This window comes from Labrys sp. ALF-8, from assembly GCF_059699065.1.
In genome coordinates this window covers 2364750-2420143 of the sequence record NZ_AP048537.1, presented here as the reverse complement: position 1 = coordinate 2420143, position 55394 = coordinate 2364750, and the positions used below count along the sequence as shown (strand labels likewise).

The 55394-nt window shown below is 64.4% G+C and carries 54 protein-coding genes (2 of these 54 cut by a window edge); 16 read left to right on the top strand and 38 right to left on the bottom strand.

Annotation, left to right across the window (positions count from 1 at the left end; genetic code table 11):
• From AC6H34_RS11170 to AC6H34_RS11160, 3 genes are all read left to right on the top strand, one after another.
• Window positions 1-348: the final stretch of a bifunctional sugar-binding transcriptional regulator/dihydroxyacetone kinase subunit DhaK gene (locus AC6H34_RS11170; protein ID WP_448149919.1), read on the top strand. It extends 1749 nt beyond the left edge of the window; only the last 348 of its 2097 coding nucleotides appear in the window; the start codon falls outside the window, past its left edge; the stop codon is at window positions 346-348.
• Window positions 349-406: 58 nt separating this feature from the next.
• On the top strand, window positions 407-1060 hold the full coding sequence (gene dhaL, locus AC6H34_RS11165; RefSeq protein WP_497538856.1) for a dihydroxyacetone kinase subunit DhaL: 654 nt from the start codon (window positions 407-409) through the stop codon (window positions 1058-1060).
• A 213-nt stretch (window positions 1061-1273) separates the two neighbouring features.
• A complete protein-coding gene (locus AC6H34_RS11160; protein WP_497538855.1) occupies window positions 1274-2275 on the top strand; it encodes a hypothetical protein in 1002 nt (333 codons plus the stop codon).
• A 79-nt stretch (window positions 2276-2354) separates the two neighbouring features.
• On the opposite strand, the gene AC6H34_RS11155 is transcribed toward AC6H34_RS11160, so the two are convergent.
• Window positions 2355-3056: a hypothetical protein gene (locus tag AC6H34_RS11155; protein ID WP_497538854.1), complete on the bottom strand. Its 702-nt coding sequence runs from the start codon at window positions 3054-3056 to the stop codon at window positions 2355-2357.
• A 96-nt stretch (window positions 3057-3152) separates the two neighbouring features.
• Window positions 3153-3581 carry an organic hydroperoxide resistance protein gene (locus AC6H34_RS11150; protein WP_497538853.1) on the bottom strand — a complete coding sequence of 143 codons (429 nt, stop codon included), beginning with the start codon at window positions 3579-3581 and terminating at the stop codon, window positions 3153-3155.
• Between the two features lie 187 nt (window positions 3582-3768).
• Between AC6H34_RS11150 and AC6H34_RS11145 the strand changes: the two genes are divergently transcribed.
• Window positions 3769-4224, top strand: coding sequence for a MarR family winged helix-turn-helix transcriptional regulator (locus AC6H34_RS11145; protein ID WP_448149924.1), 456 nt, complete (start codon window positions 3769-3771; stop codon window positions 4222-4224).
• A gap of 96 nt (window positions 4225-4320) precedes the next feature.
• Here the strand turns inward: AC6H34_RS11145 and lhpI are convergent, their stop codons facing one another.
• The 5 genes from lhpI to AC6H34_RS11120 all read right to left on the bottom strand — a co-directional run bounded on the left by lhpI (window position 4321) and on the right by AC6H34_RS11120 (window position 8140).
• On the bottom strand, window positions 4321-5268 hold the full coding sequence (lhpI, locus tag AC6H34_RS11140; RefSeq protein WP_497538852.1) for a bifunctional Delta(1)-pyrroline-2-carboxylate/Delta(1)-piperideine-2-carboxylate reductase: 948 nt from the start codon (window positions 5266-5268) through the stop codon (window positions 4321-4323).
• Between the two features lie 99 nt (window positions 5269-5367).
• Complete coding sequence (locus AC6H34_RS11135) at window positions 5368-5733, bottom strand: LapA family protein (RefSeq protein ID WP_448149926.1); 366 nt, start codon at window positions 5731-5733, stop codon at window positions 5368-5370.
• Window positions 5734-5773: 40 nt separating this feature from the next.
• A complete protein-coding gene (gene ihfB, locus AC6H34_RS11130) occupies window positions 5774-6067 on the bottom strand; it encodes an integration host factor subunit beta (protein ID WP_448149927.1) in 294 nt (97 codons plus the stop codon).
• A 146-nt stretch (window positions 6068-6213) separates the two neighbouring features.
• The gene (sppA, locus tag AC6H34_RS11125; protein ID WP_497538851.1) at window positions 6214-7170 is read right to left on the bottom strand and encodes a signal peptide peptidase SppA; all 957 of its coding nucleotides are present in this window, start codon (window positions 7168-7170) and stop codon (window positions 6214-6216) included.
• Between the two features lie 187 nt (window positions 7171-7357).
• The gene (locus AC6H34_RS11120) at window positions 7358-8140 is read right to left on the bottom strand and encodes a helix-turn-helix transcriptional regulator (RefSeq protein WP_448149929.1); all 783 of its coding nucleotides are present in this window, start codon (window positions 8138-8140) and stop codon (window positions 7358-7360) included.
• 121 nt (window positions 8141-8261) lie between these two features.
• Between AC6H34_RS11120 and AC6H34_RS11115 the strand changes: the two genes are divergently transcribed.
• Window positions 8262-9035, top strand: a complete 774-nt coding sequence (locus AC6H34_RS11115; RefSeq protein WP_497538850.1) for a class I SAM-dependent methyltransferase — start codon at window positions 8262-8264, stop codon at window positions 9033-9035.
• A 249-nt stretch (window positions 9036-9284) separates the two neighbouring features.
• Window positions 9285-11111 carry a translational GTPase TypA gene (typA, locus tag AC6H34_RS11110; RefSeq protein ID WP_448149931.1) on the top strand — a complete coding sequence of 609 codons (1827 nt, stop codon included), beginning with the start codon at window positions 9285-9287 and terminating at the stop codon, window positions 11109-11111.
• Between the two features lie 332 nt (window positions 11112-11443).
• Here the strand turns inward: typA and epmA are convergent, their stop codons facing one another.
• Window positions 11444-12487, bottom strand: a complete 1044-nt coding sequence (gene epmA, locus AC6H34_RS11105; RefSeq protein ID WP_497538849.1) for an EF-P lysine aminoacylase EpmA — start codon at window positions 12485-12487, stop codon at window positions 11444-11446.
• 158 nt (window positions 12488-12645) lie between these two features.
• On the opposite strand from epmA, the gene AC6H34_RS11100 reads away from it, so the two are divergent.
• Complete coding sequence (locus AC6H34_RS11100) at window positions 12646-13383, top strand: M48 family metallopeptidase (protein ID WP_448149933.1); 738 nt, start codon at window positions 12646-12648, stop codon at window positions 13381-13383.
• Window positions 13384-13392: 9 nt separating this feature from the next.
• Here AC6H34_RS11100 and rhaM read toward each other — a convergent pair whose 3' ends face one another.
• On the bottom strand, window positions 13393-13710 hold the full coding sequence (gene rhaM / locus AC6H34_RS11095) for an L-rhamnose mutarotase (protein ID WP_497538848.1): 318 nt from the start codon (window positions 13708-13710) through the stop codon (window positions 13393-13395).
• Window positions 13711-13873: 163 nt separating this feature from the next.
• On the opposite strand from rhaM, the gene AC6H34_RS11090 reads away from it, so the two are divergent.
• Window positions 13874-14893: an aldo/keto reductase gene (locus tag AC6H34_RS11090; protein ID WP_497538847.1), complete on the top strand. Its 1020-nt coding sequence runs from the start codon at window positions 13874-13876 to the stop codon at window positions 14891-14893.
• A 121-nt stretch (window positions 14894-15014) separates the two neighbouring features.
• Here the strand turns inward: AC6H34_RS11090 and AC6H34_RS11085 are convergent, their stop codons facing one another.
• The 6 genes from AC6H34_RS11085 to treY form a co-directional block, all read right to left on the bottom strand.
• Window positions 15015-15956: a Gfo/Idh/MocA family protein gene (locus AC6H34_RS11085; RefSeq protein WP_448149936.1), complete on the bottom strand. Its 942-nt coding sequence runs from the start codon at window positions 15954-15956 to the stop codon at window positions 15015-15017.
• Between the two features lie 249 nt (window positions 15957-16205).
• Entirely contained in the window at window positions 16206-17927 is a 1722-nt protein-coding gene (gene argS / locus AC6H34_RS11080) for an arginine--tRNA ligase (RefSeq protein WP_448149937.1), read from the bottom strand.
• 171 nt (window positions 17928-18098) lie between these two features.
• Window positions 18099-18401, bottom strand: a complete 303-nt coding sequence (locus tag AC6H34_RS11075; RefSeq protein ID WP_448149938.1) for a DUF2934 domain-containing protein — start codon at window positions 18399-18401, stop codon at window positions 18099-18101.
• A gap of 267 nt (window positions 18402-18668) precedes the next feature.
• The gene (locus AC6H34_RS11070) at window positions 18669-18908 is read right to left on the bottom strand and encodes a hypothetical protein (protein WP_448149939.1); all 240 of its coding nucleotides are present in this window, start codon (window positions 18906-18908) and stop codon (window positions 18669-18671) included.
• 173 nt (window positions 18909-19081) lie between these two features.
• Window positions 19082-20872, bottom strand: coding sequence for a malto-oligosyltrehalose trehalohydrolase (treZ, locus tag AC6H34_RS11065; RefSeq protein WP_497538846.1), 1791 nt, complete (start codon window positions 20870-20872; stop codon window positions 19082-19084).
• A complete protein-coding gene (gene treY / locus AC6H34_RS11060; RefSeq protein WP_497538845.1) occupies window positions 20869-23583 on the bottom strand; it encodes a malto-oligosyltrehalose synthase in 2715 nt (904 codons plus the stop codon). The genes treZ and treY overlap by 4 nt, the downstream gene beginning before the upstream one ends.
• A 175-nt stretch (window positions 23584-23758) precedes the next feature.
• On the opposite strand from treY, the gene AC6H34_RS11055 reads away from it, so the two are divergent.
• Entirely contained in the window at window positions 23759-23965 is a 207-nt protein-coding gene (locus AC6H34_RS11055; RefSeq protein WP_448149942.1) for a CsbD family protein, read from the top strand.
• Between the two features lie 248 nt (window positions 23966-24213).
• Window positions 24214-26199: a response regulator gene (locus tag AC6H34_RS11050; protein ID WP_448149943.1), complete on the top strand. Its 1986-nt coding sequence runs from the start codon at window positions 24214-24216 to the stop codon at window positions 26197-26199.
• 86 nt (window positions 26200-26285) lie between these two features.
• Here the strand turns inward: AC6H34_RS11050 and AC6H34_RS11045 are convergent, their stop codons facing one another.
• The 8 genes from AC6H34_RS11045 to AC6H34_RS11010 form a co-directional block, all read right to left on the bottom strand.
• Window positions 26286-26426 (bottom strand): hypothetical protein, encoded by a 141-nt coding sequence (locus tag AC6H34_RS11045; protein ID WP_448149944.1) that lies wholly within the window; start codon window positions 26424-26426, stop codon window positions 26286-26288.
• A gap of 122 nt (window positions 26427-26548) precedes the next feature.
• Entirely contained in the window at window positions 26549-26821 is a 273-nt protein-coding gene (locus tag AC6H34_RS11040; RefSeq protein WP_497538844.1) for a hypothetical protein, read from the bottom strand.
• 28 nt (window positions 26822-26849) lie between these two features.
• Entirely contained in the window at window positions 26850-27044 is a 195-nt protein-coding gene (locus AC6H34_RS11035) for a hypothetical protein (protein ID WP_448149946.1), read from the bottom strand.
• A gap of 11 nt (window positions 27045-27055) precedes the next feature.
• Window positions 27056-27253: a hypothetical protein gene (locus tag AC6H34_RS11030; RefSeq protein WP_497538843.1), complete on the bottom strand. Its 198-nt coding sequence runs from the start codon at window positions 27251-27253 to the stop codon at window positions 27056-27058.
• Window positions 27254-27279: 26 nt separating this feature from the next.
• Complete coding sequence (locus AC6H34_RS11025; protein ID WP_448149948.1) at window positions 27280-28113, bottom strand: transglutaminase-like domain-containing protein; 834 nt, start codon at window positions 28111-28113, stop codon at window positions 27280-27282.
• A gap of 187 nt (window positions 28114-28300) precedes the next feature.
• Window positions 28301-30046, bottom strand: coding sequence for a sensor histidine kinase (locus tag AC6H34_RS11020; RefSeq protein ID WP_497538842.1), 1746 nt, complete (start codon window positions 30044-30046; stop codon window positions 28301-28303).
• Window positions 30043-30600 (bottom strand): sigma-70 family RNA polymerase sigma factor, encoded by a 558-nt coding sequence (locus AC6H34_RS11015; protein WP_448149950.1) that lies wholly within the window; start codon window positions 30598-30600, stop codon window positions 30043-30045. The genes AC6H34_RS11020 and AC6H34_RS11015 overlap by 4 nt, the downstream gene beginning before the upstream one ends.
• Entirely contained in the window at window positions 30587-30802 is a 216-nt protein-coding gene (locus AC6H34_RS11010) for a NepR family anti-sigma factor (protein WP_448149951.1), read from the bottom strand. Before AC6H34_RS11010 ends, AC6H34_RS11015 begins: the two co-directional genes overlap by 14 nt.
• A 194-nt stretch (window positions 30803-30996) precedes the next feature.
• Here AC6H34_RS11010 and AC6H34_RS11005 point away from each other — a divergent pair, with 194 nt between their 5' ends.
• Window positions 30997-31788: a response regulator gene (locus AC6H34_RS11005; RefSeq protein WP_448149952.1), complete on the top strand. Its 792-nt coding sequence runs from the start codon at window positions 30997-30999 to the stop codon at window positions 31786-31788.
• Window positions 31789-31992: 204 nt separating this feature from the next.
• Here AC6H34_RS11005 and AC6H34_RS11000 read toward each other — a convergent pair whose 3' ends face one another.
• The 3 genes from AC6H34_RS11000 to glgX all read right to left on the bottom strand — a co-directional run bounded on the left by AC6H34_RS11000 (window position 31993) and on the right by glgX (window position 35416).
• A complete protein-coding gene (locus tag AC6H34_RS11000; RefSeq protein ID WP_448149953.1) occupies window positions 31993-32433 on the bottom strand; it encodes a response regulator in 441 nt (146 codons plus the stop codon).
• A gap of 246 nt (window positions 32434-32679) precedes the next feature.
• A complete protein-coding gene (locus tag AC6H34_RS10995; RefSeq protein WP_497538841.1) occupies window positions 32680-33075 on the bottom strand; it encodes a response regulator in 396 nt (131 codons plus the stop codon).
• Window positions 33076-33298: 223 nt separating this feature from the next.
• Window positions 33299-35416: a glycogen debranching protein GlgX gene (gene glgX, locus AC6H34_RS10990; RefSeq protein WP_497538840.1), complete on the bottom strand. Its 2118-nt coding sequence runs from the start codon at window positions 35414-35416 to the stop codon at window positions 33299-33301.
• A 437-nt stretch (window positions 35417-35853) separates the two neighbouring features.
• Between glgX and AC6H34_RS10985 the strand changes: the two genes are divergently transcribed.
• The gene (locus AC6H34_RS10985; RefSeq protein WP_497538839.1) at window positions 35854-37725 is read left to right on the top strand and encodes a glycoside hydrolase family 15 protein; all 1872 of its coding nucleotides are present in this window, start codon (window positions 35854-35856) and stop codon (window positions 37723-37725) included.
• 70 nt (window positions 37726-37795) lie between these two features.
• The gene (locus tag AC6H34_RS10980) at window positions 37796-38812 is read left to right on the top strand and encodes a formamidase (RefSeq protein ID WP_448149957.1); all 1017 of its coding nucleotides are present in this window, start codon (window positions 37796-37798) and stop codon (window positions 38810-38812) included.
• 30 nt (window positions 38813-38842) lie between these two features.
• On the opposite strand, the gene AC6H34_RS10975 is transcribed toward AC6H34_RS10980, so the two are convergent.
• From AC6H34_RS10975 to AC6H34_RS10965, 3 genes are all read right to left on the bottom strand, one after another.
• The gene (locus tag AC6H34_RS10975) at window positions 38843-39862 is read right to left on the bottom strand and encodes an LLM class flavin-dependent oxidoreductase (protein WP_497538838.1); all 1020 of its coding nucleotides are present in this window, start codon (window positions 39860-39862) and stop codon (window positions 38843-38845) included.
• A gap of 242 nt (window positions 39863-40104) precedes the next feature.
• Complete coding sequence (gene curA / locus AC6H34_RS10970; RefSeq protein WP_497539875.1) at window positions 40105-41127, bottom strand: NADPH-dependent curcumin/dihydrocurcumin reductase; 1023 nt, start codon at window positions 41125-41127, stop codon at window positions 40105-40107.
• A gap of 306 nt (window positions 41128-41433) precedes the next feature.
• The gene (locus AC6H34_RS10965; protein WP_497538837.1) at window positions 41434-42252 is read right to left on the bottom strand and encodes a GGDEF domain-containing protein; all 819 of its coding nucleotides are present in this window, start codon (window positions 42250-42252) and stop codon (window positions 41434-41436) included.
• 418 nt (window positions 42253-42670) lie between these two features.
• Between AC6H34_RS10965 and AC6H34_RS10960 the strand changes: the two genes are divergently transcribed.
• Complete coding sequence (locus tag AC6H34_RS10960; protein WP_448149960.1) at window positions 42671-42916, top strand: hypothetical protein; 246 nt, start codon at window positions 42671-42673, stop codon at window positions 42914-42916.
• 16 nt (window positions 42917-42932) lie between these two features.
• Here the strand turns inward: AC6H34_RS10960 and AC6H34_RS10955 are convergent, their stop codons facing one another.
• Entirely contained in the window at window positions 42933-43403 is a 471-nt protein-coding gene (locus AC6H34_RS10955) for a DUF992 domain-containing protein (protein ID WP_497538836.1), read from the bottom strand.
• Between the two features lie 234 nt (window positions 43404-43637).
• Here AC6H34_RS10955 and AC6H34_RS10950 point away from each other — a divergent pair, with 234 nt between their 5' ends.
• Complete coding sequence (locus AC6H34_RS10950; protein ID WP_448149962.1) at window positions 43638-44729, top strand: AI-2E family transporter; 1092 nt, start codon at window positions 43638-43640, stop codon at window positions 44727-44729.
• Between the two features lie 138 nt (window positions 44730-44867).
• Here AC6H34_RS10950 and puuE read toward each other — a convergent pair whose 3' ends face one another.
• The 3 genes from puuE to AC6H34_RS10935 all read right to left on the bottom strand — a co-directional run bounded on the left by puuE (window position 44868) and on the right by AC6H34_RS10935 (window position 47756).
• Window positions 44868-46310, bottom strand: a complete 1443-nt coding sequence (gene puuE, locus AC6H34_RS10945) for an allantoinase PuuE (RefSeq protein ID WP_497538835.1) — start codon at window positions 46308-46310, stop codon at window positions 44868-44870.
• A gap of 3 nt (window positions 46311-46313) precedes the next feature.
• Window positions 46314-46667, bottom strand: a complete 354-nt coding sequence (gene uraH, locus AC6H34_RS10940) for a hydroxyisourate hydrolase (RefSeq protein ID WP_448149964.1) — start codon at window positions 46665-46667, stop codon at window positions 46314-46316.
• A gap of 138 nt (window positions 46668-46805) precedes the next feature.
• A complete protein-coding gene (locus AC6H34_RS10935) occupies window positions 46806-47756 on the bottom strand; it encodes a LysR family transcriptional regulator (RefSeq protein ID WP_448149965.1) in 951 nt (316 codons plus the stop codon).
• 226 nt (window positions 47757-47982) lie between these two features.
• Here AC6H34_RS10935 and AC6H34_RS10930 point away from each other — a divergent pair, with 226 nt between their 5' ends.
• Window positions 47983-49254 carry a urate hydroxylase PuuD gene (locus tag AC6H34_RS10930; protein WP_497538834.1) on the top strand — a complete coding sequence of 424 codons (1272 nt, stop codon included), beginning with the start codon at window positions 47983-47985 and terminating at the stop codon, window positions 49252-49254.
• Between the two features lie 369 nt (window positions 49255-49623).
• Here the strand turns inward: AC6H34_RS10930 and AC6H34_RS10925 are convergent, their stop codons facing one another.
• The 5 genes from AC6H34_RS10925 to gcl all read right to left on the bottom strand — a co-directional run.
• Window positions 49624-50847, bottom strand: coding sequence for a M20/M25/M40 family metallo-hydrolase (locus tag AC6H34_RS10925; RefSeq protein ID WP_497538833.1), 1224 nt, complete (start codon window positions 50845-50847; stop codon window positions 49624-49626).
• A gap of 11 nt (window positions 50848-50858) precedes the next feature.
• Window positions 50859-52127, bottom strand: coding sequence for an allantoate amidohydrolase (locus tag AC6H34_RS10920; RefSeq protein WP_448149968.1), 1269 nt, complete (start codon window positions 52125-52127; stop codon window positions 50859-50861).
• Window positions 52128-52272: 145 nt separating this feature from the next.
• A complete protein-coding gene (gene glxR / locus AC6H34_RS10915) occupies window positions 52273-53166 on the bottom strand; it encodes a 2-hydroxy-3-oxopropionate reductase (protein ID WP_448149969.1) in 894 nt (297 codons plus the stop codon).
• Between the two features lie 169 nt (window positions 53167-53335).
• Window positions 53336-54124, bottom strand: a complete 789-nt coding sequence (gene hyi / locus AC6H34_RS10910) for a hydroxypyruvate isomerase (RefSeq protein ID WP_448149970.1) — start codon at window positions 54122-54124, stop codon at window positions 53336-53338.
• Window positions 54125-54330: 206 nt separating this feature from the next.
• Window positions 54331-55394 carry the 3' portion of a glyoxylate carboligase gene (gene gcl / locus AC6H34_RS10905; RefSeq protein ID WP_497538832.1) on the bottom strand. Its footprint extends 712 nt past the window's final position, so 1064 of the gene's 1776 nt are visible here — the last part of the coding sequence; its start codon lies off the right edge, out of view; it ends in the stop codon at window positions 54331-54333.

Below are 55394 nucleotides of genomic sequence, written 5' to 3'. Positions count from 1 at the left end.
ATTCACGGCGAGCGTGGCGTCACGCGCGAGAAAATGATGACGGCCGACGAGATCACCGACAGGGTCATGGATCGCGTGTTTTCGGAAATGAAGCCGGCCCAGGGGGATCGGGTTGCCGTGCTGGTCAATTCCTTCGGAGCGACGCCCCTGATGGAGCTCTATATTCTGTTCCGGCGCGTCGAGCAGAGATTGAGAGCAAAAGGTATCGAGATAGAGGCAAACTGGATCGGGCATTACTGCACGTCGCTCGACATGGCAGGCGCGTCGATTTCCGTGCTCCATCTCGATCCGGAATTGTCGGAATTGCTGCATCACCCCTGCGACACCGCCGCCTTGCGGGTCGTCTGATACAAAAATCATGGTCACGACACCAAACGTGAAGTCCTGCTGAATTGGAGGGACCCCTATGCCGGACAATGCAGCGCTTCATCTAAGCAGGATGTTCCACCTCATAGCGGTGGCGATCGTCGCTGAGAAGGATCGCCTGACGACGTTGGATGGAGCGATCGGCGACGCGGACCACGGCATCACGATGGCTCTCGGCTTCTCCGCGGTCAACGGAGAGCTGGCCAAGCTCGACCTCAGGAGCAAGACTGCCTCGGACGTCTTTACCGTCGCCGCCTCGGCCTTCCTTGACGCTGTCGGCGCATCGACGGGACCGCTCTATGCCACTGCATTCCGCAGGGCCGCTCTGGCGATGAAGCAGGACGGAAGCCTCTCGCGCGAGGGACAGGCGACGATGATCGAGGCCATAATGCTCGGGATCAGGGAACGCGGCAAGGCCCAGCGTGGGGACAAGACCATGCTCGATGCCTGGATACCCGCCGCCGAGGCCGCGGCCTCGGCGCGAGCGGCGCAGGCCGATACCGCGCAGATGTGGACGGGAATCGTGGAGGCAGCAGAGAACGGCGCCTATTCCACCCGATCCATGGTAGCCGCCCGTGGAAGAGCGGCGCGGCTCGGCGAACGCTCCCTGGGACATATCGATCCCGGCGCGGCCTCGGCCGTCGTCATCCTGCGTGCGATGCGCGAGACTTTCACGTCGGCCGATCGCTCCTGACGCCGAGACTTCGCGCGTGAATGCGCGATGCCCGGAGCGCCCTGCGCCACATACCGCGGACGATGCGTATCACGGTTCTTTGTGCAGAGTTTGTTGACGGGCTGTGCCATAGAATGGGTGCGTCGCCGATTCGCGCGATGGCCCTTTCTGATCGATTTCTCGCGGCGCCGCCGCAAGCTAATTGCAGAACGCCTCGACTGGAGAACTGGTCCGGTGCGATTGAGATCTGCCCTTCAAGACATCATCAACATCCTCGGCCTTTTCGCCGTCGTGATCGCCATTTCAGCCTCGCCATCAACCGCGGCAGGGCAATCGCCAGGCATTCCCGCCTGGCTGGCCGCCCGTGTCGGCGAAGGCGCGGGCCAGATCGCGCAGCCGGTCCTTATGCGGGCGCGCGCGCTCTATATGCAGAAGCTGAGCGCCGGCGCGGTCCGGAACCCCTGCTACTTCGCCATGGATGCCACACGTCCCAACAATCCGAGCGGGACGGGAGGCGGCCGGTTCTATATCATCTGCGAGTCCGAGCGGTCGTTTCGCGCGATCGCCGCCGGCCACGGCGGCGGACGCAACCTGCCGGGCATGGCCAACTATGCCAATGGCCGGGAGTGCGCGAAGAATTTCGGCAATGCCATGGATTCGGAACTGACGACGGGCGGCGCCTATGTGACGGCCGAGGCGAAAACCTCATTCAAGGGCTATTATCGCGTGTCCGCGCGCCAGGACGCTGCCTTCCTTCGCACGTTCATCCAGTTTGACGGCGTTGGCGAGACCGCGAACGCCCGGCAGCGCGAGATCGGCGGACATGCAGCCGCGGCGCTGAAGGGCGTGTGCCTCCGGAAGGATCCAAGCAGCCCCTATGCGAATCCGGACGGTTATGTCCCGTTCGGCACCCTGGTCGACTATAGCGGCGGGCGCAGCAACGGCTGCACGAGTTGGTCGCCCGCGGATATCCGTCAGATCCTCGCCATGGTGAAGGACGATCCAACCACATTGTACATCTATCCTGCCGCCGCCGACGTCGATGCCGTCGCGCGGGCCGTGGCCGCCGGCCAGTCGCCATCCCGCGCGGGCCTGTATTGGAACGCGTCCTGCCTCCGGGCGATCGGCGCTCCGAGATATTGGCCGAGAGGTGTCCTCGAGCCGATGATCGCACAGTACAAGAGAGACCATCCGGCGCCGCCGCCGCGGCCGACGCCGATCTGCGCCGGGCAGTAGGGCCTTCCCGCCGAGTTGCACGCTGCCCAAGGCGAACACCGTTCCTTGGCCGCGCAGCTTGGCCGGCTCTCGCCGGGGGCTACTTCGCCGAATTCAGGCAGTTGGTCGGCAATGGGGGATTGCCCAGCCAGATCTCGAAGGTATTGGGGCGGGAATCCTGCGCCCCGCTCCAGCTCGTGGAGAGATCCTTGGTGGTGAGCTGCAGGCCCACCGTCGAAAAGAGTTCCGTGAGCGATTCGGCCCGCTTGCGGTCGCTGACCTTGAAGAAGCGTAGCTCGTTCGTCTCGCCGGACCACTTGGCCAGGATCACGGACGGGAAGGTGATGCCGGCCTTGTCGCTGTCCTTCAGTTCATCCAGCAGAATCCCCGGGCATGGGCGCTGGGTATCGTTGAGGACATGCACGAAGATGCGGCTGGGCAGGCGTGCCGTCGCCTCTTCATATGCCTCTTTTACCGAACCATTGGCGAGCGAGGCCTTCTGGATGGCGTTCTCCAGCAGCGGCAACAGGTCGCGGTCGGAAGACGAGTTGGCGTAGTCGAGCTGGGCGGTGATGAACTCCACCGGCACCTTGTCGTTCTTGAGCAGGTATTCGAACATGGCGATGCCGTATTTGCGCTTCTCCGGCGCCGCGTCGGTCATCATGTCGATCATGGTGCGCAGGTCGGACAGATTCTGCTGCCAGCGCGTGTAGTACCATCCGATGCCCGCCACTGTGAGCGGAATCAGGGCAGTCGATACCAGTTGGGGCAGGATTTCGCGCCAGGGGCGAGGCAGGGACATGAAGGCTCTCAAAAAGCGAATCGCCCGCCACTATGCCCGCTGGAGAAGGGAGCGCCAATTCCGTCGAACCGGCGCTTTCCTCCTTCGAGCCGCCGATCAGACCACGCTGAGCCGGACGTCGAGATTCTTGCGCGTGGCTTCCGAATAGGGGCAGACGATGTGGGCCCTGGCGACGAGGTCCTCCGCCTTTGCCTTCTCGACGCCCGGCAGGGATACGGCCAGCGCCACGTCGAGACTGAAGCCCGTGCCATCGTCGCGAGGACCGATGCCGACCGTGGTCGTCACCGTGGCATCGGCCGGCAGCGCGACCTTCTCCTTGCCGGCCACGAAGCGCAGGGCGCCCATGAAGCAGGCGGCGTAGCCGGTGGCGAAGAGCTGCTCGGGGTTGGTCCCGGGGCTGCCGGAACCGCCGAGTTCCTTCGGCAGCGACAAGGTGACGGACAGGTTGCCGTCAAGAGTGCCGGAATGGCCTCCGTCCCTGCCATGGGCATCGGACCGGGCGGCCGTGGTGTAAAGGACTTTCATCGAAACCTCCTTGAGGATAGGACGCGTTTAGTATCGCATACGTTTATATCGTATGCGATCTTTATTTTTGCACAGAAAAGATTGCAAAAATGGTTTCACGACTCTGTCGCATGCGATAAGTTTATAACGATATGGAAAGGTTGGCATTTTGTTCGATGATGCCGATCTGTCCCGCAAGGAGGTCGTGATGGAATCCGCTCCGTTGCTGCTGGAAAACCAGCTTTGCTTCGCGCTCTATGCTGCCAACAACGCCTTTGGCCGCTCCTACAAACCCCTGCTCGACCCGCTCGGGCTGACCTATCCCCAGTATCTCGTCATGCTTTGCCTGTGGGAGAGGGACGGCCTCAAGGTCGGCGAGATCGGGACCCGGCTTTTCCTGGAGACGAACACTCTCACGCCATTGCTGAAGCGTTTGGAGTCAGCGGGCCTCGTCAGGCGCCAGCGCGATAGCAAGGATGAGCGCCAGGTTCGCATCAGCCTCACCGCCGCCGGCCGCGCGTTGCGTGAAAAGGCCGTTGCGGTGCCGGCGCAGATCGGCGCCGCAACCGGGCTCGAAGGCGGTCAGGCAACTTCGCTGAAGGACTGGCTCGACTGGCTGCGTGAAGCCCTCGACGCCAATCACAAGAAGGTGGAGAAGGCGTAGGGCGTCCACCTTCCGGTGCCGACCGAATTCGGCAAGCCGAGTGCCGATGCATGCGCCATTCCTCGTACCATGGCGCCGATGCATGCGGTTCCGGGGCTATGCCGCCTTCTTCCACACAAGTATCGCCGCCGCGAGATCCTCCAGCGCACTGCCGATGGACTTGAACAGGGTGACGGCTTCTGCCGCGCCGCGGCCCTTGTGACGGCCATGGGCGAGATCGGCCAGCGTGGCGCCGACGTCGTCCGGCCCGATCAGGCCAGCCTGGATGGCGACGGCGATGTCGCCGCCCTCCGTCAAGGCGCTCGGCGTGTCGATGAAGATTTCGGCGCGGCGCAGGGCTTCGTCGTCGGCCTCCCGCATCTGGAGGTTGAAGGCCCCTACCAGATCGAGATGCGTCCCAGGCCTGAGCCAGTCCCCCCGGACCAGGGGAAGATTCGAGAGCGTGGCGCAGGAAACGATGTCCGCGCCGCGCACCGCCTTTTCGAGGTCGGGCTCGTAGCGTACCTGCACGCCTTCGCGGGACAATTCCGCCGCGACATGCCCCGCTCGCTCGGCCCGGTGGTTCCAGATGGTCACTTCGCGGATCGGCCGCTGGCTGGCATGCGCACGGATGAGAAATGGGGCGAGGGCACCGGCGCCCACCATGGCAAGGGTCGTGGCATCATCGCGAGCAAGGTAGAAGGCGGCGAGCGCGGAGGCAGCCGCCGTACGCCAATGCGTGAGCCTGGTGCCGTCGATCGCCGCCAACGGCGCGCCCGTTTCCCCGGACATAAGCACATAGGTGCCGAGCACGGCCGGCAGGCCGCGAGCACCGTTTGCCGGGAAGACGTTGACGAGCTTGGTGCCGAGGAAGGCGCCGGGACCGGGAGCGTTACCCGTCCAGGAAGGCATGATCAGGCCCGTTGCGGCGCCGGCACCATGTCCGATTTCGAGATGCTGGCGCGGCGGCGTGACGAAATCGGAAGCAAAGGCTTCCCGCAGCGCCTCGACCAGTTCGGGAAAGGTCAGCAGGGCATCGATCTCATCGGCCGTAATGACGCGCATGGGGGCTCCGGATGGTTGTGCCGATGGAACGAGGAGGCGCCACGGCGTAAAAGCAGGGCGACGCCCCACCCTGCCGGGATCGGGTCTCTTCGCCGGGGCTCAGAAAGGCACGCTGGAGGGCAGCATCGCCTGGCCCTCGCGCGTCTCGCTCGCATTGGCCTGGCTGCGCAGGCGGTCGATCTCGCCGCGATGGCGCTCGACCTCAACCTGCGCCACCCGGGCAGCGCGGCGGAAACGGCCTTGCTTGAGCCAGACCGTTATGCCGCCGAGAATCATGCCGACGAGCAGGACCCCGAACAGCACCAGGAACATCGGCAGGTGAATCGTCGTTTCGACCGCGCCCGGCCTGGTGGGATCGTAGGACAGGTCCACGCCCTGGGCGATCCACTGCTTGTTGGCCAGTGCAAAGGCCGCGACCACCAGCAGGGCCACGACCAGGATGAGATAATAGAAAGCGCGCTTCATGGCCTGCTACCGCTTCGGCTGTAGGGCGAGGGGACGCCGCTCATACCTTGGCCGGGGTCTTGTTCAACCTCAGCCGCATGTCCTTCCCGGTCTTGAAAAAAGGCACGAATTTCTCGTCCACCGGCACATGGGCTCCCGTACGTGGATTGCGGCCGATGCGGGCCGGACGGGCCTTTACCGAGAACGCACCAAAGCCGCGCAGTTCCACCCTGTCGCCCTTGGCCATCGCACCGGCGATCTCGTCGAGAATGGCATTCACGATATTCTCGATGTCGCGCTGATAGAGATGCGGATTGGCCTCCGCGATTTTCAGAACCAGTTCGGATTTGATCATTCTTGTTCCCGCCAGTCGCCGGCCTTGTTGAAGTCTTGTTGCTCAGCCCGAATCGCGCCGGGGCTTCTCGATGCACTGGCACGCTCTCTAGACCCGGCTGATGACAGTTCAGAGATTGTCCCGACAGACCGTAAGACATCGATTTCTCAAGGGTGCCAAACCGAGACAAGCCCGTCAAGCGCGCCAGGCTGGGTTTCCGGAGCGGCCCGGATTACCTCCGCGAGCGACTTCAGGCCCACGCTGTCGGCGAGCCAGGCTGCGCCAGCCTTGGCAAAGGGGAAGGAGGAACTCACCGACGGCTTGTCCCAGTCCTCCACCGGCAGGTCCTTGGCGACCGACTTGCTGGTGTTCAGCCAGGCAATGGCGGTGCTCTCGTCACCCATCTCGTCGATCAGCTTGAGGTCCAGCGCCTGCTTGCCGGTGAAGATGCGCCCGTCCGAGACGGCGGCAAGGCCGGCGTCGTCATATTTGCGGCGCTCCCTCACCAGATCCTTGAACCAGCCATAGGTGTCGTTGACCACGGAAGCCAGGGCAGCCCGTGCTTCCGGACTGGTGGGTGTCATTCCATCCGGGGCAGCCTTGAGCGGGGAAGACTTCACCGATTCGACGCTGACGCCGATGGTGTCGAGAAGCTTGGAAACGTTGGGGTATTGAACCAGCACGCCGATCGACCCGACCAGCGAGGAGCGGCGCGCCACGATATGATCCGTCCCGATCGCCGCCATATAGGCCGCCGAAGCGCCCAATCCATCGATCACGGCTACGGTCGGCTTCTTGCCGGAGAGCTTGCGCAGGCCGTCATAGAGCGCCTCGCCGCCAGAGGTGGTGCCCCCGGGCGAGTTGATTTCGACGATCACTCCGGCCGCGGGCGAGGCGGCCACCTGGTCGAACAGCTTGAGATTGGCCGCTTGGTCGCCGACGAAACCCTCGAGCTTGATGCGGGCGATGTGAGGCGTGCGGTGCTGCAGCGCGCTGGAACCGATGAGGGCGAGGTAGGCCACGATCAGGGCGAATGCGAGGAAAAGGAAGGCAAGCACACGCCAGACGGAAAGCTTGCGGCGCAGTTGGCGCCTGTCGACCAGGAGGTCAGTCTCAACGGACATCGGCAATACCTTTAGGGTAGATCGCCGCGAAACTAGCCGAGTGAGCGGGGAGCGGCAAGCGCGCGAGCAGCGCGGCGGCAGGTCCGGAATGTCATTGCATTGCCGGGCGGTTCACGGTCTCCGGGATTGCGGGCCGGAAATCGAAGATCCGGACCTGCGCGGGCTTCAGACCGAATGCAGATTTAACTCACACCAGCATCACGAATTTCAGGTCCGGCCTCGTGGTCGGGTTGAGGGTGATCTGCCGCAATTCCAGGAAGCCCCGCTCGGGGTGATTGAAGCGCCTCGCCCCGCCTTCGCGACCCACCACGCTGTGGATGGGCCAGGCCTCGGCGAAAAAGGGGCTGGTTGCGATGAGGTTCTGCACCAGGGCCTGCATTGCCGGCTCCTCGAGGTGATGCCCGTAGTCGGTGCGGAACTCTGCGATCACACGCCGGGCCCGGCCTTCCCAACCGTCGATTAGCCGCTGCGCCGCCGGGTTGAGGAAGATGAAATTGAGCAGGTTGCGATCATTGTCGCCGTCCAGCCATCCCGAGAACAGGCTTGCCGCCGCCTTGTTCCAGCCGAGCGCTTTCCAGAGGTGATCGAGGACATAGGCCGGCGCGGTGATCGCATCGAGAGCCGCCAGCAGCCCGGAAGGTGCCGCCGGCTCGGCCTCGGCGCTTGCCTGCGGGTCCCGCTTTCCGGCAAGGTCGAAGAGGTAGGCGCGTTCGGCGGGCGTGAATTTCAGCACATTGGCGAGCCGCCCCAGCGCGTGGGCGGACAAGGATATGTCGCGCCCCTGCTCCAGCCATGTATACCATGTCGTGGAGAGGCCGCCGAGCTGGGCGACTTCCTCGCGCCGCAATCCCGGCGTACGCCGCCTTGAGCCGCCCTGCAGGCCGAACAGGCCGGGCGACAGGCGGGCTCGCTGGGAGCGCAGGAATTCTCCCAGCTGCTGGCGGCGGGCCTGGTCGGATTCGGAAGTCATGGCAGCTTTCATACCAGGATAAAATTGAAACTGGTACCAGTGTAAATCCGAATTTAGAGCCATTCCAGTCTCATCGCTCTCTCGAGCGACCGACCGACCCAAGAAACCCAAGGAGAGTGTCATGGCCCGCTCGGCCAATCTGGAAACCCTGGTTACCAATCAGTTCGGCTCACAGGCCTCGGCCTATGTGGCGAGCGCCGTGCATGCGCAGGGCGAGGATCTTCGGGCGATGCAAGGCGAGGTTCAGGCTCGCCGCCCTTCCGCCGTGCTGGATCTGGGGTGCGGCGGCGGCCATGTCAGTTTCGCCGCCTCCCCCTTCACCGGCAGCGTCACGGCCTATGACCTCTCGGCCGACATGCTGGCGGCGGTATCCGCCGAAGCGGTCAAACGCGGCCTGTCCAACATCGTCACGCAGCAGGGTTCGGCCGAGCGCCTGCCCTTCACCGACGCCAGCTTCGACATGGTGATGAGCCGCTACAGCGCCCATCACTGGGGTGACGTGCCCACGGCCCTGCGCGAGGCCTTCCGCGTCGCCAGGCCCGGAGCCGCCCTGGTCTTCGCCGATATCGTCGCACCCACGGCGGTGGTGAACGACACCTTCCTGCAGAGCTTCGAGATGCTGCGCGATCCCTCCCACGTGCGCGACTACTCGGTGGCCGAATGGCAGGGCATGATCGCAGGGGCCGGTTTCACCGGCATCGAGACCAGGACATGGCGCCTGCGTATCGACTTCGCCTCCTGGATCGCCCGCATGCGCACCCCGCCTGTGTTCGTCGAGGCGATCCGTGCCCTGCAGGCGGCGATGTCGGAGGAGGTGCGGGCCTATTTCGAGATCGAGGAGGACGGCTCCTACACCTTCGATACGGCGGTGTTCGTGGCGAAGAGGCCGGGTTGAGAGGACGGTTGCTTCGGGTTTTTCCAGGCACAGCTCTTTTTGCGGGTTGTTGCTATTCCGGGTGCACGGGCATCCTGCCCGTTCTTGAACTGCGGTCCTCGTAGAAAAGCAGGACCGGGCAGGATGCCCGTGCACCCGGGCCATTGCCGCCGCACCCCCAGTTGTGATATTGCGGCGCAAAATCCGAACAACCATCACGCAAGAGCGCCGGCCGGAAGCGGTCAGCCGGCGCAGGAACCCGGTTTAACCATGCAACTTCGCAATATCGCCATCATCGCGCACGTCGACCATGGCAAGACAACCCTCGTCGACCAGCTGCTGCGCCAGTCGGGCGCCTTCCGCGACAACCAGCGCGTCGCCGAACGCGTGATGGATTCGAACGACCTCGAAAAGGAACGCGGCATCACCATCCTCGCCAAGGCCACTTCGGTGGTCTGGAAGGATACCCGCATCAACATCGTCGACACCCCCGGCCACGCCGATTTCGGCGGTGAAGTCGAGCGTATCCTCAACATGGTGGACGGTGCCATCGTGCTGGTGGACGCCGCCGAAGGGCCGATGCCGCAGACCAAGTTCGTGGTCGCCAAGGCCCTCAAGATCGGCCTCAAGCCGATCGTCGCCATCAACAAGGTGGACAAGCCGGACGCTCGCACCACCGAGGTGATCAATGAGGTATTCGACCTCTTCGCAGCACTCGACGCCACCGATGAACAGCTCGACTTCCCGATCCTCTACGGTTCGGGCAAGCAGGGCTGGATGGGCGCCTCCCCGGAGTCCGACCAGACCGCCGGCATGGGGCCGTTGTTTGACCTCGTGCTCAAGCATGTCGCTCCGCCGACCGTCGAGCCCGGCCCGTTCCGTATGCTCGCCACCATCCTGGAAGCCAACCCCTATCTGGGACGCGTTCTCACCGGCCGCATCACGTCCGGCACGCTTAAGCCGAACCTCGCGATCAAGGCGCTCGCGCGCGACGGCTCAGTGATCGAGCAAGGCCGCGTCTCCAAGGTGCTCGCCTTCCGCGGCATCGAGCGCCAGCCGGTCGAGGAAGCAGAGGCCGGTGACATCGTCGCCATCGCCGGCTTGACCCAGGGCACCGTGGCCGACACCTTCTGCGCGCTCGAAGTCACCGAGCCACTGGTGGCCCAGCCGATCGACCCGCCGACCGTGTCGATGACCTTCACCGTCAACGATTCCCCACTCGCCGGCACCGAGGGCGACAAGGTGACGAGCCGCGTCATCCGCGACCGCCTCCTCAAGGAAGCGGAAGGCAATGTGGCGCTGAAGATCGAAGAATCGACCGACAAGGACTCGTTCATCGTCTCCGGCCGCGGCGAACTCCAGCTCGCCATCCTGATCGAAGTGATGCGCCGCGAGGGTTTCGAGCTCGGCGTGTCGCGTCCGCGCGTGGTGTTCCAGAAGGACGAGACCACCGGCGAGACGCTCGAGCCGATCGAGGAAGTGGTGATCGACGTCGACGAGGAATTCTCCGGCGCCGTGGTCCAGAAGATGTCCGAGCGCAAGGCCGAGATGATCGAGATGCGCCCCTCCGGCGGCAACCGCCAGCGCCTCGTCTTCCACGCCCCGACGCGTGGCCTCATCGGCTATCAGAACGAGTTGCTCACCGACACCAAGGGTACCGCCGTGCTGAACCGGCTGTTCCATGCCTATGCTCCCTACAAGGGCGAGGTAGCCGGCCGCCGCAACGGCGTGCTGATCTCCACCGATGCCGGCGAGGCCGTGGCCTATGCCTTGTGGAACCTGGAAGATCGCGGCCCGATGATGATCGAGCCCGGCTGGAAGGTCTATCAGGGCATGATCGTGGGTGAGCACACCCGCGAGAACGACCTGGAAGTGAACGTCCTCAAGGGCAAGAAGCTCACCAACGTCCGCGCCGCCGGCAAGGACGAGGCCGTGCGCCTCACCCCGCCGATCAGGATGACGCTGGAAAAGTCGATCGCCTGGATCCAGGACGACGAGCTTCTCGAGGTGACGCCGAAGTCGATCCGCCTGCGCAAGGCGATCCTTGACCCCAACGAGCGCAAGAAGGCCGAACGCTCCAAGGAAGCGGCAGCGTAAGGATCCCTTACCTTATCCGATGACGAAAGGCCGGTTGCGAGACCGGCCTTTTGCTTTTCCGGGAACCGCCGGAGCGATGGCCAGCGTCGCGACGACCACTCAAAGGCAGTCCATGAAAAAACCGCCGACCTCTCGGCCGGCGGGTGCAATGGAGTCTCTCGCGGATCAAGTCTCGTGCCGCGTCAACGGCATGAGGGGACCTTCGCAGGCGGTTTTGTCGAGATTGTGGCGGGATGGCCCGGCGGGAGTTCGTTGTAGCTGCGCCATCCGATGCGGGTCGAGCGAGCCCTTCCGGGGACCGCAGACATGCCTGCCCACGCCCCCCGTGAGCTCTATGCTACGGGGGTCCAGATCACCTGTTCGATGCGGCTGGCACCCGTCGCGAGCATGGCAAGGCGGTCGATGCCCAGCGCGATGCCGCTGGCCTGCGGCATGACGGCGAGAGCCGCGAGAAACTCCTCGTCGATCGGATAGCGCTCGCCATAGATACGCTGCTTCTCCTCCATCTCGGCCTCGAAGCGGCGACGCTGCTCGGCGGCATCCGTCAGTTCACCGAAGGCGTTGGCGAGCTCGACGCCACAGGCATAGAGCTCGAAACGCTCCGAGACGCGGGGGTCGTGTGCCGTACGGCGGGCCAGCGCGGCCTCGACGCTCGGATATTCGTAGAGGATGGTGGCCCGGCCCTTGCCGAGATGCGGTTCGATCCTCTCCACCAGCACGCCCGAATAGATGTCGGACCAGGTGTCGTCCACCGCGACACGCAAGCCGGCAGCCTGCGCGGCAGCCGCGAGCGCGTCCCGGTCGCTGGCCCCCTCGGCATCGAGCGTCGCGAGCAGGTCCATGCCGGCGAAGCGCTCGAAGGCCTCGGCGACGCTGAGCCGTTCGGGCTCGGCAAAGGGGTTCGTCTCGATGCCTCGCCAGGAGAACTGCCTGCGCTGCCCCGCCTCCGCGGCCAGGGCAAGCAGGCGCGCGCAATCCTCCATCAGCGCCTGGTATGTTTCGCCCGCGCGGTACCATTCGAGCATGGTGAACTCCGGATGATGGGTCCCCGTGCGCTCGCGGTTGCGGAACACCTTGGCGAAGGTGAAGATGCGCTGCTCGCCGGCCGCCAGCAGCTTCTTGCAGGCGAATTCCGGCGAGGTATGCAGGTAGCGCCTGTGCACCTCGAGATCGGCATCGACGAGATCCGTGGCGAAGGCATGCAGATGGGTCTCGTTGCCGGGCGAGACCTGCAGGATGGCCGTCTCGACCTCCGTGAAATCTTTCACGGCGAAGAAAACGCGCAGGGCCGCCAGGAGCCGGTTGCGACCGAGAAGGAAGGGGCGGCGGTCCTGATGGGCGGTGGGATGCCACCAGGGGCTGGGGCCGGAGGTCATGGCGGCGTCCTGTCGGATGGAGGTCGTGGCAGCTTCTAGAGCGAAGGCAGGCGCGTTTCAAATCCGGATGCTCCGGCTGCTCCTCCCCTTGCCGATCGTCCCGCGCATGCCCACCTTCCCGATCCGGGCTATGATGGAGCCAAGCCCATGATTCGAGCATGATTTCGCTGTTTCGCCGCACCCTGCCGCCCGAGCCGGCCCATATCGAGGTCAAGATCGGGACTACGACCTATCCTGTCGCCGTGAGGCGGCTGGCTTCGGCGCGCCGCTACACGTTACGGGTGCGTACCGCCCAGCGCGACATCGTGCTCACCATGCCGGCGCGCGGAAGCCTGGCCACCGCCAAGGCTTTCGCGGACAAGCATGCCGGCTGGATCGCGCTCAAGCTCGCCAAGCTGGCGCAGGATGTCACCTTCGTGCCCGGGGCCATGCTGCCCTTTCGCGACGTGCCGCACCGGATCGAGCACCGGGCCGAAAGCCGCGGCACGGTGAAGCAGGAGGCGGGCGAGCCGCCTGTGCTGGCCGTGCATGGCGACGTCAAGCACCTGCCGCGCCGCCTGACCGACTGGCTGAAGAAGCAGGCGCTGAAGGAATTGCAGGCGGCGGTAACGCGCCACACCACGGCTCTCGGCGTCAAGCATGGGCCGGTGAGCGTCAAGGACACCACCAGTCGGTGGGGTTCCTGCTCCTCGGCCGGCGCGCTCGCCTTCTCGTGGCGCCTGATCCTGGCACCGCCCTTCGTGCTCGACTATCTCGCCGCGCATGAGGTTTCGCATCTCAAGGAGATGAATCATTCGCCGCGCTTCTGGCGCCTTTGCCGGCAACTCTGTCCGCGTACCGAGGAAGCCAAGGCCTGGCTGAAGGCCCATGGAGCGGGGCTGCACCGCTATGGGTGACGGTCTTTCCTAATCCAGCTGGAAGACTCGCTTCAGCGGCACCACGACCGGCGAATTGTCCGCGTGCCCTTCCATGATGTCGCTCATGAACTTCCACCAGCGCTTCATCACGTCCTGAGCGGGCAGCTCCTCCATGCGATGATCGTCGCTGCGGGTAAGGATGGCGAAGAGATGGTGGTCCTCGGGATCGAGCCAGATCGAGTAATCCGAGATGCCCACGTCCTTGAGGAGCGCCACCAGCTCGGGAAAGATCTCGTCGTGACGCTTCTCATACTCAGCAGCCTGGCCGGGATGGAGATTCATGCGGAAGGCGATGCGCTCGGGCATGGCGGGTTTCCCAGGGTCGTGTTGCCGATGCTGCTGGACGGAGCCGATATCGCGGGCTGTGCCAGCGCTCAAAAGCCTTGTCAAACGAATTTTGGTCTGACAATTTACGGGCCAGCTTGGGCTAAGGCCCTGCAACAAAAGCAAAAATCTTTCGGGAGGAAGAATGTCGAAGGAATTCGAGCGCCGCCGCGTCGGCAAGACCTCGCTGACCGTGCCGACCTTCGGCTATGGCTCGGCGCATCTCGGCGAGCTCTACAATCTCGTGACCGAGGAGGAATCCAAGGCCACCATCGATGCGGCCTGGAATGCCGGCGTACGCCTCTACGACACCGCGCCCTGGTACGGCCTCGGCCTCTCGGAACACCGGCTCGGCTACGGCCTGAGGCACAGGCCGCGCAACGAATACCAGCTCGTCACCAAGGTTGGCCGGGTGCTGGAGCGGCCCTTCGATCCGGCCACCTTCAAATCCGAGATGTGGCTGGGCGGCCTGCCCTTCCAGCACCGCTACGACTATACCTATGACGGCGTGATGCGCTCCTACGAACAGAGCATGATGCGCCTCGGCCTCAACACCATCGATGCCCTGGTGATCCACGACCTCGACGCCGCCTACCAGGGCCCCGATTTCGGCTATCGCAAGAAGGATCTCGCGCATTCCGGCATCAAGGCGCTGGAGGAGTTGAAGCGCTGGGGCGACATCAAGGCCATCGGCATGGGCATCAACACCACGGAGGCGCTGGAAACCGTGGCGCCGATCGTCGACCTCGACTTCGTGCTGGTCGCCATGCCCTACACGCTGCTTGACCAGGGTCCGCTGCATACCGGCATGGCCGATTGCGTGAAGCGCGGCGTCAGCGTGATCATCGGCTCGCCGCTCGCCTCGGGCATCCTGGCGACGGGCTCGGGGAGCACGTCGAAATACGGCTACGCCAACGCCTCCGAGGAGATCCAGAAGAAGGTGCGGGGCATCGAGGAGGTCTGCCGGACCCATGACGTGAAGCTGCCCGCCGCCGCCCTGCAATTCGTGCTGGCGCATCCGGCCGTGGTGTCGGAGATACCCGGCGCGGTGAAGCCGAGCGAGGTGGAAGCGAACGTAGCCTCCCACCACGCGCCGATTCCGAGGGCATTCTGGGCGGAACTGAAGGAAAAGGCCCTGATCGACAAGGACGCGCCCACGCCGTGAGCGGCCAGCCCCGCTTTGCAGGGACAGCACCTACAGACGCGCTGTCCCTTGCGGGTCTGGTGTCGCGAAGGTCAGATTTGCGTGTGGCAATGGCATGTATGAAGTCGCGCCCTGAGCGTTCCTACCACTCGAAGGCGTCCACCACTTCTCGCTTGCCGACCACCATGGCATCCGCCACGAGGTGGAACGGGGCTGCGTCCACCGCACTCTCGCCGCGGTCGAGCAAACCGGCGAAGCGCTCATAGATGCCTTCATATTCGGCCATCGGCTCGGCCACCGTCATCTTGCCGTCGACGGCCAGCTTGGAGCCCCCGTCGATCAACGTGAGGGTGGTGCCGTCGGCCGTCCTGATCTCGATGGTCCAGGTCTGCTCGCCCGTCTGGCGCCAGTCGAACTCCGCCGTGAGCGACGCGTCGGGGGCAGCAGCGGCGGACGAAAAGGTGAGCGAAGCCGCGATCGGCGTGTCGCGATTGGCCGGATAGGCAAGCGTCGCGGCAGTGACGAAAAATGGCTCGGGCGCGATCTCGGTGAGGATCGACAGCGCGTTGATGCCGGGATCGAACACACCGAAGCCACCTGGCTGCCAGATCCACTCCTGGCCCGGATGCCAGCGCTTCACGTCTTCCTTCCAGGTGACGGCGAGCGAGGCGATCTTCCTGCCCGCAAGGCGCTTCTTGGCCTCCTCGACTCCCTTGTTGTACTGCGAATGCCAGGTGGCGAAGAGCACGCAGCGCCGGGCCGCGGCCTGTCGCTGGAGATCGGCGAGCTCGCTCACCGTCGGAGCCGGCGGCTTTTCCAGGAGGACGTTCATGCCGGCATTGAGCGCTTCCAGCGCCACGGCGTGACGCACCGAGGGGGGCGTGCAGATCGCCACGGCATCGAGATCGGGCATGGCGGCGTAGAGCTCGGCCGGCGTGCGGAAGGTAGGCACGCCAGGCTGCTCGATGCCGCGCTGGCTGACGAGCGCGGCCAGCCGAAAGGCCGGATTCTTGGCGATGACGGGCAGATGCTGGTCGATGGCGATCTTGCCCACACCGATGATCGCGATGGAATGCTGGCTCATGGGTCTCCGCCCTATTTGTCTGTCAAATACTGCGTTCAGCTATCAGCAAATCGGGCCGCCGCAAAGGGGGCGGCCCTGCCTGTTTTACCAGCGTCCCGCAAGTATGGCGCAGATTGAAATCGGGCGAGGCAACCCGGCGTCCTTCCGGCCGAAGAGCCGGCTCCCCCGAATACAACCTAGCGGGGAGGCTGTTCACGGGCGCGGGCGCAACCCGCGGCCATCCGGAATGACGGCGCACCGCCTCTGCGATCACATCTTCTCGGGCACGTCGATGCCGAGGAGCCAGAGGCCCTTGGCGAGCACGGCCCGGGTCAGGCCGCAGAGGGCAAGGCGCGAGGCCCGCTGGACATCCGTGTCGGCCTTCAGCACCGGGCAGGCGTCGTAGAAGCGGCTGAAGCCCTGGGCGACGCCGAAGATGTAGTCGGCGACCTCATTGGGCGCGAGATTGCGCGCGGCGGAGGCCACCACTTCGGGCAGGCGCGCGCATTCGAGGACCAGCGCCCTTTCCGTCGGCTCGGTGAGCACGATGTCACCCGCCCGAATCTGGCCGAGCTCGGCCTCGTTGAGGATGGAGCCGATGCGCACGCAGGCATACTGCACATAGGGGCCCGTCTTGCCCTCGAACGTCACCATGCGGTCGGCATCGAAGATATAGCCGGAGATGCGGTAGGAGGAGAGATCGGTGAACTTGACCGCGGCGAGACCCACCTGCCTTGCGAGTTGCTCGCGGTCGAGCGTGGGATCGTCGCCCCGCAGGCGCTCGCCGGCCTTCTCGATGGCTTCGCCCAGCAGGTCCTTGAGCTGGGCCACGCCGCCCTCTCGCGTCTTGTAGGGCTTGCCATCCGCGCCGTTGACCGTACCGAAGCCGGCATGGATGAGTTCCACACCGGGGGCAAGGCCTGCCTTCTCGGCGGCACGGAAGACCTGCCGGAAATGCAGCTCCTGGCGCTGGTCGACGACATAGACGATGCGCTTTGGATCCTGGTCGCGCACACGCGCCACGATGGTGGCGAGATCCGTGGTGGCGTAGAGCGCCGCCCCGTCCGATTTCTGCAGCAGGAGCGGCGGCAGCGGCTTAGCCTCGCCGGGCGTGGACACATCGACGATCAGTGCGCCCTGGTCCTCCACCGCAACGCCCCTCCCCACCATGTCGGCGATCATGTCCGGGATGAGCGGCTGCACGTCGCTTTCACCGAGGAACAGGTCGAAATGGGTGCCGAGCAGGTCGATATCCTCGCGCTGGGCCTTGAGCGAGACGTCGCGCAGCGTTTGCCAGATCGCCGTGGCGTCGGGATCCCCGGCCTGCAGGGCGGCGGTGGCGGCACGGGCAAGCTCCATGCGCGCGGGATCGGCCTTGCAGGCCGCCGCCGCTTCCGGATAGAGGCGTTGCAGGTCTTCCATGGTGAGGGGCGGCGTGGTGCCGGGGGCGAGATCCGGCCAGCGCAGGCGGATCTCGGAGATGAGCTGCCCCATTTGCAGCCCCCAGTCGCCGAGATGGATGTCGGAGACGGTGCGGATCCCCTGGGCATCGAGGATGCGCCGAAGGCTCTCGCCAATCACCAGCGCGCGAAGATGGCCGACATGCAGGGGTTTGGCGACATTGGGCCCGCCATAGTCGAGCACGACTGTATCAGCCGGAAGCTGGACGATGTTGAGGTCCGGAGAGGCCGCCTGCTCCGTCGCGCAGCGCGCGAGGAAATCGTCGGCGATACGCAGGTTCAGGAAGCCGGGGCCGGCAACCGAAACCTCCTTGAAGACCGTGCTCTTCCTGAGTTCGGCGCCGATCTCTTCCGCGAGTTCGCGTGGATTGCGCTTCATGCCCTTGGCAAGCGGCATCGCTCCGTTGCACTGCAGGTCCGCGAGGTCCGGCAGTGTCGAGCGTGAGGCGCGGGCGGTATCAGTCGGCAGTCCGCAGGCAGAAAAGGCAATCGCCAGGGCGTCGTCGACGTGGCGGTTCAAAGAGGCAGACATGCGGACGCTTTCCTTCACTTGTCGTCAGCGTCCGCAGTAAGCAGCTTACCGGCTCCAGGCAAGCATTTCCGGCCGATTATCAATGGATTTGGCGGCTGAGGCTCGCTTCAGGGCAATGGCCCTGGAGGGGCCTCCTCACGAGGGCGCGGATATGCCTCCGCGCCGGGATCCTCAGAACCGCCCTCCGGCCACCCTCTTCGGCCGGCCCGGATCGATATCGGGTGCGGGGCCGGAAGGCTCGTCCTTGTGACTCAGATCCGGCACTTCCCTGAGATTGTCCAGCGCCGCGACCGCATCGACGATATCGTTGCCTTCGGGGGCATTGGGCACCAGCGTGAATTCGGCGGTATTCTCCTGAGTCACCAGTTCACGGGCCATGTCCCAGTGCAGAAGCTCCCGCCCCTCCGGGCAGCCCTCGAGCTGCCACAGTTCGCGGGCCTTCTCCCGGATCTTATGAATGAGGTCTTCCGTCATCAACTTCTCTCCCGGTCTGGGTTGGTAAGAGAAAACGCCCGGAACCTTGGACGGTTCCTTCCCAGGGCTGTCTTCGGAGCCGCCGTCGGTACGGCGATGCCGCATGCATCGCATGCAACTCCTTCAGAATAGGCAGAGAATCGGTAAATTCAACCGCGGCGAGGCCTTAGAGCAAAGCGCGCTCAGGTACAAACGCCGCTCTTCTCCAGCTCCTTGTTTTTCGACGCGTCCTTGTGTTTTGCCGATTCCGTCAAGACACAAAGCGCTCTAGCCAAATTCCGGCAGGATCGCCCTGGCCTTGGCGAACAGTCGCGCCTTGTTGCCGATGACGTGCGCCGTCTTCTGGAAATCCATCCGCGCCGAAGCTGGCGACATGCCGCAACTCACCGCGATGCGCTCGGCCTCGTCATGGATATCGAAGGAACGGCCCTCGAAAATGGCCTGTGCGATGAGGGCTTCGACCTTCTCGGCATAGAGGCTGGGGCGCAGCGGGAGATGCTTCGGCATCGGGTCTCTCCTGGATTGAAGTCAAAGAAACGACTCGGCGAAAACGCCACGCACCCTGGCTACCAAACATGGCGGAGATGGATCGGTTCCGTGCCCGAAGCGGAATTTTTTGATGATGCTTTAGGGCGGAGCAATGGGACCATCCAGATGGCCGGGAGCTCCAACGAGGCTCGCTACGGCCGGAGCGTCCAGACCACCGTCCAGGGCCCGAGCGCCGCGCCCACCTTGTGCCCCTCGATCCAGACGGTCCTGCCTTCGATCACATGCTCCAGCAATTTCGGCATCCCGCTGAGATTGAGGACGACCGATAGCACCGTCCCGCTCTCGCCCTCCCAGCGGGCCTCGACCACTCCCTGGTCTCCGACCCTGTATCGGCCCCCACGCGCCAGATCGGGAATGAGAGGCACGATCCTGGCCGTCCTCGCGGCGAGAATGCGCCGGTACCAGGCAAGCATCTCGGCATGGAAGGAATCTTCGCGTTCGCGCCAGCGCAGCTTGGCCGATTGGAAGGTCTGCTCGCTGACGGGATCGGGAATCGCCCTGCGGGCCTCGGGATTCGCATATTCGGGAAAACGCGAGAATTCGTTGCGGCGGCCTTCCCGGACCTTGTCGGCCAGCTCGCCCTCGACGTCGCAGAAGAAAGTAAAGGGGGTCGAGGCGGCCCACTCCTCCCCCTGGAAAAGCATCGGGATCTGGGGCGCGAGCAGATAGGCGGCGGCCGCCGCCCTGACGGCTTCCAGCGGGTGCTGGTGGTGAATGCGATCGCCGGTGGCGCGATTGCCGACCTGATCGTGATTCTGCAGGAAGGCGATGAAGGAATCCGGCGGCAGATGAGCCGAGCGCTCGCCGCGAGGCCGGCCCCGATAGGGCATCGCCTCTCCCTGGAAGGCGAAGCCCTCCGCCAGGGCTCGCCCGAGCAGGCGCGGCCGGCTTGCATAGTCGGCATAGTAAGCCGAATCCTCGCCCGTCACCGCGACATGCAGGACATGGTGCATGTCGTCGTTCCACTGCGCGGTGAAGCCCACCGCCTCGCCTTCACGCCGGGTGAGCCAGCCTGCCGTGTTTTCCTCATTTTCCAGGACGAGGTGGACGGGCCGGTCGCGGACGGCGTCGCCGACGGTGGTGCGGATCTCATCGAGAAGATGTAGCGCGCTCGAGTCGCGGATCTCATGCACCGCGTCGAAACGAAGCCCGTCGAAACGGAACTCCTGGAGCCAGTACAGCGCATTCTCGATCACGAAGGCCCTGACCTCCGCCGACCCCTCGTCGTCATAATTGACGGCGGCACCCCATGGCGTCTCGTGCCGTTCGGTGAAGACCGGCGCATAGAGCGGCTGGTAGTTTCCATCCGATCCGTAGTGATTGTAGACGACGTCGAGCAGCACCGAGAGGCCGAGGCCGTGCGCCGTGTCGATGAAGGCCTTCAGTTCCTCCGGCCTGCCATAGGCTGCGTCCGGCGCGAAGGGCAGCACGCCGTCATAGCCCCAATTGCGCCGACCGGGGAAATCGGCAACCGGCATGAGCTGCACCGCGGTGACGCCCAGCTCGGCCAGTTCCTCCAGCCTGCCTGCGGCGCCGTTGAAGGTGCCCTCGGACGTGAAGGTTCCGACATGCATTTCATACAGCACGGTCTCATGCCAGGGGCGCCCTCGCCAACCGGTATTTCGCCAGCGATAGGCCGAGGGATCGACCAGCTCGCTCGGGCCGTGCACATCCTCGGGCTGGAAGCGGCTGGCCGGATCGGGCACCGCCAGGCCGTCCTCCAGCAGGAAGCGGTAGCGGGTCCCGAAAACGGCCGTCGTCTCCAGACTGTGCCAGCCGTCGCTGCTCTTCATCGGCAGCACCGCTCCGCCGACATGCAGGCGCACCTTTCGCTGTTTCGGCGCCCAGAGGCGGAACAGGATCTTGCCGTCCCTGCTCAGGGGACCGAAGCGCGGCTCGCGGCGATCGACGGGCTCGTTCATGACAGCGACCTCCGCGCGGCTGCGGGGCTCACGGGCACCAGCACGGCCGCCGGCAGGTCCGCCAGGAGGATGCCGAGATCGATCCCCTCAGGCCCGGGCGCGATCTGGCGACCGGACAGGACGTCGCCATAGACAGGACGATGCGACGACAGGGGCAGCACGCCGGCAACCTCTCCACGGCGGGGAAAGCGAGCCGCCACCACAATGGCCGAGCTGTCCCCATGCTGGCGCGAGAAGGCGACGAGACGCTCATCCGGCATCTCGATCGGCCGATAGTCTCCTCTGCCGAACAGCTCCGGGTGCTCCGTGCGCAGGGCGAGGAGCTTGGCCGTGGCCAGCAGCTTCGCAGTTCCGTCGGCCAGATCGTCTGCGGCAATCGGCCTGACCGCTCTCTCGAGCCGGCTCGCCCGCCAGGCCCAGTCGACCGGCCGGCGATTGTCAGGATCGACCAGACTGAAATCGAGGCCCTCGCCCCCCTGGTAGATGTCGGGCATGCCGGGCACGGTGAACTTGAGGACGGCCTGCACGAAGCTGTTGGCTGCTCCAAGGGTGGAAATGCGGTTCTGGAAGGGAACGAAATCTGCGAGGAAGTCCACGTCGGCCAAGGCGGCCCCGATGAAGCCGCGCAGGATTTCCTCATAGGCCTCGTCCGGTGCGGCCCAGTTGGTATGGACCTTGGCCTCGCGCACCGACTTGAGCATGGCAGCCTGCATGCGCTCTTCGAAACCTGCCAGTCCTTCGGCATCCCCCGAGGAGAGGCCCGAAGGCCAGGTGCCGATGAGGAGCTGGTAGAACAGGAAGACGTCGTTGCTGTCCGGCAGCGCGTCGGCCCTGCCGAGGATGCCATGCCAGCGATCCACAGCCCCCGCGAAGTCGGGCGCGATTTCGCTGAGGACGGCAAGGCGCGCCCGGCAATCCTCTCCACGCTTGGTATCATGCGTGGACGTGCCGAGCATCGCGCCGGGATGCCGGGCGAGATTTTCGGCGTGGAAGACGGCGACGCTGGCGCCGAGCTGCTCGGGATGGCCGCCGACCTCATTGGCGGCCACGAAGCGGTTGTAGCGGTAGAAGGCCGTATCCTCGACGCCCTTTGCCATCACCGGGCCGGTATATTGCTGGAATTTCATGGAGAAGCGCAGCACGTCCTGCCGGCTGAACCCGCTGCCGGCCAGCGAGACCGCCTCGCAGCTCAGCAGCGAGAACAGGAAGTCGAACACCGAACGATCAATCCCGCCGCCGGTACGACGCGCGGTCGCGAAGGCCCGCTTGAGCTGGGCGAGGTCTTTCGCATCGGCGCCATCCGCATCAACGTAGGTGCGGTAGACCTGGAAGCCGGCCACGATTTCCCGAAGCGCGCGTTGCAGCACGTTGCGGGTGAAATCGGCGGTTCGCGGATTGGAGCGGGCGATACGGGCGGCCTCGCGCGCAAGCCCCCAGAGTTCACTCGCCATCTCGTCGTCCATGATGGCCAGCTTGCATTCGCGCATGATGGCGGCGAACCCGCGCCGCTCGCTGCTGAACCGCCGATAGAGCTCGCTGAGCGGGGCCTCGCCGGCCGGATCGATCATCAGGTGAGTCATGAGATTGGCGAACTCGTAGCCGGTGGTGCCATCCGCCTGCCAATCCGAGCGCAGCTCCTCGCCAGGGCCGAGGATCTTCTCGACAACGAGGTATATCGGCCTGGGCGCCTTCTGGCGCAGGCGCAGGCAATAGGTCTTGGGATCGAGCAGACCGTCGATATGGTCGATCCGCAGCCCTGTCAGCGTGCCGCCTTCGATCAGCTCGAAAACCAGGCGATGAGCATGGTCGAACAGTTCCTCATGCTCGATGCGCAGCCCGGCGAGATCGCTGATGTTGAAGAAGCGGCGATAATTGATGTCGTCCGCGGCTGCTCGGAAGAAGGCTACGCGCCAATGCTGGTCCGTGATCAAGCGGTCGAGCCGCGTCCAGCTCTCGACGTCCCCTGCCTTGCCGGCAAACCGGCCAACGCCGGCGGCGATGGCCGCAGCCGCTTCTCCGTCCCCGGCGACCATGGCCGCGAGATCCGCCTTGAGTTCGCGCGCCCGGCGCTGCTCATGCGGACGAAAGGCGGCGAGATGGGAAAAGGCATCGGCGAGCCTGTCCAGCTCCGCATGGGCGCTGCCGAGGATACGGCCGTAATGGCCGGGACGGACGGGCAGCTTGTGGACACCATAGGCCCAGACGGCGAATTCTCCCGCGCCCTCGTCGAAGCGCAGTTCCAGCCCGCCATCGGCAAGCACGGCGCCGTAATGGTCGCCAAGCACCGGGATCAGCACCTTGCCCTCCAGATGCGGAGCTTCCGGCCGCCAGTCGACATCGAACCAGCCGGCATAGTCGGAGGCCTGCCCCCATTCGAGCATGTCGAGCCAGAAGGGGTTGTCGGCCCCGCCTACGCCCATATGGTTCGGCACGAAATCGAGGATGAGCCCGAGTCCATTGGCGCGCAAGGCCTGATTCATACGGTCAAAGTCTTCAGGCGTGCCCAATTCCGGGTTGAGGGCGTCATGGTCGACAATGTCGTAGCCGTGACTGCTGCCGGGCCGTGCCTTCAGGAAGGGCGAGGCATAGACGTGGCTGACCCCCAATCGGGCCAGATAGGGTGCCAGGGCGCCGGCGTCGGCGAAGGTGAAGCGGGAGTTGAGTTGCAATCGATAGGTGGCTCGAGGCAGCGGGCTCGCGGCTGTTGCCATGGGGCATCCTTCAGGTCGAGTTCCAGGATTGAACGGATGGCCCGGCGAAAAGTTGCGCGCCGGGAAGAAATTGGATGGCAGGCGATGATACCGCAATCGCCGCTCCCGTCACCCCGACGGAACCTTCCGCATCCGCCCGAGTTCTTCAACTACCCAACCACCCCAGGAGGTTTACATGGATTGGAACCGTGTCGAAGGCAATTGGAAGCAGGTCAAGGGCATGGTGAAGGAGCAGTGGGGCAAGCTCACCGATGACGACCTCGATATCGTCCAAGGCAAGCAGGATCAGCTCGAAGGCAAGATCCAGGAGCGCTACGGCATCGCCAAGGACAAGGCGAAATCGGAGGTCGAAAGCTGGTACAGCCGCCAGAAATGGCACTGACCCGGGCCCGCCTCCGCGCGTTCGGCAGTGGCAAGGCCGAACTGCGAACCTCTCCCCGGATGCAGGACTGCATCCGGGGTTTCTTTTGGAAAGGACGTGTCTTTCCAGTCCTCCCGATTTCGGGAATAATACGTTTTCATGGAATGCCCGTGGTATGGATTGTCCCGGACGTGGCTTGGTCCTGCCTGCTGAATGGCGTTTTAGCCATACCTTGCAGGTGCCTGCGGCTTAGTTGATGGTGCATCGCAATGCCCCGCCGCACGAATCTCATTCTCAACGCCGACGGTAACGAGGCTGCGCGCCACGCCAAGACCCGTGCGCTCGGCCGCGCGGCCGAGCTCGAGGTGATTGAGGCGGCATCCGGCTTCGAGGCGCTGGTGCTCGTGAAGGAGAAGCGCCCCACCCTGATACTGCTCGACGTCAAGCTGCCCGACATGAGCGGGTTCGACGTCTGTCGTATCATCAAGCAGGACTACCCGGAGACGCTCGTCCTGCAGACCTCGGCTTCCTTCGTCTCGGGAAGGGACCGCACGCGCGGCCTGGACGCAGGCGCCGATTCCTATCTGGTGCAGCCATCCGAACCGGACGAACTCGTCGCCTCGGTGCGGGCGCTGCTGCGCATCCGCGCCGCCGAGATGGCCCTCAGGGAGAGTGAGGCGAATTTCCGTACCCTGGCCGAAAACATCCCCATCCTGTGCTGGATGGCCGCGGCCCATGGCGGCATCTACTGGTACAACAAGCGCTGGTACGACTACACGGGCTGCACGCTCGAACAGATGCGGGGCTGGGGCTGGCGTTCGGTACACGACCGTTCGGTACTTCCGGCGGTGATCGGGCGCTGGCGCGAGTCGCTGGAAACGGGCAGTGCCTTCGAGATGGTCTTTCCCCTTCGTGGCAAGGACGGGGTCTTCAGGCCATTCCTCACGCGTGTCGCCCCCGTCACGGACGAAACGGGGCGCATCATCCGCTGGTTCGGCACCAACACCGACATTTCCAAGCAAACCGAGGTGGAAAACGAGCTGCGCGATCTCAACGAGACGCTGGAACAACGCGTGCAGGACGAAGTCGCGGCCCGGGTGGCGGCCGAGAACAGCCTGCATCAGCTTCACAAGGTAGAGGCGCTCGGACAGCTCACCGGCGGCATCGCGCATGACTTCAACAACATGCTGGCGGTGATCATCGGCGGGCTGACGCTGCTCAAGCGCAAGCTGGCGCGCGGACAGACCGATGTCGAACGCTATATCGACGGCGCTCTCGATGGCGCCGAACGGGCAGCGGCTCTCACGAAGCGCCTGCTCGGCTTCTCCCGCCAGCAGCCCCTGGCGGTGGAGCGGGTCTGCGCCAACGCCATGATCCTCGACATGACCGATCTCCTGTCCCGGACGCTGGGCGAGCATATCCGCATCACCACGGTGCTGGCACCGGACAGCTGGGCCGTGGAGACGGACAGGAGCCAGCTCGAGAATGCTCTGCTCAACATGTCGGTCAACGCCCGCGACGCCATGCCCGACGGGGGTGAATTAAGCATTGAAACGGCGAATGCGATGCTGCCGGAGAGGCTGGCGCAGGAATTCGGCATCCCGGCCGGTCCCTATCTGTGCATCGCCGTCACCGATACCGGGACCGGCATGCCGGAAGACGTCGCGGCGCGGGCTTTCGATCCCTTCTTCACGACCAAGGGAGTCGGCAAGGGCACGGGACTTGGCCTGAGTCAGGTGTTCGGCTTCGTGCGCCAGAGCGGCGGCCATGTCACCATCGCATCCGAACTCGGCCGGGGCACCACCATCCGGCTCTATCTTCCCCGTTCCGGAAGCGAGGGGGCGGAGGAGGAAGCCGCCGGCGAATCGTCAAAGATGCTCCCGGGCCGTCCCGACGAAACCGTGCTGGTGGTCGAGGACGAGGACCGGGTGCGGGCCATGGCGGTGGAGGCGCTGCAGGGCCTGGGCTATACCGTCATCGAAGCGGCGTCGGCAAGCGACGCACTTGAGCTGGTCGCCGCCGGGCGCCCGATAACCCTCCTCTTCACCGACATCGTCATGCCGGAAATGAATGGCGGCGAACTGGCTTTGCTGGCCAGGGCGCGCTTGCCTGATCTGAAGGTGCTCTTCACCACGGGCTATGCGCCCGACGACAGCGGCCGTATACGAAGCGAGGGCATCGCCGGTCGCCCCCTGCACAAGCCCTATTCCTTGAAACAGCTCTCCCGGCGGGTCCGCGCCGCGATCGACAGCTGAACGAAGGCCAAAAAACAAAGCGAGGGAGGATTGTGGAATCCTCCCTCGCCTTTTCATCTGGAAATTCTGCAGCGGGAAACGGCAGCTCAGCCGCGAGGCGGCATATGGCGGGAACGAGACCTGGCGACAACCTTGACGCGGGCGAGTTCACGGGTGCGGGTCGCGAAGACGCTGCACAGGCCCAGGGCCAGCAAAGTCGAGCAGATTGCAAGGAGGTTGATCGTCATGTCACGTACCCCTGATATTCCGTAAATCGATATCGTTTGCCGGATAGATAACGCGCCAAGCAGCGCTAGGTTCAGTTACAATTTCCTAAGAATTCGAAAACGCCTCTCTGTCATCTCCCAAATCATGCACCTGCCAGCAACAACAGGAGCAGAACGAGAACCACGGCGCCCGGCTTCCAGTCGAGCCCTCTGATCGCCGTCCCCACTACCGCCGCCACAATCGAGGCGCCGACGCCGAGGGCCGCTAGAAACCACATATGCACAGTCCCCCCGATAGCAAGGGCTACCGCGTGGGAAAGCAACATGAAAATCACGATGACCGTCAGGCGCAGAAAGTCTTCATAGAAGTGCTTGTGGGTTGAGAAATCTTCCGAAGGCTTGATCGTCTCAGCCATTGCGACCTCCCTGATTGCACGGCTTCGGCTACTGCTCGCGGATAGGCTGGGTATCCGGCGGCTGCGGCTCCTCCTCAGGCGAGCCGGGCGGGATACCCTGCGGCTCCCCCGGCGAAATCGTGTCGGGCGTCGGCGCGGGGACGCCGAGCGGCGGCTCAGGACGCGGCACCTCGACAGGTGATGGCGGCTCGAGAGGATCGGGCTTTTGCGGTTCCGTCGGCATCGTTCCTCCGCTCAGCGCTTTGCGTCGGGCTGGGCCTCGGCACTCGCGCTCACCTTGGGCGCCCGACGATCCGGGCGGGCGGCGGGATTGCCGGACGCGAGTCCCTTGGCGGGCGAGCGGGTCAGCGAGACCGGATCGCTCGCTGGAAAACTCTCGGCAAGGGCCTTGTCGAGATCTTTTTCGGCCTTCCTGGCATGATTCCGGGACATTGGTTCATTCTCCCGAAGCAGGCGGCCTACTCGGCCGCGATGGCATAGTTGAAGTCGGAGACTTCCTGTGTCGTGACTTCGAACCGCCGCAGGACATGCGGGCCAAAGGACTGCAGCATCGGGATGTCCATGGCATCCCGGCCGCGGGCCACCAGGATGCGGCCGATGCGTGGCATGTTGTGGCGGGCATCGAAGGTGTACCAGCGATCGCCGAGATAGGCCTCGAACCAGGCGTTGAAATCCATCGGCGCGGGATCGGGCGGTACCCCGATGTCACCGAGATAGCCGTTGCAGTAGCGGGCGGGAATGTTGAGGCAGCGGCACAGCGTAACGGCCAGGTGCGTAAAGTCGCGGCACACGCCCACGCATTCCTCGAAGGTCTCCATCGCCGTACGGGTCGCTCGGGCGTTCTCGTATCCGAAGGTCAGGCGGTCATGCACGAAATCGCAGATGGCCTGCACCTTGGCGCCGCCTCCCTCGATCTCGCCGAACTTCCACCAGGCGAAGGGCGCGAGCAGATCGGTCTCGCAATAGCGGCTGGCGAGCAGAAAGGGCAGCGTGTCCAGGGGAAGGGCGGCAACCGGCACCGCCGGCGCATCCGGCGCCGTTTCATCGGGCCTGCCGCTGTCGGCGATCACGCCGTGGCAGGACAGCTGCGTTACGCCTGCGGCGACGGCGATCCTGCGGCAGCGGTTGCCATGGGGATCGATATAGCTGTCGATCCTGGCGGGACCGCTCACCCTGAATGGATCCTCGAACACGATATCTCGCCGGCGGGACGCCTCGACATCGAGCGCGGTCAGGAGCGTGGTGGGCTGGGCCGTCTCAATCTCGATGGTATAGCCATAACGGATATGCATGGTCGAACTCCGGACGGGAGGCTGGGGAGCCTTGCATGAGTAATTTGTGAAACTGCGACTGACGGCTCGATCTGGCGCCGATACAGCCAATTCATGCGAGCACAACACCCCGATTCACGGAAAGTTCCACGGAATTCGCCAAAGTCCGCCGTTGGCTCTCGGATCGCTCCCCGCCGGGTCTGCCGCCTCACTTCGGCGTCGAGGCAAGGGCCAGTTGCGGCTCGGCTTCACCCGCCTCGCCATCGGCATCCGCCCGCGCCTTCAGCATCCAGGCACCGAGATGCGTGCTGTCGCGCGGGGTCGTCTCGGTCGCTTCCAGCTGCATCACCAGTCCGGCCAGGATGCGCGATTGCGGCGGCTGGGGCATTTGCCGATCCGCAACGAATTCGAACTCGAACCGTCCCTGGTCGTCATCCGCGATGCCGACCTTGAGATGGAGCGCCAGGCCATCGTGCAGGATGGCCGATGCCCGGTCCACGATGAGCAGCCCGAGAGGAATGGCACGGTCGACCGGCAGGCTGATATCGGTCTGTCCCTTGATGGCGATCTCCTGCCCCGGACGGCTCAGCAATCTGGCGACCGCGGCGATCACGTCACGCAGGAAGGGATCGATGGCGACCGGCCGCATCGCCCCTTCCGACAGGGCGCCACGATAGGCGGCCGACAGCACATGCACGCGGCATTCGGCTTCGCACAGGGCCATGCGGGCATCGCCGGTATAGGCGTTTCTCGATAGGCCGATATAGCTCTGCACTACCTGGAGATTGTTCTTCACGCGATGGTGCATTTCGCGAGTCAGGGCATGATTGGCAGCCAATGCAGCCTGGAGATGACGCTCGCGTCCCTCCTGCTCCTCAACCATGTCGTTGAAGGCGACGACAACATTCCGGATGTCGGCGGGCATGGTGGGGTCGAGGGCGACACGCCCCCAGCCGGAGACGCGGCGGGCACGGGAAGCAGCCTCGATTCCCTTCAGCCATTGCACGAGATGGCGGTTCATCACCCGGACGAACGCCACGAGAAGCAGCAGGAGCGCCGCAAGGGGCGCGACCAGAATGAAGATGAACTGCGAGCGCGCGGCCTGCAGGTTCTTGTCGCGAAAACTCGAGATGATGAAGAGATCGCGGTCGTCGACGGGCAGCGCGTAGTAGATCCGCTGCTCTCCGGCGCCGCTTACGGCCGACCAGCGCTGCCGCGTCAACGGAAAGGCGCCTTCCGGAGGCAGCCAGCTCCTGTCGCTGGCCGCATGCCCGCGTGCGAAGACGATTTCGTCCTTGGCGGTTGAAAGGGCCGTTATGAAATCGGGATCGCTTTCGCCGAGATTGAAGACGCGGTCCAGAGCCTCCGGCGAGATCACCACCAGAGCCTCCCAACCCGCCGTATCCGCGGTCCTGGCCTGGCGGGCATAGACCACCAGGCGGCGCTGTCCGCCCATCACAAGCGAATCGTAGCGGCCCTCGACGGACATCAGGACCGCCCTGGATTTAGAGAGGTTCTTGCCGGCCTGCTCCGCCAGGGCGGTGGAGAGCTCGGCCTGTGTCAGGGAGGGATCGTTCGAAACCGTGCATCCCTTGCCATCGTCGCCGCGAACCAGGAGCACTTGGTACCCGTCGAGCCCGCGAACGCTGGCATTGCCGATCGCCCGGCAGGCAGCCTCGCTGGTACTGGCGACGCCGTCCGCAGCCGAAACGATCAGGCCACGCAATACGCCGACATACCAGATGCGCATGCGGATGGCGAAGTTGCCTGCCGTCTCGGCCTGCGCCGCGTCGATCGCCGACACCGCATTGCGATAGGTCACCACGGCGGTTGCCGTGGTGATCGCTCCGATCGGAACCGCGATCATCAGGAAGAAGGCGATCAGCCTCGCCTGCACGGTATCGAAGGTGAGACGTGTCCGCCAGAAAGGGAAGGCACCAGGCGAGCCGCTCACGGCAAGGTGGACTCGCCGCCGGCCGCACGCAGGGCGGCAAGCATCTTCGCGTCCGGCCCGGTTTCGTCGATACCGCCGGAGAGCATCTCGCCCAGCTTGGCGCGGGCCCGGTTGACCCGGCTCTTGATGGTGCCGAGCGCCACGCCGCAGATTTCGGCGGCCTCCTCATAGGAGATTCCCGATGCGCCCACCATGATCAGGGCCTCTCTCTGCTCCTCCGGCAGTTGGGCGAGAGCGACCTTGAAGTCCGCCACCTCCAGATGCCCCTCCTGATTGCCATGCACGGCCAGGCGTTGCGCATAGGTCCCCTCACTGTCCTGCACCTCGCGAGAGCGCTTTCGATATAGCGAATAATAGATGTTGCGCAGGATGGTGAAGAGCCAGGCCCTCATATTGGTGCCGGGTTCGAACTTGTCCGCATTGGCCCAAGCCTTCAGCAGCGTGTCCTGGACGAGATCGTCGGCCAAGGTGATCGACCCCGAGAGGGAGGCGGCGAAGGCGCGCAGGCTCGGGATATGCGCGATCAGGCCTTCCTTGAAGCTATCGCTGCTCATCGCTCTTGGCCTCCGCGGCTTTCCTCTCCTGGTCCTCGAGCTGGGCGAGGAGCATCAGGAATCGGTCTGGAACGGGAGCCTGAACAATCGATTCATAGTGCGCCTGCAGGGAACGGGCGACAAACTCCTGGATTTGCGGGTCGAGCTCTCGAACGACGTCTTTCGCCGTCGATTTTTGGGCCGGCTCTCTACTCTTGGACATCGTAACCCCTGTGAAGCGGCCTCCGAAGCCGCTGGATAAATGTCAGGCGCTACCGTTCCCGTGCCACGAGACCCGCAATGCCAACTCTCGGAACGCAATGAGTGAAAAATCGTTCCGCTGCCTCAAAAAAATAAATTCATTGTCATATCGTGCGGTTCCGTGCTCGATTCCTGCCATGGTAAGGAGCCGAATTGATGTCGATCGCAGCTGAAATAGCGCCCCAGCTACCCTATTTGCGACGCTTCTCGCGCGCCCTCAGCGGAACGCAGGCAAGCGGCGACGCCTATGTGATCGGAACGCTCGAAGCGCTGGTTGAAGATCCCTCTTCCTTCCCCCGGGACATTTCGTCGAGGCTGGCGCTCTACCAGGTCTTCCTGAGGCTGTGGTCGTCCATGGCAGTGAACATGGAGCCCGCCAAGGAGATCGACGGCGATGCGCCCGAGCAGCGCCTCGAACGCCTCGCCCCACGCTCCCGGCAGGCCTTCCTGCTCACGACGATGGAGGGCTTCTCCAGCGACGAAGCCGCCACGGTCATGCGGATCGACGAAGCACAGGTGATCGCGCTCGTGGAGGAGGCGACGCAGGAGATTGCCCTGCAGATCGCCACCGACGTGCTGATCATCGAGGATGAACCGATCATTGCGCTGGACCTGCAGACCATCGTCGAGGAACTTGGCCATTCGGTGGCCGGCGTCGCGCGCACCCACAAGGAGGCGCTGGCTCAGGTCGCCAAGCACAGTCCAGGGCTGGTGCTGGCCGACATCCAGCTCGCCGACGGCAGTTCGGGCCTCAATGCCGTGAATGATATCCTGACGACCGTCGATCTGCCGGTGATCTTCATCACCGCCTATCCTGAGAGGCTGCTCACGGGCCAGCAGCCTGAACCCACCTTCCTCATCACCAAGCCATTCCGGCCGGAGGCGGTTAAAGCGACGATCAGCCAGGCCCTGTTCTTCAACAAGCGCGCCAAGCGCAAGGCCGCCTAGAGCAAAACGCGTTTAGGCAGAAACGCCGCTTTGCTCTAATTCCTTGTTTTTCGATGCGTCTTTGCGTTCTGCCAATTCCGTCAAAACACAAGACGCTCGAGCAGAGTTCAGGAAGCGCAACCAAGGAAAAGAAGAAAGGCAGGATCCCAATCCGGGGATCCTGCCTTTTTCATCGAGCCGGCACAAGTTCGTGGCGGACGATGCTCAGACTGCCCGTTCCGCAAGCCCTCGCACCTTCGTTACGAAGTCGTCGGGATTGAACGGTTTGCTCACCAGCAGGCAATCGAAATAGAGCTGATGGCGATCCGGCAGGCCGAAACCGGAAACGAACATGATCTCCAGCGCCGGCCAGCGCTCACGCGCCTTGAGGGCCAGGTCGTAGCCGTTCATCGTGCCGGGCATGCGCACATCGGTAATGAGCACCTTCACATCCTCGTTGGTGGCGAGGACATCGAGTGCCGTTTCAGCGCGGGCGGCCTGGAGGACGTTGAACCCCGCCTCCTCCAGAATATCCGCTGTAATAGCCCGAACGTCATTGTCGTCATCGACGAGAACGACGGTGTGCTGGGCTTGCCCGCTCATCGATATGACCCTTTCATAGTCGCGCTCGCGTCCGGCGGGCTCTGCGAAGCTTGGCTGTTTCACGACACGTCCTCTCACTCGTCAAAACTCAACCGGCACCACCCCGATGGCTCCCTCCATCGGAGCCGGTCACTCCTAGGGGGCGAACGCCCGACACTGCTCTTTGTTCCCGTCGAAAAGCAGCATTTCCCGTTGTGCTCCCTCGATGCGCAAACACTTGTTTTGGCTGGACTTCCGCATCCCGAAAGCAGCAAGGCCCCGGAGCACGCTCGCGGGGCCTTTCCAGCAGGAATTCGCAGGGGGCGACGGCTACACGGTGCCCTTCTCCAGGGGGTGAGCCAGCATGGCCGTGACCTTGGCCTCGAACACGCCCATGTCGAAGGGCTTGACCATCACGTCCTGCAATCCGTCCCGCTCGAAATCCTGCGACTGCGCGCTCTCATAGCCGGTCAGGAAGAGAATCTTCAGGTCGGAACGTGCCTGACGTGCCGCCTTGGCCAGATCCCATCCGCTCATCCCAGGCAAACCGATATCCGTGATCAGCAGATCAATAGCTTGATTACCTTGCAGTATGGGTAGTGCAGTGTTTGCATCCTTTGCTTCAAGAGTAGCAAAGCCAAGATCATTGAGGGTATCGATAATAAGCATCTGCACCATCATCTCGTCTTCTATAACGAGAATCATCTTTTTATCGTTTCCCGCCATGAATTAAACCTCATTCTTGGTGGACTACTGATTCACAACGCACCGTAGGGCCAGATTGTTCAAAAAAATACCTATCGCCGTTGTTGCGAAACGCAAACAATCGGCGAATCCGCCCATCCCGACCCTTGGACGTGCGGCGCCGATAATGCAGCAAGAAGCGCAGCTTATGCCGTCATTTTACGTCCGGCAGGCATGGCCTGTCGCGCTGTCAAAAAAGACGGGATCAATCCACCCGTTCGAAGAGGACCAGCGACCGTCCCGGCAGGTCGTAGCTCTCCCCGATGCCGATGTCGGCTTCCGGTAGATCCGGATCGTCAGTAGCGATCAGCCGCTTCCATGCCGACCCGTCGTAGCAGGGCGGCAGCTTGAAGGGCACGGGCTCATGGTGGGCGTTGAGCAGGATGAGCAGGGTGGCGTCAGATCCGCGCTTGCGGATACCGCTCGCCTGGGCGCGACCGTCCAGGATCATCCCGAAGCAGGAAACCTCCGCCGGATCATCCCAGTTCGCGCGCGTCATCTCCTCGCCGCCGTGGTGGATCCAGGTCACCTCGCGCACGTCGATGGCCTCGTTGGTGCGCTCGCCTATCATATAGCGCGAACGACGCAGGATCGGATATTTGCGGCGCAGCTGGATGAGGCGGCGAACGAAATCCATCAGGCCCCGGTTCTTCTCCGCGAGTTCCCAATCGACCCAGCTGATCTCGCTGTCCTGGCAATAGGCATTGTTGTTGCCTTGCTGGGTGCGTCCGAATTCATCGCCGGCCAGAATCATCGGCGTGCCCTGGGACAGGAGCAAAAGCGCCAGCATGTTGCGCTGCTGGCGTTCACGCAGCGCATTGACGCCGGCATCGTCGGTCGGCCCCTCGACGCCGCAGTTCCAGGACCGGTTGTCCATGCTGCCGTCGCGGTTTTCCTCACCGTTCGCCTCGTTGTGACGATCGTTGTAGGAGACGAGATCCCGCATCGTGAAGCCGTCATGGGCGGTTAGGAAGTTCACCGACGACCACGGCTTGCGGCCACGATGATCGAACTTGTCGGGCGAGCCGCACAGGCGCGGGGCCAGTGCCGCCGGCCTGGCCTCGCCCCGCCAGAAATCGCGGGCGGTATCACGATAGATGTCGTTCCATTCCGCCCAGCCTGGCGTGAAGCCGCCGACCTGGTAGCCTCCGGGGCCGACATCCCACGGTTCGGCGATCAGCTTGACATTCTCCAGCACCGGGTCCTGTCCGACGGCCTTGAGGAAGCCGCCTTCCGGATTGAAGCCGTCCAGTTCACGGGCCAGGATGGTACCGAGGTCGAAGCGGAAGCCGTCGACATGCATTTCGTTGACCCAGTAGCGCAAGCTGTCCGTCACCATCTGGATCACGCGCGGATGGCTGAGATTGACCGTGTTTCCGGTGCCGGTGTCGTTGATGTAGTAGCGGTTCTGCTCGGGGATCAGCCGGTAGTAGGACGCATTGTCGATGCCCTTGAAGGACAGGGTCGGGCCGAGTTCGTTGCCCTCGGCCGTGTGGTTGTAGACGACGTCCATAATGACCTCGAGGCCGGCGTCGTGGAACCGGGCGACCATCTCCTTGAACTCGGCCAGCACCTTGGGCGGGTCCGCGGCATAGCGCGGATCGGGTGCGAAGAAGCCGATCGAGTTATAGCCCCAATAGTTCCTGAGGCCGCGCTGCAGAAGGTGGTCGTCATCGACGAACGTATGCACGGGCAGCAGTTCGACCGTGGTCACGCCGAGCGCCCTGATATGCTCGAGCGATTGGATGGATGCAAGGCCGGCATACGTGCCCTGCAACCTCTCGGCGATCTCGGGATGGCGCCGGGTGAAGCCCTTGACGTGGGTCTCGTAGATGATGGTCTGCTCCCAGGGCACGAGGGAGCGGTTACCGGGCCAGTCGAAGCGCGAATCCACGACCATGCATTTGGGCATGAAGGGAGCACTGTCACGCTTGTCGAAGCTCAGATCCCCCTTGCCCAGCGTGTAGCCGAATATCGCCGGATCCCACTGCAGCGCGCCGAAATGAGACCGGGCATAGGGGTCGAGAAGAAGCTTGTGCGGATTGAAGCGATGGCCCGCCTCGGGCTCGTAGGGCCCATGCACGCGGTAACCATAGAGCATGCCTGGGCTGACGTCGGGCAGGTAGCCATGCCAGATCTCGTCGGTGAATTCGGGCAGTTCGATCCGCTCGACCTCATGCCTGCCCGTATCGTCGAACAGACAAACCTCGACCTTGGTGGCATTGGCCGAGAACAACGCGAAATTCGTGCCTGACCCATCCCATATCGCGCCGCGCGGATGAGGGTGGCCTTCGCGGATTCTCGTCCTGCTCAGATAGGTCATGCGGCGATCCTTCATGCTGGGGATACCGACTTCAATGCTGCGCACCCCGCTTGGGTTCCACGCGCTTCGGCAACTTGCTGCAGTGCAGCATACACCGCGGCCGCTGCGGTTTCCACCCCCAAAATGGCTGATGCAAAATGAGCGGAACCTTGGCGGCTTTCGAGGGTTGATGTGTCACCTCGACGAGCATGTCGAAAAGTCGAATTCGAGAGTATGGAGGAAATATCATGGGACGATCTATTTTGCTCTGGTTGCTCGGTGTACCAATCCCGGTGATCATTCTTCTTTATTTCTTCTGGCATTGACGGCTCATAATATCTTTCGAGTTCGATATAAATTCGACCTTGACAGCAATGTGGCCTTGTCCGCGAGGATTGGGGAGGAACAAGGGGCGCGACGACGCCGAAGAATATTCCTTGGGCGAAGACGGTGAATCGATGATGTTGCACGATGTCGGCACCCCGGCGGGGCGCGAACAGTTCAGGCACGCCCGAGGGAAGCGAGGCGGCCTGAAGATCGAGGATTACGGGCTCATCGGCGATTGCCGGTCGGCTGCGCTCGTGGGACGCAATGGCTCGATAGACTGGTTGTGCTGGCCGCGCTTCGACAGCGCGGCCTGCTTTGCGGCGTTGCTCGGAACTCCTGAACACGGGCGCTGGTCGATCGCGCCAGCTTCGCCCTCTTTCCGGTCCCGGCGGAACTATCGCGGCGATACCATGATTCTCGAAACCGTCTTCGAGACGGCGGAGGGGTCCTTCGCGGTGCTGGATTTCATGCCCATCGGCACGGAACGGTCGTCGCTCATCCGCATCGTCGAAGGGCGCTCGGGAACTCCGAAGCTTCGCATGGAACTCCTGCTGCGTTTCGATTACGGCTCCTCGGTGCCTTGGGTCACTCAATTGTCCGAGCGCAATGGCATCGTCGCCATTGCCGGCCCGAACCTTGCGGTGCTGCGCTCCTCCGTGCCGCTTCAGGGAGAGCATCTGGCCACGGTCGCCGAGTTCCCGGTGAGCCCCCGCGAGCGCATCCCCTTCGTGCTCAGCTACGGCCCTTCGCATCGGCCCGCGCCTGCGCCCCTCGATGCCGAGAAGGCGCTGGCGCGAACCGAAAGCTTCTGGCTCGACTGGGCCGCGCGCTGCCGGGTCGATGGACATCGCCGCGAAGCGATGCTGCGTTCGCTGCTGACCCTGAAGGCCCTCACCTTCAGCGACACGGGTGGCATTGTCGCCGCCCCCACCACCTCCCTGCCGGAGCGGGTCGGCGGCGAACGCAACTGGGACTATCGCTTCTGCTGGCTACGCGACGCCGCCCTCACCCTGGTCGCTCTGATGGGTGCTGGCTACTACGAGGAAGCCGGCGCCTGGCGCGACTGGCTCCATCGCTCGGTGGCGGGCAGCCCCGAAGATCTGCAGATCATGTACGGCCTCGCGGGGGAACGACGCCTCACGGAACTCGAGCTTCCCTGGCTGCCGGGGTATCGCGACTCGCAGCCGGTGCGCATCGGTAACGCCGCCTCGAGCCAGCTTCAGCTGGACGTGTGGGGCGAATTGATGGATGCGCTGCATCTGGCCCGGGCAGGCGGCCTCGACGCCTCGACCGACGCGTGGGACATCCAGCGCGCCGCGATGGCGCATCTGGAAGGGATCTGGCAGGAGCCGGATGACGGCATCTGGGAGATCCGCGGTGCCCGCCGCCACTTCACCCATTCCAAGATCATGGCGTGGGTCGCCTTCGACCGGTCGATCCGGGATGCGGAGAAATATGGCTTCGAGGCGCCGCTGGAACGCTGGCGCGCCATCCGGGACGAGATCCACGGGCTGGTCTGCGAACTCGGCTTCGACCGGGGCGTCGGCAGCTTCACGCAGACCTTCGGCTGCCGTGAACTCGATGCCAGCCTGCTGCTGATTTCAGAGACGGGCTTCCTGCCGGTCGAGGACCCCCGCGTCGCCGGCACGATCGCCGCCATCGAGCGCGAGCTGGTGGTGGACGGCTTCGTCCGCCGCTACCACACACGCACCCGAACCGACGGGCTGGAACCGGGCGAGGGGGTATTCCTTGCCTGCAGCTTCTGGCTGGCGGATGTCTACCAGCGGCAGGGCCGTGAGGAGGAGGCGCATGCCCTCACCGACCGGCTGCTCGACCTGCGAAACGACCTGGGACTGCTGAGCGAGGAATACGATACGGATCGGGGAGAATTGACGGGCAATTTCCCCCAGGCCTTCTCCCATCTCAGCCTGGTGCGCTCCGCCCTGAGCCAGGACATCAGGATGCCGGCTCGTCATCTGTTCAGCAAGGCGGATGCCTCCTGACTTCGTGCCACCGGAGTGATGCTGGCACGCTGCTTGCCTGCTGGGATGGGACAATTCCAGGAGATAGCCAATGAACGGTCTAGGCGGGCTCAACAAGGCGCCGGAGGGTGTCGTCATCGGGCTGGTGCAGCTGCAGTTGCCGGTCGTGAAGACGCCGCAGGATCTGGCCTTGCAAACCGAGAAGATCGTCGCGATGGTCGGCAAGGCGCGTGCGAACATGGCCACGATGGATCTCGTCGTCTTCCCCGAATACGCGCTTCACGGCCTGTCGATGGACACCTCGCCCGAAATCATGTGCTCTCTCGACGGACCCGAGGTTGCCGCCTTCCGCAAGGCCTGCATCGACAATCGGATCTGGGGATGCTTCTCGATCATGGAGCTCAACCCTGGCGGCTACCCCTACAATTCCGGGCTGATCATCGACGACAAGGGCGATATCCAGCTCTACTACCGCAAGCTCCATCCATGGGTACCGGTGGAGCCGTGGGAACCGGGCGACGTCGGCATTCCGGTCGTGACGGGGCCGAAGGGCGCGAAGATCGCGCTCATTATCTGTCATGACGGCATGTTTCCGGAAATGGCGCGCGAATGTGCCTACAAGGGCACGGAAATCATGTTGCGGACGGCCGGCTATACCGCGCCGATACGCGAAGCCTGGCGCTTCACAAACCAGGCCAACGCCTTCTGCAACCTGATGGTGACGGCCAATGTCTGCATGTGCGGCTCCGACGGGCAGTTCGATTCCATGGGCGAGGGCATGGTGGTGAATTTCGACGGCACGATCATCGCCCACGGCACCACCGGGCGCGTGGACGAGATCATCACGGCCGAGGTGCGCCCAGATCTTGTGCGGGAGGCGCGCAAATATTGGGCCGTCGAGAACAATATCTATCAGTTCGGCCATCGCGGCCTCACCGCAGTCGCGGGGGGAGCCGGCGACTGCCCCTACACCTACATGACGGATCTTGCGGCCGGGCGCTATCGCCTGCCCTGGGAGGACGAGGTCGTGCACAAGGACGGCAGCGCCTTCGGCTTCGATAAGCCGGTGCGGCGCTATGGGGAAAAGCTATCCAAGGCGGCGGAGTGAGGCCATCCCGTCGCTCCGCTGCGGCGGCCGTCAGCGCCAGCCGAGCGCCGGAGCGACATGGGTCAGGATCATCTCGATGACATGGGCGTTGTAGTCCACGCCGAGTTGGTTGGGGACCGTGAGGAGCAGCGTATCGGCCTCGGCTATGGCCTCGTCCTTCCTCAATAGTTCGACGAGAACGTCCGGCTCGGCGGTATACCCGCGGCCGAAGATCGATTGCGTCTCCTCGATGAAGCCGATCTGATCCTGCTCCTGGCCGGGCCGGCCGAAATACATGCGGTCACGATCATCGACGAGGGCGAAGATGCTGCGGCTCACGGAGACACGCGGTTCCCTTTGGTGCCCAGCCTCCTTCCACGCGGCGCGGTAGGCACGGATCTGTGCTGCCTGCTGGACGTGAAAGGGTTCTCCGCTCTCGTCGTCCTTGAGCGTGGAGGCCTGCAGGTTCATGCCGAGCTTCGCCGCCCATACCGCCGTCGCGTTGGAGCCGGACCCCCACCAGATGCGCTCGCGCAAGCCGTCGGAATGAGGCTCGAGACGCAGGAGACCCGGAGGGTTGGCAAACATCGGACGCGGATTGGGCTGAGCGAACCCCTCGCCGCGCAGAGTGTCGTAAAATACCTGCGCATGGCGCCGGCCCATGTCCGCATCAGTTTCGCCCTCCGCAGGACGATAGCCGAAGTAGCGCCAGCCATCGATGACCTGTTCCGGCGAGCCCCGGCTGATGCCGAGCTGCAGGCGACCCCCGGCAATGAGATCCGCCGCGCCGGCGTCCTCGGCCATGTAGAGGGGATTCTCATAGCGCATGTCGATGACGGCCGTGCCGATCTCGATGCGGCTCGTCCTTGCGCCCACGGCTGCGAGGAGAGGAAAGGGCGATGCGAGCTGTCGCGCGAAGTGATGAACCCGGAAGTAGGCACCGTCCGCCCCGAGCGCCTCGGCCGCGACCGCCAGGTCGATCGACTGCAGCAGCGTGTCTGCAGCCGAACGGGTCTGGGACTGCGGAGAGGGCGTCCAATGCCCGAACGAGAGGAAGCCGATCTTCTTCATGATTCACCGTCTTTTCCGGAGAGGATTGCGAGGCATGAGCCAGGAAAGGCTCTTCCTCGGAGGCCAGGGCGCAGACGTAATTCTCATCATCGGCTACGGCGGCACGCCACTTCTAGATCGCCATGTCGCTGTTGCCTAGCCTTGGTCGCGAACTGGTCATTTACCAGCAAGGAGCCAATCCCGAGGCCCTCGGATGCCGATGCGCAAAATATGCTGCGGAACTTCCTGAAAATTCACGTCCTTCAGAGGCGCGAGACCTGGACAAGCGTCTTCCCGAAGGTCTCGCCGCGGAGCATGGCGACAAACCTTGAAGGTGCGTGCTCGATCCCGACTGCAATATCCTCGCGGTATCGCACCCGCCCATCCTGGAGCCAACTGGACATTTCTCTCCGAAATGTCTCGGCCAGCTCAGCATGGTCGTCGACGATAAAGCCCTCGGCACGGAGCCGTTTCGTCAGTATCGCCCGCATCAGTCCTGATGATTGACCGGGTAGAGTTGTCGTATCGCTGTCGCTGTAAACGGAAACAAGGCCACAGACGGGAATTCGGGCGAAGCGATTGAGCAACGGCAGCACGGCCTCAGATACCGGCCCGCCCACGTTCTCCCAGTATATGTCGACGCCGTCCGGGCAGGCGTTGGCCAACCGGGCGGCCAAGCCCGAAATTCGGTGATCGAGCGCGGCATCGAAGCCGAGTTCGTCGAGTAGGTACCGGCATTTGCGCTCTCCTCCGGCAATTCCCACGACGCGGCAACCCTTGATCTTCGCAATCTGTCCGACGGCGGATCCCACGGGACCTGCCGCGGCCGCGACGACAAGGGTTTCGCCTGGCTTCGGCTGGGCAATGTTCGTCAGACCCACGAAAGCAGTCATGCCGGGCATGCCCAGCACGCCGAGGGAGGTGGAGACGGGCGCAAGCCGCTCATCTAGGCGCCGCATCCCAGTTCCATCGGTTACAGTCAGATCCTGCCAGCCGGCATCGTGCACGACGATATCGCCAACCTGCCAGTCCGGGTGTCGAGACTCCTGGACGACGCTCACGAGTTCGGCCGGCATGGGCTGGCCCAGCTCGACACTCGGCGTGTAGGACGGTCCGGCATCCATACTGCCCCGCATGTAGGGATCGAGCGAAAGCCAGAGGGTACGCAGCAAAACCTGTTCATTACCGAGGTGGGGAAGAAACGCATCGACCATCCGAAAATTCTCGGCGACGGGTGCGCCCCTGGGTCTGGATGCGAGAACTATGGACCGGATGGCACGCTGCAACAAATGCGGGTTCCTTCCATGAGCGCGTGGTCATGCGGCTGCGCAGAGCCCTCCCGCCGCGGCCGGGAGCACCGCTCAGGAGAGACGGTTGCAACAAATACCCCATAACAACCAGAGAGTGAATGAAGGTCCCTCGAGTGGATGGCCAGCCAGGACGAGCCTCAAGTGCTACAAGCGCTGCACGCCGTCCCTGTCCGGCGCCCTGTGCAAGGAGACAGAGCGTCTTTGGCAAACAGTTCGTCCTAATCGGAAGATGCTGCAGGAGCGCCGGGCTTCACGAATGGAGAAAGCGGCCGTCAAACCGTCTCAACCAATCGAAAGTAGGGGCGAACCCAGCTCTTCCGATGGGCCACCGCCATTCAGTACCAGGCGGTCTCGGCCATCGGCCTTTGCCGCATACAGGCAGGCGTCCGCCGCCTGCCAGAGGGCCTCCAGATCCGCGAAATTCGAGCTGTGTGCGCCTCCGATGCTGACCGAGAGCGAAATGGACGTCCCCGATCGAACGGCGACCGGCGATGTCCGCACTGCCAGCCTCATGCGCTCGGCGGCCTCGAACGCCGCCCTTCCGCGAATGCCCGGCATGAAGACAGCGAACTCCTCGCCGCCTATGCGACCGAAGAGGCCTGCCTCGTCGATGCTTGCGGCGACCGCGCCGGAAAGCACGCGCAGGGCCTCATCACCGGTCGGATGGCCATATCTGTCGTTGATCAGCTTGAATTCGTCGGCATCGAGGATGAACAAGGTGCCGTGCTGGCTTTCAAGCGCCTGCAGGAGCGCCTCGACAAAACCTTCGCGATTGAGGATGCCGGTGAGGCCGTCTCGCCGGGCGCGCTCGTTGAGATCGCCATAGGCTCGCTGCAGCGCCGCGTGAGCCCGTTCCAATTCGGCCTTGGCCGCGCGTAATTCATCGCGCGCGGCCGCAAGGCGCGACTGCTGGAAGAACTGCCAGGCACTCGCTGGTCCAGCAATCACCAGCGGGCACAGGATACACAGAATGAGCCCTGTCCCCTCCACGGATCCACCGAAGAAGTATGCGGCCGTCTCTGCGATCGCCAGCGTAACGACGACCGACAGGCCAGCAGCAATGGCGGCCTTTGCCATGATTTGGTGGTAGATCCGCGACATGCCTCTCATCTGACGACGACGTTGATACAACTTTCCAGCCTCGTGGCCAGCTACCGCCGGAACCGTCGCAACCATGAGGGGCGCGTGAAAAATCGCCTGGAATGGCTGGCCATTGAAGGCATGCCACCATCCGGCCGGCTCGGAGCGCTAGCTGGGGCTGAAGCTGCCGGCAGGCTGGCCCAAGGGAAATCTTGTGTCAACGCCGAAACAGCCGCCATACCCGTCCTCGGCCGCCTTGATCTGCATCAATGACAGGCTTCGGCCTCCTCCTATGGAAGGATTGTCGGTCTTGGCTGCTTCGCGCACATGGACGCCGATTTTGGGTAACGGACACTGATTCACGCTTTGCGTGCGGAGTTCGAAGGAGTGCGCACCCCTTCCAACAATGCGTAGATCGCATCCATCAAGGACCGGCAAGATGAGCCGCACCGAACTTCAGGACCAGATTGTCGAGGCCATGGAGGCGCATGGGCTGACAGCAACCTACGGCGCCTCCACCAGGCAGGTGCGCGAGGCGGTGTGGCTGAGCTTCGGCAAGAGCCTGTCGAACCAGCAGGTGGCACAAGGGCTGCGGCGCCTGGTCATCCGCGGCGACATTCTTCGGGCCGCCGTTCAGCCGCACAGCTGGGTTTTGACCGCCAGGCGGATCGGCAAGAGGTGCTGATTCGCCACGCATCGGTTCATCGCCCCGCCACGAGGTCCAGGGAAGCAACGCCGGCTGCCAGGTCGACGCCACGCTGGGCCTGCGCCGAGAAGGGCTGCAGAGTGAAGGAGCGATGGAAGCCGCCCACCAGCGCATTGGCTCCCCCACCGACGCCCACCGAAGCCGACGCTCCCACCCCCACATAGCTGCCCGCCAGCGCGCCACGCATGCGGCCCTGGCTCGGGGCGAACACGCCCCAGACGAGCGAGCCGCGATCGGTCTTGCCGATGTCGAGGCCGAATTTGCGGATCGTGCCGTAGTAACGCTCGGAAAAGCCCCGGTTGGACCGGAAGACGCAGCTCATCTGCTTGCTCGAAGTCACGATCAGCCCCAGCCCACCGGAGACGTTGCAGCGCAGGACACCAACACGGACATCCGCGGCCGCCGAGGAGGCCGATGCGACAAATGCTGCAAGGGCCGTGCAGCACAGGGCAAGGTGAAGGCGCATGATCTATCCTTTCATGAAATCGGGCGGCGGCATCTTTGCAAGGCGCGATGGTCGGACCGCAGGGCTCCTGGCATGAAGCAGGGCTCCTGGCATGAACTTGCCGCGTTTCGATAGGTTCCGGGCACATCGCAGGGAACCTCGGCCGCAGGGACACGTTAGGCGTCAAGGATTGGTCACATTCGCCGAAAGCGCGTATGACAGCCCCATGCCCCTTGAGCACATCGGCGAACCTTCATGCAGGATCATTCACTTTCAACTCCCCCGCCCACGCTCAAGCAGGACGTCGTTGCCGACGAAGTCGAGAGGGAACCGCCTTCCAGGAAAGTTGACGCCAAGCTTGTTGTGCTCGCCTGCCTGCTGGTCCTTGCTTCGCTCACCGCCGCCTATTTGGCTTCCGCCATTCTCCTGCCGCTGGTGCTCGCCTTCGTCCTGAAGCTCCTGTTCCAACCGGCAATGCGGCAGCTCGAGCGTATCTCGGTGCCCCGCGGGCTCGCTGCCCTCCTCGTGATCCTGGCTTTCTTCGGCCTGATCGTCGGGCTCGGCGCCGCGGTGTCGGGTCCGGCCGCCGAATGGGCAGGCCGCCTGCCGCAGGGCCTGCCTCGCCTCGAGGAGAAGCTGCATTTTCTCTCGAGGCCGATCCAGACGTTCCAGAACTTCATGCGCCAGATGGGGGCGAGCAGCGACCCAGGCATCGATTTTCTGGGCACGCTCTTCCAGGGAACGCAGCATTTCGCCAGCGGCTTCTTCGAGACGGTGCTTATCCTGTTCTTCCTCCTGATGTCGGGCGACACCTTCCTGCGCAGGACGGTGGAAATCCTGCCGCGCTTCAGCGACAAGCGCCAGGCCGTGGAACTCTCGCAGCAGATCGAGCAGAACATCTCGATCTATCTCGTCACCATCACTTTCATGAACACGCTGGTGGGCCTAGCCACGGGCCTGACCATGTGGGCGACGGGCCTCGGCGATCCGGTCCTGTGGGGCGTGATGGCCTTCATCCTCAACTACGTGCCGATCATGGGACCGGTCGCGGGCGTGGCGATCTTCACCTTCGCCGGCCTCCTCACCATCGAGGATACGGTGATGGCTTTCCTGCCGGCCGGCCTCTATCTCGTCATCCACCTGATCGAGGGGGAGATCGTCACACCCATGCTGCTGGCCAAGCGCTTCACGCTCAACCCCGTGCTGGTGATCCTCTCGCTCATCTTCTGGTTCTGGGCGTGGGGCGTGGCCGGCGCTATCCTCGCCGTGCCGATGCTCGCCATCTTCAAGATCGTCTGCGACGGCATCAAGCCGCTACATCCCATCGGCCATTTCCTGGAAGGGTGACAGGCAGGCCCGGAGAACCCGAGCGAAGGTCACGAAGACCTCGGCTCTTTCAAGGGAGCGTCTGGATGCCCGCGACGAGCCGGGCATGACGGAGGACCAGGCCCCCGCGCCTCCGACCGGCCCGGCAGACCGATGCAGCTACGGCAGCATGTCCCGCAGGCGCAGACGCGCAATCTCGCCGATCTGCTTCAGCGCTTCGGCAAATTCCTGGCCCCGATCGTTCTGCAGCCGCCGTTCGAACCCCGCAACGATCTCGGCCTTGCTGCGGCCCTTGATCGCCATGATGAAAAGGAAGCCGAACTTCGTCTTGTAGGCGTCGTTCAGCTCGGTGAAGCGGGCAAGCTCTGCCGGCGTGAGCTTGTCCAGCCCTGCCGAAGCCTGCTCGGCGGTGGAGTCCTCCGTCAGCATCTTGGCCTGCGCCAACCGCCCGGCCAGGTCGGGATGGGCCATGATGAGGGCCATCTTGTCCTTTTCGGAAGCGGCCGCCAGCACTGCGGTCATCGCCGCATGCAGCCCCTCGGCAGTGTCCTCGGCCGGGCCGAGCCCCATGTCATGGGCCCCCTCGGCGATCCATGCCGAATGTTCGTAGATGCCGCCAAAGCGTTCCACGAAGAGCGCCCGCGACATATGCGAGGGTTTGTAGCCATCGTGGGGAGGGTGGTGGCGAATCCAGTGCCGCGCGATGTCGAGGCGGCGCGCGAACCACACACCCTCGTGGCTCATCGCATAGTCGAGGAAACGCGCGAGCGCGGCCGCTCGGCCGGGCCGGCCGACGAGACGGCAATGCAAGCCGATGGACAGCATGCCAGGGCGCTCGGCCCCTTCCGCATAGAGCGTATCGAAACTGTCCTTGAGATAGGTGAAGAACTGGTCTCCGCTGTTGAAGCCCTGCGCCGTGGCAAAGCGCATGTCGTTTGCATCGAGCGTATAGGGCACGATGAGATGGGGCCCCCTCGGCCCTTCTACCCAGTAGGGAAGTTCGTCCGCGTAGGAATCGGCGGAATAGAGGAAGCCGCCATCTTCCATCGCGAGCTTCAGCGTATGGGCGGAGGTGCGCCCCTGGTAAAAGCCCAGCGGCCGCTCGCCGGTCGTCTTCTCGTGCAGCCTCACCGCCTCGGCGATGTCAGAACGCTCGTCGTCCTCGATGAAATCACGGTAGTCGATCCACTTCAGGCCATGGCTGGCGATCTCCCAGCCTGCATGCTGCATGGCGGCGACAACCTGGGGATTGCGCGCCAGCGCAGTGGCGACGCCGAACACCGTGACTGGAATACCGCGCTCCGTGAACAGGCGATGCAGGCGCCAGAAGCCGACGCGCGAGCCGTACTCGTAGATCGATTCCATGTTCATGTGCCGCTGCCCGAGCCACGGCTGGGCACCGACGATCTCCGACAGGAAGGCTTCCGAACCGGCGTCGCCATGGAGCAGGCAGTTCTCGCCGCCCTCTTCGTAGTTTACGACGAACTGCAGGCAGATGCGGGCTCCGCCAGGCCACGCGGCGTGGGGCGGCCGGCCCGCATAGCCGACGAGGTCCCGGTCATAGGCGGCATCGGCGACCACGACGGATGTTCTCGGGCTCATCGCTCACGAACCGCGATAGGTGGAATAGGCGAAAGGCGAGCAGACGAGCGGCACGTGATAGTGCCCGTCCTTGTCGGAGAGGGTCACGCGGATCGGCACCACGTCAAGGAAGTCGCCCGCTGCGGCGGCATCCTTCAGGCGGAAATACGCACCGATGTGGAAGGCCAGTTCGTAAACGCCAGGCACGAAGGCCTCGCCGGCCATCAGGGGCTGGTCGGTGCGGCCATCCGCGTTCGTGGTCACCGTGGTGACGGAGACACGTCCGCCCGACGCTTCCAGGCGCTGGAGTTCGATGGTGACGCCCGCAGCCGGCTTGCCGCGGCTGATGTCGAGAACATGCGTGGAAAGCCTACCCATTTCGCCTCACCTTGCCGGTTTCAGATAGCGTCGCGACGATAGCGAATTCTCAGCCGGCCATTTCCAAATATTTTGCGAAAATCTTTCGACAGGAAAGGCTCTTCTGCCTGAGCCTGTCCTGCTGCTTGATAGCGTCACTCAGGCATCGTCCTCCGGCATTGGCGGGCTCGAAGGCAGGGGGCCGAGGCGGGCGAGCTCGGTGGCGATATAGCGCCGCCCGCGTTCGACGAGCAGATCGGCGAAGGCCTTTACCTTGAGCGGTACGAGATTTCGCGTGGGATAGAGCACCGCAAGCGTGGCGGGCGGTGGCGGATTGGCGGTCAGGACGGGGACGAGACGACCTTGGGCAAGCGCATCGGCGATTTCGAACACGGGTTTGAGCACGATGCCGCGGCCATCGAGGGCCCAGGTTGTCAGGACGTCGCCGTCGTCGGCATCGAGCGAACCCTTGATCGGTACGCTGATCTCCTCGCCGTCCTGGCTCAGGGGCCAGCGGAATTCGCGCGATCCCGGAAAACGCAGGAGCAGGCATTGATGACGGGCAAGATCCGCCGGGGTCTCCGGCGTGCCGGCCCGGTCGATATAGTCCGGAGAGGCACAGAGAACGCGCTCGGCGTCGGCGATCTTGCGCATGATCATCGAGGAGTCGGCATAGGTGACGAATTGCAGCGCGAGGTCGCAGGACTCGGCGATGATGTCGAGCCGGCGCTCGGACAGGCGCAGCTGGACGTCGATCTGGGGATGCTTGTCGCGATAGGCTGCCGCCGCCGTCGCCACCAGGCGTCGTCCGAGTCCCAGCGGTGCCGCCACGCGGATGGAGCCGAGCGGCATGGCGCCGAGCTCGCCGATATTGGCCTCGGCCATGTCGATGGCGTGCAGGGCATCGATGACATGATCGTAGAAGATCCTGCCCTGTTCGGTCAGCCCCATGTTTCGGGTCGTGCGGTTGAAGAGACGGCAGCCCAGATGAGTCTCGAGCGCCTGGATGCGCTGGCTGATGACATTGGCCGAGACACGCATGCGGCGTCCTGCTTCGGAGAAGCTGCCGCTTTCGACGGCGCGTGCGAAGGAACGGAAGTTTTCGAGCATGGCAGGCGGTTCCTTAAAGCCTGTTTGAGAACATGGACCGGTATTCCGGAGCGTCGTGAAAGCCCGAAGGCTTCATGATGCGGCCGGCACTAGATCTGGCGAGATTCTTGCCTGTCCGTATTGGCGGCGGGCGGCTCTTGCACAGGTGGGGAACAATCATGCACCGGGCCTCTCCGCCGCGAGGCGACGGGCCGAAGGTGCCGAAACGAATGGGAGAATTATACCAATGTTGATGACCCTGTATGAGTGGGGCAGTCTGCTCCTGCGCTGGACCCATGTCATCACGGGCATAGCGTGGATCGGCTCCTCGTTCTATTTCATGCACCTCGACGCCAGCATGCGCCGCACGCCCGCGATTCCGGAGGGCAAGGGGGGCGAGGCCTGGGAAGTGCATGGCGGCGGCTTCTACCAGGTCCGCAAATATCTGGTCGCGCCGGACTTTCTGCCCGAAGAGCTGACCTGGCACAAATGGCAGTCCTACTCGACCTGGCTCAGCGGCTTCTGCCTGCTGCTGTGGGTCTACTATGCGCAGTCCAGCCTCCTGCTGATCGACCCCAGCGTGCGCGCGCTGTCGCCGCTGGCGGCCCTCGCCGTCGGCATGGGCGGCCTTGCGGCAGGCTGGCTGTTCTACGACTACCTGTGCAAGTCGCCCATCGGCAAGGACGACACCCGGCTCGCCGCCATCGGTTTCGTCTTCATCGTGTTCATGGCCTGGTTCTTCCAGCAGATGTTCTCCGCCAGGGGCGCCTTCATCCATACGGGCGCGCTGATGGCGACGATGATGTCGGCGAACGTGTTCTTCGTGATCATCCCCAACCAGCACAAGGTCATCGCCGCCCTCAAGGCCGGGCAGGAACCCGATCCCGCCCTCGGCAAGGCGGCCAAGCAGCGTTCGTCGCACAACAACTACCTGACGCTGCCCGTGCTGTTCCTGATGCTGTCCAACCATTATCCCCTCACCTATTCGAGCCCCTATGCCTTTGTGGTCGTGGGTGCCATCCTGATCGCCGGAGCCTTGATCCGCGTGTTCTACAACGAGCGCCATGCCGGCCGTGGCGACAAATGGTGGACCTGGGTGATCGCGGCGTTGCTGGTGTGGGGCGCCATCTCGATCAGCGCCTATTCCTCCCCGGCCTTCCGCGATGCGTTCGACCTCGGCGCACTCGAGGCGCCCAAGACGACGGAGACGGTGCTCGCCAGCACCGTTCCCGCCCCGGTCAGCGACGTGCTCTCGCGCCGCTGCACCGTCTGCCACGCCCTGACGCCGGTCTGGCAGGGCATCAATACGCCGCCCAAGGGTGTCCTGCTCGACACCCCCACCAACATCGCCCGCAATGCGCATGAAGTTCTCGTCCAGTCGGTGATGACCCACGCCATGCCGCCGAACAACGTGACGGAGATGACGATGGACGAGCGTCACGTCTTGAGGGACTGGCTGCTCAAGGGCGAGGGCAAGACGGCATCGGTCGGGACCGCCATGAAGGTCGCCGGGCGGTAGTGGGAAGGCCTTGTCCGCAAGACGGGGAAGGCTTGCATACAGATCGCGCGCAGCGGCGGATGCAGCCAGGTTGGCGGGCACGCGGGCCGCAGGCCGAGCCTCCAAGCGAGGGGGCTCGGTCTGCGGCCTTTGCGCTGGGGCGCTCATGCCGAGAGGCGGCGTTTTTCTACCGCACGACGCCGAGGGCGGTTTCACTGCACGGAAATGACGAAGGAAGGGCGGCCTGACGGCCTCCGTTCCGCTGGCGAGAGGCCTCGCAGGGAAATCGCCGGCGCCCTTTCTTGTGGTCGGGGCCCGTGCACACAGAATGCGGGCGATACCCCCGGCTTCGTGGGGGAGGCCTTCGCGTTGCATCCCCCACATCCGCATCTACCCCATGACATCCGCCAGGGCGCAGGCAACCGCCTCCGTGGCCTTGTAGAGGTCCGGCAGATAGAGCCGCTCGTCGGCACGGTGGGCGTTTGCCTCCTCGATGGTGCGAGGACCGGCCCCGTAGAGGACGATCGGTATTCCCTTGGCGGCATAGTGCCTGGCGTCCGTGTAGAGCGGCACGCCGTTCGTCGCCACCGGCACGCCCATCACGCGGCTTGCCTCCCGGCACAGGGCCTCGGACAGGCGTTCGGAGCCGGGCAGCGGCGTCAGCGGCTCGGCCAGCAGGATGCGCCGCACCTCGACCCTGGCAGCGGGCGTCGCCTGCGCCGCGCCTTCGATCACCCGGCGCAGCTCGGCCTCCACGGCGTCCCCCTTCTCCTCCGGCACCATGCGGCGGTCGAGCCGGAAGGTCACGCGGTCGGGCACCACATTGGTGTTGATGCCGCCATGGATGAGGCCGACGGTAAGCTGCGGCGCCCCGATGCCCGGCACGGCCGAGACGCGAGTCGCCAGCGAACTGCGCCAGGTGTAGAGCGCGCCGAGGATATTGGTGGCGGCCTCCAGCGCATCGACGCCGGTCCACGGCTTGGCGGCATGGGCGGAGCGGCCGTTGACCTCCACCTCGAGGTGCAGGCAGCCATTGTGGGCGTTGACGACGGCGTAGGAGAAGCCGGCCGCGAGGGCGAGATCCGGCTTGGTGAGTCCCTCGGAGAGCAGCCAGCCCGGACCGATCTCGCCGCCGGCTTCCTCGTCATAGGTCAGGTGCAGCTCGACGGTGCCCTTGAACGGCTTGCCGAGCTGCTCCAGTGCCAGCAAGGCGAAGACATAGGTGGCGAAGTCTGACTTGGACACTGCGACGCCGCGGCCATACATCCAGCCGTCCACGATTTCGGCGCCATAGGGATCACGCGTCCAGCCTTCTCCGGGCGGAACCACGTCGCCATGGGCATTGAGGGCGATCACCGGCCCGTCGCCGAAACGCTTGCGCACGATCAGGTTGGTGGCCGAGATCATGCCGTGCTGCCGTACGAGGGCCTCCGGCACGACGTGGCGTTCGACGCTGAAGCCGAGGCCTTCGAGCATCCTGGTGGTGCGCTCGGCGTGGGCAGCGCAATCGCCGGCGGGATTGTCGGAAGGAACTCGAACGAGTTCCGCGAGGAATTCGGTCTGGCGCTGCCGCTCCCCTTCGAGATAGGTGCGGATGGTGTCTTTGATGGTCATGATCGTCTCGTTCAGGCTGGAAGTTTGGAAAGGGGACAGGGCAGGCGGCGCAGGAAGCCGACAAGGACCTCCACCGCCGTGCTGACATCGTCGGTACGCACGGCCTCTGCGGGATTATGACTGATGCCGCCCCGGCAGCGCACGAACAACATGGCGATCGGACAGAGGCTCACCATGGCCAGGCCATCATGGCCCGCGCCGCTGGAGAGGAGCCGCCTCGGCAGATTCATGGCGCCGAGAGTCGCCTTGAACTCGCCGATGAGGCGCGGGTCGCAGCGGGCCGCGGCTTCGTCATAGGTCCTGGCAACCGTGACGGTCACGCCGCGCCGCTCGGCGATGGCCTCGAAACGCGCCTTCAGCGCGCCGATGGCATCGAGGCGATGCCCGTCATCGGGACTGCGGATGTCGATGGTGAAATGGGCGCTGGCGGGAATGACGTTGACGGCGCCCGGCCGCAATTCGCACGTTCCCACGGTGGCCACGAGATCCCCTGCAGAGGCAGCCACATTCTCGACGGCAAGGATCATCTCCGCCGCCGCAGCGCCGGCATCCAGGCGCAGATCCATCGGAACCGTGCCGGCATGGCCCGCCTTGCCCTCGACGTCGACCTTGAACCGGCTGGCCCCATTGATGGCCGTGACCACACCAACCGGGAGGTCCTCGGCTTCCAGAACCGGCCCCTGCTCGATATGGACCTCGACATAGGCGAGCGTGGCGGCTGGATCGCGGCCGAGATGGGCGACGCCGTCGGGATTGCAGCCAAAGTCGAGCAGGGCCTGCCGCAGGCTGATGCCGGCCTTGTCCAGGGCATCGAGATTGGGCGTCTCGAAGGTACCCGCGAGCGACCGCGAGCCGGTGAGGGTGACGGGAAAGCGCACGCCCTCCTCGTCGCCGAAAGCCAGGACCTCGACGGCGAAGTCAAGCCGCTGGCCCACGGCATGCAGGGCGGCCACGGCCTCGATTGCGGCGACCACGCCGAGATTTCCGTCGTAGCGTCCGGCATTGCGCACGGTATCGATGTGGGAACCGAGCAGCAGGACCGGCGCGTCGGGCACCCGGCCTGGGTAGTGGCCGACGAGCGAGCCGGCATCGTCGACCTCGGTCGACATCCCCGCCTCCTCCATCCAGCCGCGCACCATCGCCACCGCCCGGCTGTGCTCCGGGGTCAAGTAGAGGCGGGTCAGCGCACTGAGCTCGCTCGTACAGGCGGCAAGCTCGTCGAGCCGTTCCATCACGCGGATGCCGGCAGGCGTGCCGGGTCTTTCACGAGACCGCCTCATGACAGTCGAACTCCTTGGGGCAACGCCAGCGCAGCCCGGAAATCATTGACGCTCCCGATGGCCGGGCCGGCAAGACCGGCCGCGGCCGCCAGGATACGCTCGTTCGGCACGACCGGCGGCGTCGCCGGCCGGCTTGCCTTCGTCGTCACGCCTTGGCCGGTGCGCCGATCTCATGGTTGGCCATCAGTTCCAGCGCCCGGACCATGCCGGAATGGTCCCACGCTGCCCCGCCATGCGAGACGCAGGCATTGAAGAGTTCCTGGGCGGTGGCGGTGTTGGGCAGGCTCACGCCGAGCTGGCGTGCGCTGTTGAGCGCGAGGTTGAGATCCTTCTGGTGCAGGGCGATGCGGAAGCCAGGTTCGAAGGTGCGCTTGACCATGCGCTCGCCATGCACCTCCAGGATGCGCGATGCCGCGAAGCCTCCCATCAGGGCCTGGCGCACGCGGGCGGGATCCGCCCCCGCACGGGAGGCGAACAGCAGCGCCTCGCCGACGGCCTCGATGGTGAGCGCCACGATGATCTGGTTGGCGACCTTGGTGGTCTGGCCGTCGCCATTGCCGCCGACCAGCGTGATGTTCTTGCCCATCTTCTCGAACAGGGGCCTTGCGCGTTCGAACGCCGCCTCGGGGCCGCCGACCATGATGGTGAGGGACGCGGCCTTGGCGCCGACCTCGCCGCCCGAGACCGGCGCGTCGAGATAGTCGCAGCCGAGTTCGTTGATGCGCTTGGCGAACTTCTTGGTCTCGACAGGTGCGATCGAGCTCATGTCGACCACCAGCTTGCCGGCGCTGAGCCCGGAAGCGATGCCGTTCTCGCCGAACAAGGCGCTTTCGACATCCGGCGTATCGGGCACCATGGTGATGACGATGTCGGCCTTGCGGGCGACGTCGGCGGGCGTGGCGCAGGCGCTGCCGCCGGCCTTGACGAGGGCTTCCGGCACGCCGCCCAGCGAATTGAGGAAAAGGGTGTGACCGGCCGCGATGAGATGCCCCGCCATCGGGGAGCCCATGATGCCAAGTCCGACGAAGCCGATATTCATGAGAAGAGTCCTTGTTGGGTAAGGGCTCCTTCTCCCCTTGCGGGAGAAGGTCGCCGAGAAAGGCGAGGTCGGGTGAGGGGCCTTGCAACCTCACCGGCAAAGTGGGGAAGCCCCTCTTCCCCCTGCCGGGGCCTTCTCCCGCAAGGGGGGAGGAAGGATCGTTCCGCCATCAGGCAGCCTTGTCGTTCACGCCACGAAACCAGCCGAGACCAGCCTCGGTGTCGTCCTTGGGCTTGTATTCGCAGCCGATCCAGCCGGCGTAGCCGAGGCTGTCGAGCCACTGGTAGAGGAAGGGATAGTTGATCTCGCCGGTGCCGGGCTCGTTGCGGCCGGGATTGTCGGCGAGCTGCACGTGCCAGATCTGCGGAAGGAAGCGCTCGATCGTACGCGCGAGATCCCCCTCCATGATCTGCATGTGATAGATATCGTATTGCAGGCCGACATTGTCCGAGCCCACCTCGGCGATGAGACCGGCGGCCTGGCGGGTATCGGTAAGGTAGAAGCCCGGAATGTCGCGGGTGTTGATCGCCTCGATCACAAGGCGGATGCCGGCGCGCTTCAGTTCGCCCGCCGCATGGCGGATATTGGCCACGAAGGTCTCCTTTGCCTCCGCCGGATCGACCGTGGACGGCTGGATGCCGGCGAGACAGTTGATCATCTTGCAGTCGAGCGCCGTGGCATAGTCGATCGCGCGGGCAACCCCCTCGCGAAACTCGTCGCGCCGGTCGGGCAGGCAGGCGATACCGCGCTCGCCGCCGGCCCAGTCGCCCGCCGGCAGGTTGTGAAGGACCTGCCGGAGCTCGTGGCGACGCAGGGCCTCGACGAGCTCCTCCTTGGGGAAGGGATAGGGAAAGAGATATTCCACACCAGTGAAGCCGTTGCGGGCGGCCGCCTCGAAGCGCTCCATGAAGGGCACTTCGTTGAAGAGCATGGTGAGGTTGGCGCAGAAGCGGGGCATTGGGGATCCTGTCTCAAATATCGATCGAGAGGCTAGTGCTGCCCCTCACCTCATTCCTCCCTCGCAAGCGGGGCGAGGGGATTCTGGCGTTGCGCTGTACCCGCTGCGCTCATCATCTCGCGCGACGGTTGCGGCTCCTTCGCCCCATCTGCGGGGAGAGGGTAAGGGGGACGGGCGGCTCGACGATTGCCGATTTGCCCCTCGCCTCAATCCAGCAGCGCGATGGCGGTCGGCGCATCCTGGGCATCCTGGGCGAGGTCCTCGAACTCGGTGACCTTGTCGAGATCCGTACCCATCGCGACGTTGGTGACGCGTTCGAGGATGACTTCGACCACCACCGGCACGCGCAGATGCGCCGCCATCTTCTTGGCTTCCAGGAAAGTCTCCTGCAGCTTTTCCGGATCGGTGACGCGCAGCGCCCGGCAACCGAGGCCCTCGACAACCTTGACGTGGTCGACACCGTAGACACCCAGTTCCGGGGCGTTGATGTTCTCGAAGGAGAGCTGGACCTGGAAATCCATGTTGAAGCCGCGCTGCGACTGCCGGATCAGGCCGAGATAGGCGTTGTTCACCAGCACATGCACATAGGGCAGGTTGAACTGGGCGCCCACTGCCAGTTCCTCGATCAGGAACTGGAAGTCGTAGTCACCCGAGATCGCCACCACCGAGGCGCCGCGATCCGCGGCGCAGACGCCGAGCGCCGCGGGCAGCGTCCAGCCGAGCGGGCCGGCCTGGCCGCAATTGATCCAGCCGCGCGGCTTGTAGACGTGCAGGAACTGCGCCGCCGCAATCTGGGAGAGGCCGATGGTCGAGACATAGGTGGTGTCGCGACCGAAGGCGCGGTTCATCTCTTCATAGACGCGCTGGGGCTTGATCGGCGTCTCCGTGAAATGGGTTCGGCGCAGCATGGTGCGCTTGCGCTCGCGGCATTCCTCGAGCCAGGCCGAGCGATCCCTGAGGGCACCCCTGGCCTTGAGGTCGCGGGCGGCCTCGATGAAGAGATCGAGCGCGGCGCCGGCGTCGGAGGCAATGCCGTAGTCGGGCGCGAAGACACGGCCGATCTGCGTCGGCTCGATGTCGACATGCACGAATTTGCGGCCCTTGGTGTAGGTCTCGACCGTTCCCGTATGGCGGTTGGCCCAGCGGTTGCCGATGCCGAGCACGAAGTCGGAGGCGAGCATCGTGGCATTGCCATAGCGGTGGCTGGTCTGCAGGCCCGCCATGCCCACCATCAGAGGGTGGTCGTCCGGGATCGTGCCCCAGCCCATCA

What these genes read in the sequence shown, in the direction of transcription:
- dhaL (WP_497538856.1), top strand. Translation starts at nt 407, where the DNA reads ATGCCGGACAATGCAGCGCTTCATCTAAGCAGGATGTTCCACCTCATA.
- AC6H34_RS11155 (WP_497538854.1), bottom strand. Translation starts at nt 3,056, where the DNA reads ATGTCCCTGCCTCGCCCCTGGCGCGAAATCCTGCCCCAACTGGTATCG.
- AC6H34_RS11150 (WP_497538853.1), bottom strand. Translation starts at nt 3,581, where the DNA reads ATGAAAGTCCTTTACACCACGGCCGCCCGGTCCGATGCCCATGGCAGG.
- AC6H34_RS11145 (WP_448149924.1), top strand. Translation starts at nt 3,769, where the DNA reads ATGGAATCCGCTCCGTTGCTGCTGGAAAACCAGCTTTGCTTCGCGCTC.
- lhpI (WP_497538852.1), bottom strand. Translation starts at nt 5,268, where the DNA reads ATGCGCGTCATTACGGCCGATGAGATCGATGCCCTGCTGACCTTTCCC.
- AC6H34_RS11135 (WP_448149926.1), bottom strand. Translation starts at nt 5,733, where the DNA reads ATGAAGCGCGCTTTCTATTATCTCATCCTGGTCGTGGCCCTGCTGGTG.
- ihfB (WP_448149927.1), bottom strand. Translation starts at nt 6,067, where the DNA reads ATGATCAAATCCGAACTGGTTCTGAAAATCGCGGAGGCCAATCCGCAT.
- sppA (WP_497538851.1), bottom strand. Translation starts at nt 7,170, where the DNA reads ATGTCCGTTGAGACTGACCTCCTGGTCGACAGGCGCCAACTGCGCCGC.
- AC6H34_RS11120 (WP_448149929.1), bottom strand. Translation starts at nt 8,140, where the DNA reads ATGACTTCCGAATCCGACCAGGCCCGCCGCCAGCAGCTGGGAGAATTC.
- AC6H34_RS11115 (WP_497538850.1), top strand. Translation starts at nt 8,262, where the DNA reads ATGGCCCGCTCGGCCAATCTGGAAACCCTGGTTACCAATCAGTTCGGC.
- typA (WP_448149931.1), top strand. Translation starts at nt 9,285, where the DNA reads ATGCAACTTCGCAATATCGCCATCATCGCGCACGTCGACCATGGCAAG.
- epmA (WP_497538849.1), bottom strand. Translation starts at nt 12,487, where the DNA reads ATGACCTCCGGCCCCAGCCCCTGGTGGCATCCCACCGCCCATCAGGAC.
- AC6H34_RS11100 (WP_448149933.1), top strand. Translation starts at nt 12,646, where the DNA reads ATGATTTCGCTGTTTCGCCGCACCCTGCCGCCCGAGCCGGCCCATATC.
- rhaM (WP_497538848.1), bottom strand. Translation starts at nt 13,710, where the DNA reads ATGCCCGAGCGCATCGCCTTCCGCATGAATCTCCATCCCGGCCAGGCT.
- AC6H34_RS11090 (WP_497538847.1), top strand. Translation starts at nt 13,874, where the DNA reads ATGTCGAAGGAATTCGAGCGCCGCCGCGTCGGCAAGACCTCGCTGACC.
- AC6H34_RS11085 (WP_448149936.1), bottom strand. Translation starts at nt 15,956, where the DNA reads ATGAGCCAGCATTCCATCGCGATCATCGGTGTGGGCAAGATCGCCATC.
- argS (WP_448149937.1), bottom strand. Translation starts at nt 17,927, where the DNA reads ATGTCTGCCTCTTTGAACCGCCACGTCGACGACGCCCTGGCGATTGCC.
- AC6H34_RS11075 (WP_448149938.1), bottom strand. Translation starts at nt 18,401, where the DNA reads ATGACGGAAGACCTCATTCATAAGATCCGGGAGAAGGCCCGCGAACTG.
- AC6H34_RS11070 (WP_448149939.1), bottom strand. Translation starts at nt 18,908, where the DNA reads ATGCCGAAGCATCTCCCGCTGCGCCCCAGCCTCTATGCCGAGAAGGTC.
- treZ (WP_497538846.1), bottom strand. Translation starts at nt 20,872, where the DNA reads ATGAACGAGCCCGTCGATCGCCGCGAGCCGCGCTTCGGTCCCCTGAGC.
- treY (WP_497538845.1), bottom strand. Translation starts at nt 23,583, where the DNA reads ATGGCAACAGCCGCGAGCCCGCTGCCTCGAGCCACCTATCGATTGCAA.
- AC6H34_RS11055 (WP_448149942.1), top strand. Translation starts at nt 23,759, where the DNA reads ATGGATTGGAACCGTGTCGAAGGCAATTGGAAGCAGGTCAAGGGCATG.
- AC6H34_RS11050 (WP_448149943.1), top strand. Translation starts at nt 24,214, where the DNA reads ATGCCCCGCCGCACGAATCTCATTCTCAACGCCGACGGTAACGAGGCT.
- AC6H34_RS11045 (WP_448149944.1), bottom strand. Translation starts at nt 26,426, where the DNA reads ATGACGATCAACCTCCTTGCAATCTGCTCGACTTTGCTGGCCCTGGGC.
- AC6H34_RS11040 (WP_497538844.1), bottom strand. Translation starts at nt 26,821, where the DNA reads ATGGCTGAGACGATCAAGCCTTCGGAAGATTTCTCAACCCACAAGCAC.
- AC6H34_RS11035 (WP_448149946.1), bottom strand. Translation starts at nt 27,044, where the DNA reads ATGCCGACGGAACCGCAAAAGCCCGATCCTCTCGAGCCGCCATCACCT.
- AC6H34_RS11030 (WP_497538843.1), bottom strand. Translation starts at nt 27,253, where the DNA reads ATGTCCCGGAATCATGCCAGGAAGGCCGAAAAAGATCTCGACAAGGCC.
- AC6H34_RS11025 (WP_448149948.1), bottom strand. Translation starts at nt 28,113, where the DNA reads ATGCATATCCGTTATGGCTATACCATCGAGATTGAGACGGCCCAGCCC.
- AC6H34_RS11015 (WP_448149950.1), bottom strand. Translation starts at nt 30,600, where the DNA reads ATGAGCAGCGATAGCTTCAAGGAAGGCCTGATCGCGCATATCCCGAGC.
- AC6H34_RS11010 (WP_448149951.1), bottom strand. Translation starts at nt 30,802, where the DNA reads ATGTCCAAGAGTAGAGAGCCGGCCCAAAAATCGACGGCGAAAGACGTC.
- AC6H34_RS11005 (WP_448149952.1), top strand. Translation starts at nt 30,997, where the DNA reads ATGTCGATCGCAGCTGAAATAGCGCCCCAGCTACCCTATTTGCGACGC.
- AC6H34_RS10995 (WP_497538841.1), bottom strand. Translation starts at nt 33,075, where the DNA reads ATGGCGGGAAACGATAAAAAGATGATTCTCGTTATAGAAGACGAGATG.
- glgX (WP_497538840.1), bottom strand. Translation starts at nt 35,416, where the DNA reads ATGACCTATCTGAGCAGGACGAGAATCCGCGAAGGCCACCCTCATCCG.
- AC6H34_RS10985 (WP_497538839.1), top strand. Translation starts at nt 35,854, where the DNA reads ATGATGTTGCACGATGTCGGCACCCCGGCGGGGCGCGAACAGTTCAGG.
- AC6H34_RS10980 (WP_448149957.1), top strand. Translation starts at nt 37,796, where the DNA reads ATGAACGGTCTAGGCGGGCTCAACAAGGCGCCGGAGGGTGTCGTCATC.
- AC6H34_RS10975 (WP_497538838.1), bottom strand. Translation starts at nt 39,862, where the DNA reads ATGAAGAAGATCGGCTTCCTCTCGTTCGGGCATTGGACGCCCTCTCCG.
- AC6H34_RS10965 (WP_497538837.1), bottom strand. Translation starts at nt 42,252, where the DNA reads ATGTCGCGGATCTACCACCAAATCATGGCAAAGGCCGCCATTGCTGCT.
- AC6H34_RS10960 (WP_448149960.1), top strand. Translation starts at nt 42,671, where the DNA reads ATGAGCCGCACCGAACTTCAGGACCAGATTGTCGAGGCCATGGAGGCG.
- AC6H34_RS10955 (WP_497538836.1), bottom strand. Translation starts at nt 43,403, where the DNA reads ATGCGCCTTCACCTTGCCCTGTGCTGCACGGCCCTTGCAGCATTTGTC.
- AC6H34_RS10950 (WP_448149962.1), top strand. Translation starts at nt 43,638, where the DNA reads ATGCAGGATCATTCACTTTCAACTCCCCCGCCCACGCTCAAGCAGGAC.
- puuE (WP_497538835.1), bottom strand. Translation starts at nt 46,310, where the DNA reads ATGAGCCCGAGAACATCCGTCGTGGTCGCCGATGCCGCCTATGACCGG.
- uraH (WP_448149964.1), bottom strand. Translation starts at nt 46,667, where the DNA reads ATGGGTAGGCTTTCCACGCATGTTCTCGACATCAGCCGCGGCAAGCCG.
- AC6H34_RS10935 (WP_448149965.1), bottom strand. Translation starts at nt 47,756, where the DNA reads ATGCTCGAAAACTTCCGTTCCTTCGCACGCGCCGTCGAAAGCGGCAGC.
- AC6H34_RS10930 (WP_497538834.1), top strand. Translation starts at nt 47,983, where the DNA reads ATGTTGATGACCCTGTATGAGTGGGGCAGTCTGCTCCTGCGCTGGACC.
- AC6H34_RS10925 (WP_497538833.1), bottom strand. Translation starts at nt 50,847, where the DNA reads ATGACCATCAAAGACACCATCCGCACCTATCTCGAAGGGGAGCGGCAG.
- AC6H34_RS10920 (WP_448149968.1), bottom strand. Translation starts at nt 52,127, where the DNA reads ATGAGGCGGTCTCGTGAAAGACCCGGCACGCCTGCCGGCATCCGCGTG.
- glxR (WP_448149969.1), bottom strand. Translation starts at nt 53,166, where the DNA reads ATGAATATCGGCTTCGTCGGACTTGGCATCATGGGCTCCCCGATGGCG.
- hyi (WP_448149970.1), bottom strand. Translation starts at nt 54,124, where the DNA reads ATGCCCCGCTTCTGCGCCAACCTCACCATGCTCTTCAACGAAGTGCCC.